The organism is Agromyces sp. C10 (assembly GCF_023217995.1).
Lineage (GTDB): Bacteria > Actinomycetota > Actinomycetes > Actinomycetales > Microbacteriaceae > Agromyces > Agromyces indicus.
Genome location: NZ_JALPSX010000003.1, coordinates 226,804 through 284,474, shown reverse-complemented (window position 1 = coordinate 284,474; position 57,671 = coordinate 226,804). Strand labels below are relative to the sequence as shown.

General features: G+C 72.2%; 49 protein-coding genes (2 of these 49 only partly in view). 10 read left to right on the top strand and 39 right to left on the bottom strand.

All coding sequences use genetic code 11. The annotated features are described in order from the left end of the window. Nucleotides 1-1,045: the 3' portion of a 4-aminobutyrate--2-oxoglutarate transaminase gene (gene gabT, locus M1L56_RS05075; RefSeq protein ID WP_248598410.1), read on the top strand. Its footprint begins 344 nt before the window's first position; the window shows 1,045 of its 1,389 coding nt (coding positions 345-1,389); its start codon lies beyond the left edge, outside the window; the stop codon is at nucleotides 1,043-1,045. A gap of 2 nt (nucleotides 1,046-1,047) precedes the next feature. Further along, the gene (locus M1L56_RS05070) at nucleotides 1,048-2,037 is read left to right on the top strand and encodes an asparaginase (protein WP_157356746.1); all 990 of its coding nucleotides are present in this window, start codon (nucleotides 1,048-1,050) and stop codon (nucleotides 2,035-2,037) included. A 109-nt stretch (nucleotides 2,038-2,146) separates the two neighbouring features. Here the strand turns inward: M1L56_RS05070 and M1L56_RS05065 are convergent, their stop codons facing one another. From M1L56_RS05065 to M1L56_RS05000, 14 genes are all read right to left on the bottom strand, one after another. Beyond that, nucleotides 2,147-2,932, bottom strand: coding sequence for an ABC transporter permease (locus tag M1L56_RS05065; RefSeq protein ID WP_248598430.1), 786 nt, complete (start codon nucleotides 2,930-2,932; stop codon nucleotides 2,147-2,149). Nucleotides 2,933-3,045: 113 nt separating this feature from the next. Continuing rightward, nucleotides 3,046-3,957 (bottom strand): ABC transporter permease, encoded by a 912-nt coding sequence (locus tag M1L56_RS05060; RefSeq protein WP_248598409.1) that lies wholly within the window; start codon nucleotides 3,955-3,957, stop codon nucleotides 3,046-3,048. Between the two features lie 3 nt (nucleotides 3,958-3,960). Further along, nucleotides 3,961-5,160, bottom strand: coding sequence for an ABC transporter ATP-binding protein (locus tag M1L56_RS05055; protein ID WP_067947065.1), 1,200 nt, complete (start codon nucleotides 5,158-5,160; stop codon nucleotides 3,961-3,963). Then, entirely contained in the window at nucleotides 5,160-6,389 is a 1,230-nt protein-coding gene (locus M1L56_RS05050) for a PotD/PotF family extracellular solute-binding protein (protein WP_248598408.1), read from the bottom strand. Before M1L56_RS05050 ends, M1L56_RS05055 begins: the two co-directional genes overlap by 1 nt. Nucleotides 6,390-6,525: 136 nt before the next feature. After that, nucleotides 6,526-9,396: an FtsK/SpoIIIE domain-containing protein gene (locus M1L56_RS05045; RefSeq protein WP_248598407.1), complete on the bottom strand. Its 2,871-nt coding sequence runs from the start codon at nucleotides 9,394-9,396 to the stop codon at nucleotides 6,526-6,528. A 91-nt stretch (nucleotides 9,397-9,487) separates the two neighbouring features. Then, nucleotides 9,488-10,159, bottom strand: coding sequence for an FHA domain-containing protein (locus tag M1L56_RS05040; RefSeq protein ID WP_248598406.1), 672 nt, complete (start codon nucleotides 10,157-10,159; stop codon nucleotides 9,488-9,490). Then, on the bottom strand, nucleotides 10,134-12,521 hold the full coding sequence (locus tag M1L56_RS05035; protein WP_248598405.1) for a transglutaminaseTgpA domain-containing protein: 2,388 nt from the start codon (nucleotides 12,519-12,521) through the stop codon (nucleotides 10,134-10,136). Before M1L56_RS05035 ends, M1L56_RS05040 begins: the two co-directional genes overlap by 26 nt. Further along, the gene (locus M1L56_RS16075; protein ID WP_248598404.1) at nucleotides 12,518-13,861 is read right to left on the bottom strand and encodes a DUF58 domain-containing protein; all 1,344 of its coding nucleotides are present in this window, start codon (nucleotides 13,859-13,861) and stop codon (nucleotides 12,518-12,520) included. Before M1L56_RS16075 ends, M1L56_RS05035 begins: the two co-directional genes overlap by 4 nt. Then, the gene (locus tag M1L56_RS05025; protein WP_067947076.1) at nucleotides 13,858-14,829 is read right to left on the bottom strand and encodes a MoxR family ATPase; all 972 of its coding nucleotides are present in this window, start codon (nucleotides 14,827-14,829) and stop codon (nucleotides 13,858-13,860) included. The genes M1L56_RS16075 and M1L56_RS05025 overlap by 4 nt, the downstream gene beginning before the upstream one ends. A 23-nt stretch (nucleotides 14,830-14,852) precedes the next feature. Next, entirely contained in the window at nucleotides 14,853-20,732 is a 5,880-nt protein-coding gene (locus M1L56_RS05020; protein ID WP_248598403.1) for an Ig-like domain-containing protein, read from the bottom strand. Continuing rightward, nucleotides 20,729-22,144, bottom strand: a complete 1,416-nt coding sequence (locus M1L56_RS05015) for a serine/threonine-protein kinase (protein WP_248598402.1) — start codon at nucleotides 22,142-22,144, stop codon at nucleotides 20,729-20,731. Before M1L56_RS05015 ends, M1L56_RS05020 begins: the two co-directional genes overlap by 4 nt. 104 nt (nucleotides 22,145-22,248) lie before the next feature. After that, nucleotides 22,249-23,058: a PP2C family serine/threonine-protein phosphatase gene (locus M1L56_RS05010; RefSeq protein ID WP_067947081.1), complete on the bottom strand. Its 810-nt coding sequence runs from the start codon at nucleotides 23,056-23,058 to the stop codon at nucleotides 22,249-22,251. A 25-nt stretch (nucleotides 23,059-23,083) separates the two neighbouring features. Next, nucleotides 23,084-24,196, bottom strand: a complete 1,113-nt coding sequence (locus tag M1L56_RS05005) for an FHA domain-containing protein (RefSeq protein ID WP_248598401.1) — start codon at nucleotides 24,194-24,196, stop codon at nucleotides 23,084-23,086. A gap of 32 nt (nucleotides 24,197-24,228) precedes the next feature. Further along, the gene (locus M1L56_RS05000) at nucleotides 24,229-25,659 is read right to left on the bottom strand and encodes a gamma-aminobutyraldehyde dehydrogenase (RefSeq protein WP_248598400.1); all 1,431 of its coding nucleotides are present in this window, start codon (nucleotides 25,657-25,659) and stop codon (nucleotides 24,229-24,231) included. A 194-nt stretch (nucleotides 25,660-25,853) separates the two neighbouring features. Between M1L56_RS05000 and M1L56_RS04995 the strand changes: the two genes are divergently transcribed. Genes M1L56_RS04995 through M1L56_RS04985 form a run of 3 tightly spaced genes read left to right on the top strand, consistent with a single transcriptional unit; the run spans nucleotide 25,854 to nucleotide 29,226 of the window. After that, nucleotides 25,854-26,336, top strand: coding sequence for an Lrp/AsnC family transcriptional regulator (locus M1L56_RS04995; RefSeq protein ID WP_067947159.1), 483 nt, complete (start codon nucleotides 25,854-25,856; stop codon nucleotides 26,334-26,336). Between the two features lie 26 nt (nucleotides 26,337-26,362). Beyond that, nucleotides 26,363-27,778 (top strand): aspartate aminotransferase family protein, encoded by a 1,416-nt coding sequence (locus tag M1L56_RS04990; RefSeq protein ID WP_067947087.1) that lies wholly within the window; start codon nucleotides 26,363-26,365, stop codon nucleotides 27,776-27,778. Continuing rightward, nucleotides 27,778-29,226, top strand: coding sequence for an FAD-binding oxidoreductase (locus M1L56_RS04985; RefSeq protein WP_248598399.1), 1,449 nt, complete (start codon nucleotides 27,778-27,780; stop codon nucleotides 29,224-29,226). Before M1L56_RS04990 ends, M1L56_RS04985 begins: the two co-directional genes overlap by 1 nt. On the opposite strand, the gene M1L56_RS04980 is transcribed toward M1L56_RS04985, so the two are convergent. After that, a complete protein-coding gene (locus tag M1L56_RS04980; protein WP_248598398.1) occupies nucleotides 29,220-30,437 on the bottom strand; it encodes a DUF4192 family protein in 1,218 nt (405 codons plus the stop codon). The genes M1L56_RS04985 and M1L56_RS04980 overlap by 7 nt on opposite strands. 186 nt (nucleotides 30,438-30,623) lie before the next feature. Between M1L56_RS04980 and M1L56_RS04975 the strand changes: the two genes are divergently transcribed. Then, a complete protein-coding gene (locus M1L56_RS04975; RefSeq protein ID WP_067947093.1) occupies nucleotides 30,624-31,115 on the top strand; it encodes a methylated-DNA--[protein]-cysteine S-methyltransferase in 492 nt (163 codons plus the stop codon). Continuing rightward, the gene (locus M1L56_RS04970; protein ID WP_067947095.1) at nucleotides 31,112-31,717 is read left to right on the top strand and encodes a DNA-3-methyladenine glycosylase I; all 606 of its coding nucleotides are present in this window, start codon (nucleotides 31,112-31,114) and stop codon (nucleotides 31,715-31,717) included. The genes M1L56_RS04975 and M1L56_RS04970 overlap by 4 nt, the downstream gene beginning before the upstream one ends. Nucleotides 31,718-31,750: 33 nt before the next feature. Here the strand turns inward: M1L56_RS04970 and M1L56_RS04965 are convergent, their stop codons facing one another. From M1L56_RS04965 to M1L56_RS04895, 15 genes are all read right to left on the bottom strand, one after another. Further along, nucleotides 31,751-32,512, bottom strand: coding sequence for a peroxide stress protein YaaA (locus M1L56_RS04965; protein ID WP_248598397.1), 762 nt, complete (start codon nucleotides 32,510-32,512; stop codon nucleotides 31,751-31,753). After that, complete coding sequence (locus M1L56_RS04960) at nucleotides 32,512-33,084, bottom strand: ATP-binding protein (RefSeq protein WP_067947099.1); 573 nt, start codon at nucleotides 33,082-33,084, stop codon at nucleotides 32,512-32,514. Before M1L56_RS04960 ends, M1L56_RS04965 begins: the two co-directional genes overlap by 1 nt. Nucleotides 33,085-33,094: 10 nt before the next feature. Then, entirely contained in the window at nucleotides 33,095-33,355 is a 261-nt protein-coding gene (locus tag M1L56_RS04955; RefSeq protein WP_067947101.1) for a F0F1 ATP synthase subunit epsilon, read from the bottom strand. A 2-nt stretch (nucleotides 33,356-33,357) separates the two neighbouring features. Further along, a complete protein-coding gene (gene atpD, locus M1L56_RS04950) occupies nucleotides 33,358-34,815 on the bottom strand; it encodes a F0F1 ATP synthase subunit beta (RefSeq protein ID WP_067947103.1) in 1,458 nt (485 codons plus the stop codon). Between the two features lie 27 nt (nucleotides 34,816-34,842). Further along, a complete protein-coding gene (locus tag M1L56_RS04945) occupies nucleotides 34,843-35,751 on the bottom strand; it encodes a F0F1 ATP synthase subunit gamma (RefSeq protein WP_248598396.1) in 909 nt (302 codons plus the stop codon). 83 nt (nucleotides 35,752-35,834) lie between these two features. Further along, nucleotides 35,835-37,472: a F0F1 ATP synthase subunit alpha gene (atpA, locus tag M1L56_RS04940; RefSeq protein WP_067947107.1), complete on the bottom strand. Its 1,638-nt coding sequence runs from the start codon at nucleotides 37,470-37,472 to the stop codon at nucleotides 35,835-35,837. A gap of 94 nt (nucleotides 37,473-37,566) precedes the next feature. Next, nucleotides 37,567-38,361 carry a F0F1 ATP synthase subunit delta gene (locus tag M1L56_RS04935; RefSeq protein ID WP_067947109.1) on the bottom strand — a complete coding sequence of 265 codons (795 nt, stop codon included), beginning with the start codon at nucleotides 38,359-38,361 and terminating at the stop codon, nucleotides 37,567-37,569. 3 nt (nucleotides 38,362-38,364) lie between these two features. Beyond that, nucleotides 38,365-38,925 carry a F0F1 ATP synthase subunit B gene (locus M1L56_RS04930; protein WP_248598395.1) on the bottom strand — a complete coding sequence of 187 codons (561 nt, stop codon included), beginning with the start codon at nucleotides 38,923-38,925 and terminating at the stop codon, nucleotides 38,365-38,367. 28 nt (nucleotides 38,926-38,953) lie between these two features. Beyond that, nucleotides 38,954-39,190 carry an ATP synthase F0 subunit C gene (gene atpE, locus M1L56_RS04925; RefSeq protein ID WP_067947113.1) on the bottom strand — a complete coding sequence of 79 codons (237 nt, stop codon included), beginning with the start codon at nucleotides 39,188-39,190 and terminating at the stop codon, nucleotides 38,954-38,956. 43 nt (nucleotides 39,191-39,233) lie between these two features. Continuing rightward, nucleotides 39,234-40,031, bottom strand: coding sequence for a F0F1 ATP synthase subunit A (gene atpB, locus M1L56_RS04920; protein WP_067947116.1), 798 nt, complete (start codon nucleotides 40,029-40,031; stop codon nucleotides 39,234-39,236). A gap of 232 nt (nucleotides 40,032-40,263) precedes the next feature. After that, a complete protein-coding gene (locus tag M1L56_RS04915; protein WP_067947118.1) occupies nucleotides 40,264-40,743 on the bottom strand; it encodes a hypothetical protein in 480 nt (159 codons plus the stop codon). Continuing rightward, nucleotides 40,740-42,065, bottom strand: coding sequence for an MraY family glycosyltransferase (locus tag M1L56_RS04910; RefSeq protein WP_067947120.1), 1,326 nt, complete (start codon nucleotides 42,063-42,065; stop codon nucleotides 40,740-40,742). The genes M1L56_RS04915 and M1L56_RS04910 overlap by 4 nt, the downstream gene beginning before the upstream one ends. Beyond that, nucleotides 42,062-42,955: an L-threonylcarbamoyladenylate synthase gene (locus M1L56_RS04905; RefSeq protein WP_067947122.1), complete on the bottom strand. Its 894-nt coding sequence runs from the start codon at nucleotides 42,953-42,955 to the stop codon at nucleotides 42,062-42,064. The genes M1L56_RS04910 and M1L56_RS04905 overlap by 4 nt, the downstream gene beginning before the upstream one ends. 100 nt (nucleotides 42,956-43,055) lie before the next feature. After that, nucleotides 43,056-43,850: an ABC transporter permease gene (locus tag M1L56_RS04900; RefSeq protein WP_248598394.1), complete on the bottom strand. Its 795-nt coding sequence runs from the start codon at nucleotides 43,848-43,850 to the stop codon at nucleotides 43,056-43,058. Between the two features lie 2 nt (nucleotides 43,851-43,852). Continuing rightward, a complete protein-coding gene (locus M1L56_RS04895) occupies nucleotides 43,853-44,767 on the bottom strand; it encodes an ATP-binding cassette domain-containing protein (protein WP_067947126.1) in 915 nt (304 codons plus the stop codon). A 108-nt stretch (nucleotides 44,768-44,875) separates the two neighbouring features. On the opposite strand from M1L56_RS04895, the gene M1L56_RS04890 reads away from it, so the two are divergent. Continuing rightward, a complete protein-coding gene (locus M1L56_RS04890) occupies nucleotides 44,876-45,808 on the top strand; it encodes a TetR/AcrR family transcriptional regulator (RefSeq protein WP_248598393.1) in 933 nt (310 codons plus the stop codon). 18 nt (nucleotides 45,809-45,826) lie between these two features. Here the strand turns inward: M1L56_RS04890 and prmC are convergent, their stop codons facing one another. Next, entirely contained in the window at nucleotides 45,827-46,708 is an 882-nt protein-coding gene (gene prmC, locus M1L56_RS04885) for a peptide chain release factor N(5)-glutamine methyltransferase (protein WP_248598392.1), read from the bottom strand. Between the two features lie 87 nt (nucleotides 46,709-46,795). On the opposite strand from prmC, the gene cysK reads away from it, so the two are divergent. Both cysK and epsC read left to right on the top strand, forming a co-directional pair. Beyond that, entirely contained in the window at nucleotides 46,796-47,731 is a 936-nt protein-coding gene (gene cysK / locus M1L56_RS04880; protein WP_248598391.1) for a cysteine synthase A, read from the top strand. A 30-nt stretch (nucleotides 47,732-47,761) separates the two neighbouring features. After that, a complete protein-coding gene (gene epsC, locus M1L56_RS04875) occupies nucleotides 47,762-48,355 on the top strand; it encodes a serine O-acetyltransferase EpsC (protein WP_067947134.1) in 594 nt (197 codons plus the stop codon). Between the two features lie 75 nt (nucleotides 48,356-48,430). Here epsC and M1L56_RS04870 read toward each other — a convergent pair whose 3' ends face one another. From M1L56_RS04870 to M1L56_RS04835, 8 genes are all read right to left on the bottom strand, one after another. Continuing rightward, nucleotides 48,431-48,925, bottom strand: a complete 495-nt coding sequence (locus M1L56_RS04870; protein WP_248598390.1) for a GNAT family N-acetyltransferase — start codon at nucleotides 48,923-48,925, stop codon at nucleotides 48,431-48,433. Beyond that, entirely contained in the window at nucleotides 48,922-49,998 is a 1,077-nt protein-coding gene (prfA, locus tag M1L56_RS04865; RefSeq protein ID WP_248598389.1) for a peptide chain release factor 1, read from the bottom strand. Before prfA ends, M1L56_RS04870 begins: the two co-directional genes overlap by 4 nt. A 2-nt stretch (nucleotides 49,999-50,000) precedes the next feature. Then, nucleotides 50,001-52,145 (bottom strand): transcription termination factor Rho, encoded by a 2,145-nt coding sequence (gene rho / locus M1L56_RS04860; RefSeq protein ID WP_248598429.1) that lies wholly within the window; start codon nucleotides 52,143-52,145, stop codon nucleotides 50,001-50,003. Between the two features lie 303 nt (nucleotides 52,146-52,448). After that, nucleotides 52,449-53,411, bottom strand: a complete 963-nt coding sequence (gene thrB / locus M1L56_RS04855; protein ID WP_248598388.1) for a homoserine kinase — start codon at nucleotides 53,409-53,411, stop codon at nucleotides 52,449-52,451. Continuing rightward, complete coding sequence (gene thrC, locus M1L56_RS04850) at nucleotides 53,408-54,502, bottom strand: threonine synthase (RefSeq protein ID WP_248598387.1); 1,095 nt, start codon at nucleotides 54,500-54,502, stop codon at nucleotides 53,408-53,410. Before thrC ends, thrB begins: the two co-directional genes overlap by 4 nt. Next, the gene (locus M1L56_RS04845) at nucleotides 54,499-55,809 is read right to left on the bottom strand and encodes a homoserine dehydrogenase (RefSeq protein WP_067950609.1); all 1,311 of its coding nucleotides are present in this window, start codon (nucleotides 55,807-55,809) and stop codon (nucleotides 54,499-54,501) included. The genes thrC and M1L56_RS04845 overlap by 4 nt, the downstream gene beginning before the upstream one ends. Next, complete coding sequence (gene lysA, locus M1L56_RS04840) at nucleotides 55,806-57,221, bottom strand: diaminopimelate decarboxylase (protein ID WP_248598386.1); 1,416 nt, start codon at nucleotides 57,219-57,221, stop codon at nucleotides 55,806-55,808. The genes M1L56_RS04845 and lysA overlap by 4 nt, the downstream gene beginning before the upstream one ends. A gap of 189 nt (nucleotides 57,222-57,410) precedes the next feature. After that, nucleotides 57,411-57,671 carry the 3' portion of an LmeA family phospholipid-binding protein gene (locus M1L56_RS04835; protein WP_248598385.1) on the bottom strand. Its footprint extends 546 nt past the window's final position, so 261 of the gene's 807 nt are visible here — the last part of the coding sequence; its start codon lies off the right edge, out of view — the gene reads right to left on this strand; it ends in the stop codon at nucleotides 57,411-57,413.

Genomic DNA, 57,671 nt, shown 5'->3' with positions numbered 1-57,671 from the left:
GTACGAGGAGTACGTGCGCGTCGCCGAGCTGCTCGCCGAGCACACCCCCGGCGACTTCCCGAAGAAGACGGTGCTCGTGAACTCCGGTGCCGAGGCGGTCGAGAACGGCGTGAAGATCGCCCGCAAGCACACCGGCCGCCGTGCCGTGGCCGTGCTCGACCACGCCTACCACGGCCGCACGAACCTCACGATGGCCATGAACTACAAGGCCATGCCGTACGCGACCGGCTTCGGTCCGCTCGCGGGAGACGTCTACCACGCGCCGAGCTCCTACCCCTTCCGCGACGGGCTCTCGGGCGAGGAGGCGGCCAAGCGCACCATCGGCTACCTCGAGAAGGTCGTCGGCGCCACCGACCTGGCCTGCCTCGTCGTCGAGCCGATCCAGGGCGAGGGCGGCTTCATGGTCTACGCCGACGGGTTCCTCCCGGCGCTGCAGGAGTGGTGCACGGCGAACGGCGTCGTGATGATCGCCGACGAGATCCAGTCGGGCATGGCCCGGACGGGCCGCTACTACGCCGCCGAGCACTTCGGCTGGGTGCCCGACCTGGTGCTCACCGCGAAGGGCATCGCCGCGGGCATGCCGCTCGCCGCCGTCACCGGTCGCGCCGAGATCATGGATGCGTCGCAGCCCGGCGGGCTCGGCGGCACCTTCGGCGGCAACCCGGTGGCGTGCGCCGCCGCGGTCGCCGTCTTCGAGGCGATCGAGCAGGAGGACCTGCTCGCCGAGGGCCGCCGCATCGAGGCGACCCTGACCGCCGGGCTCGAGCGGCTGCGCGAGAAGTACGACGTGATCGGCGACATCCGCGGCCGCGGGGCGATGATCGCGATCGAGCTCGTGAAGCCGGGCACGGCCGAGACGACGAAGGAGCCGAACCCCGAGGCGGTGTCGGCGCTCGTCGCGCACGCCGCCCAGCAGGGCGTGCTGTTCCTCAGCGCCGGCACGTGGGGCAACGTCCTCCGCTTCCTCCCGAGCCTGCGCATGACCGACGAGCTCATCGCCGACGCGCTCGGCGTGCTCGACGACGCGTTCGCGACCCTCGCCTGAACGTGGAGGGCACCTTCCGCGCCTCCGATGCCGTCGAGCTCGCCGTGGTCGAGCGGGGCGGCTTCGCCGAGTCCCGCCACGTCGGCTCGGCGATCGTGCTCGCGCCCGACGGCGAGGTGGTCCGCACGCTCGGCGATGTGCGGACGCCGATCCTCCCCCGCTCGAGCATGAAGCCGTTCCAGGCCGTCGCCGCGATGACCTCGGGCGTGAGCCTCCGCGGCGAGGATGCGGCCATCGCGACCGCGAGCCATACCGGCACCGCGCGCCACGTCGCGCTCGTCCGTGCGCTGCTCGCGCGGGCCGCCCTGCCCGCGTCCGCGCTCCGCTGCCCCGCCGAGTACCCCACCGACCGCGAGGCGCGCGACGAGCTCGTGCGGCAGGGGCTGCGGCCCGAGTCCATCACGATGAACTGCTCGGGCAAGCACGCCGCGATGCTGCTCGCCTGCCACGCCAACGAGTGGCCCCTCGACGGGTACCTCGACCTCGACCACCCCCTGCAGAAGCGGGTGCTCGACGTGGTCGAGCGGCTCACCGGCGAGCGTCCCGCCGCCACGGTGATCGACGGCTGCGGCGCACCCGTGCACGCCCTCAGCCTCACCGCCCTCGCCCGTGGGATCCAGAAGATCACCACATCGTCGACCTCCTCGCCGTTCGCGCTGTTCCGCGAGGCGGCGGCGCTCACGGAGGCGGTCCGCGCCAACGGCTGGGCCGTCGCCGGCCCGGGCCGCACCGACACCGTCGCGATCGAACGGCTCGGCGTCTTCGCCAAGTTCGGCGCCGAGGGCGTCCAGGTCATGACCGCCCCCGACGGCACCACGGTCGCACTCAAGATCCTCGACGGCTCCCCGCGCGCCCTCGCGATCGTCGCCGCGCGCCTGCTCGCCGCCGCGGGAGCGCTCGAGGCGTCGGCCGTCGACGCGGCCGAGCCCGCCCTCGGCCTCGAGGTCCTCGGCGGCGGCGCCGTGGTCGGCCGGATCCGCGCGACGGTCTGAATCGGCGCCGGCGAACCGGACCCCCGCACGCAGCCGACGCCTGGACGACCGAGCGGATGCCGCGCCCTGCTCGGGTCGCGGCATCCGCTCGTCGCTGCGTCGGAGCGGGTCAGCCCGCGGCGTTCGCCAATCGCTTGGCGCGTGCCGCGCGGGATACCTGCGCGATGATCACGATCGCCAGCGCGAGGATGAACACCGCCGACGCGATCACGTTCGCCTCGGCGGGGATCCCGCGCGAAGCGGAGATGTACACGTACTTCGGGAACGTCGTCACCGAACCCGAGTTGAAGTTCGTGATGATGAAGTCGTCGAAGCTCAGGGCGAACGCGAGCAGCGCCGCCGCCATGATGCCCGGCACGAGCAGCGGGAACGTCACGCGCCAGAACACCGCGCGCGGCGAGCCGTAGAGGTCGCGGCCCGCCTCCTCGAGCGCCGGGTCGAGGCTCGCCACGCGCGCCTTCACCGTCACGACCACGAAGCTGATGCAGAACATCGTGTGGGCCAGGATGATCGTCAGCATGTCCTTGGGCACGCCGACCGCGAGGAACTGCGCGGCGAGCCCCGCGCCCAGCACGACCTCGGGCGTCGCCATCGGCAGGAACAGCAGGAGGCTGATGGCCGAGCGCGCCCGGAAGCGGTAGCGGACCAGTGCGATCGCGATCATCGTGCCGAGCGTCGTCGCGGCGACCGTCGAGACGAGCGCGATGACGATGCTGTTGCCGAAGGCCTCGCAGACCGCGCCGCCCTCGACGTTGCAGACGTTCAGCCACTTGTCGAAGGTGAACCCGCGCCACGAGATGTTCGACTTGATCGAGTCGTTGAACGAGAAGACGAACGTGTACGCGATCGGGATGAGCAGGAACACGAACGCGATGGTCACGTAGACGGGCAGCAGCCAGTCGCCGAGTCCGACGCGCCGGCGGCGCGGCGTCTGCGGCGGTCGCCGCTGCTCGAGTTCCTCGCTGCCGGCCAGTCCGCCGAGGACCGCCCCGGCCTGTGCTTCGCCGCTCACAGCAGGTCCTCCGTTCCGGATCGCTTCACGTAGACGCCGACGAGCACGAGGATCGCCGCCATCAGGATGATCGACAGCGCTGCGGCCGCCGGGTAGTTGAGCAGCACGAGGAAGTTCGCCTCGATGACGTTGCCCATCATCTGCGTGTCGGGCCCGCCGAGGAAGTCGCGGCTGGCGTTCACGTAGTCGCCCGCAGCGGGGATGAAGGTGAGCAGCGTGCCGGCCACGATGCCGGGCATCGACAGCGGGACCGTCACCTTGCGGAAGACGGTGACCGGGTTCGCGTACAGGTCGCTGCCCGCCTCGAGGTACCGGGTGTCGAGACGCTCGAGCGTGGTGTACAGCGGGAGCGTCATGAACGGGATGAAGTTGTAGGTCAGGCCGAAGATGACCGCGAACGGCGTGCCGGTGAAGTACGCGTCGGGCGCCAGCAGGGAGAGTGCCTTCAGCGACGTGATGATGATCGACTCGTCGGACAGGATCTGCTTCCACGCGAGCGTGCGGAGCAGGAAGCTGATGAAGAACGGAGCGATCACGAGCACGAGCAGCAGGCTCTGCAGCAGCGGGCGGCGCCGCGCCTTGACGCCGATGAAGTAGGCGATCGGGTAGCTGATCACCAGGGCGAGCACCGTCGCCGCGAGGGCGTAGCCGAACGAGCGCAGGATGTGCGGCCAGTAGGCGTTGACGACGTCGACGTAGTTCTGCCAGTTGAACGCGTAGTCGTACATGCCGATGTCGCCGAACTCCGACGGCGCCTGCAGCGACGTCAGCAGCAGCGAGATCAGCGGCGTGAGGAAGAACAGGACGAGGTAGAGGATGCCGGGCAGGAGCAGGAGCAGCGCGATGCGGCTCCGCTTTCGGGGTGCCTGCGGCTGCGCCTCCGTCGTCGCGAATGCTGCGAAGGCCATGGATCAGCTGCCCTCGAGCTCCGAGATGAGTGCCTCGCGCCGCTGCACCGCGATCGACCGGGTGTCGTCATCGGCCGGGAACCGGTCGGACTCCTCCGGCTCGTCGGCGAGGCCGAAGCCGTGCTCGACCTGCCAGCTGACCCACACCTCGTCGCCCTCGTGCGCGACGGGACCGAACCCGACGTTCTGCGCGAAGACCGACAGCGTGCCGGCGCCGGGGACGGCGACGATGTACTCCGTGCTGACGCCCGCGAAGGAGACGTCGATGACCCGGCCCGGGCCGAGCACGTTCCGGGTGGATGCGGCATCCGGCGCCTCGAGGTGGAGCGCGACCTTCTCGGGTCGCACGCCGACGGTCACGAGACCCTGGTGGCGTTGGGCCCGGGCGACCGGCACCGTGATGCGGTGCCCCGCGACGTCGACCGAGAGCGCCTCGCTCGTGGTGCCCACGACGTCGCCGGTGAACAGGTTCGACTTGCCGAGGAAGTTCGCGACGAAGGCGGTGCGCGGCAGCTCGTAGAGCTCCTCGGGCGCGCCCATCTGCTCGATCGCGCCCTTGTTCATCACGGCAACGGTGTCGGCCATGGTCATGGCCTCCTCCTGGTCGTGCGTGACGTGGAGGAAGGTCAGGCCGACCTCCTCCTGGATCGTCTTGAGCTCGAGCTGCATCTGCCGACGCAGCTTGAGGTCGAGCGCTCCGAGCGGCTCGTCGAGCAGCAGCAGGGCGGGACGGTTGACGATCGCGCGGGCGAGGGCGACGCGCTGCTGCTGGCCGCCGGAGAGCTGGGCGGGACGCCGCTGCGCGAGGTGGTCGAGCTCGACCAGCTTCAGCGCCTCGTGCGCCTTGCCCATCGGGTCGTCCATACGGCGACGCTTCAGCCCGAACGCGACGTTCTCGATGATCGACATGTGCGGGAACAGGGCGTAGCTCTGGAACACCGTGTTCACCGGGCGCTGGTGCGCCTTGGTGTCGGTGACGTCCCTGCCGCCGATCAGGATGCGGCCCTGCGTGGGCTCCTCGAGCCCGGCGACGAGCCGCAGGGTCGTCGTCTTGCCGCAGCCGGACGGACCGAGCAGGGCGAAGAAGGACCCGGCGGGGATCGTGAGGTCGAGCTCCTCGATGGCGGTGAATCCCGGGAAGCGCTTCTGGATGCCGACCAGCTCGAGGTCGGCGCCGCGCTCGGCGAACTCGCGACCCGACATCACGACCCCAGCAGGATCTGCTGGAACTGCGCCTGGTACTTCTGCTCCTCGGCGCCCGACAGCGCGCGGAAGATGTACGCGTTGGAGAGGGTCTCATCGTTCGGGAAGATGAGCTGGTTCTCGGCGAGTTCGGGGTCGATGGCCGCTGCGGCCTCCTGCGCGCCCACGACGGGCGTGATGTAGTTCACCCATGCCGCGACCTCGGCGGCGACCGCGGGGTCGTAGTAGTAGTTGATGAGCGTCTCGGCGTTCGTCTTGCGGGGCGAGCCGACGGGGATGAGGAAGTTGTCGTTCCAGAGGGTGCCGCCCGCATCGGGGATGGCGAACTGCCACTTGTCGCCCGCCTCGGCGTTCAGGACGGTGATGTCGCCCGACCAGCAGATCGCCGCGAGCGTGTCCTCGCTCTTCAGGTCCTCCAGGTAGGAGTTGCCCTTGATGTTGCGGATCTGCCCGTTGGCGACCTGCTCGTCGAGGGTCTCGATGGCCGCCTCGAACTCGGCGTCCCCCCAGTCGCCCGAGATGTCCACGCCGTTCTGCAGCATGATCAGGCCCATGGTGTCGCGCATCTCGGAGAGGACGCCGACGCGCCCCTTCAGGTCGGCGCTCCAGAGGTCCTGGACCTCGCGGAGCCCGCCCGGCACCTTCTCGGTGTTCCAACAGATGCCCGCGAACCCGCCCTGCCACGGCAGCGAGTGCTTCCGGCCCTCGTCGAAGTCGGGGTTCTGCAGCGCCGGAGTCAGGTTCGCGATGTTCGGGATGTTGTCGTGGTCGAGCTCCTGCGTGTAGCCGAGGCGGATCCAGCGCGAGACCATCCAGTCGGTGAGGCAGACGGTGTCGGCGCCGATGTCCTGGCCGAGCGCGAGCTGGTCCTTGACCTTGCCGTAGTACGTGTTGTTGTCGTCGACCGCGACCTCGTAGTTGACGGAGATCCCGGTCTCCTCCTCGAAGCGGTCGAGGGTCGGGTAGTTGCCCGCATCGTCCTCGTCGATGTAGGCGGCCCAGTTGGCCCAGTTGAGCGTCTTGTCGCTGTCGGAGCGGTCGGCGGCCGCGGTGGGGCGGGCCTGGCCGCCGCCCGTGGAGCACGCGGCGAGCGCGAGCGCGGACGCGCCGGCGGCGCCGCCCGCGAGCAGCGTGCGACGTGTGAGCTGCGCCTGCCGGGCCTGGGCGATCAGAGCGCGGACGACTGGGTCCTGGGGAAGGGGTCGGCTGGTCACGCGGGGGCTCCTCATCGGCTTCGATGTTCGTGCAGGGGTGCGAAGATGATGCCACACTGCGTGGCGGAAATCACGAGTTGATGTCCGAATCGTTAATTTCTCGCGTCGACACGCACGGAATCAGTGCCCGATCGCGCCGACAGCGTCGGAATCAGTCGTGCCGCGGAATCCACGATCGGCGCTCCGGCGGGGCCTCCGTCGGGACCACCCAGCACTGCCGACGGTGGTCGTCGAGGAGCGGCGGTGGAGCGGCGTCCCGGGCGAGTGCGCGGTACTCCCCCGTCCCGCCGTGCACGACGATCGCGGCGCGACTGCGGGCCTGCGCCGCGAGGGTCCAGTTCGTCGTCCACGACTCGGCGTCGCCCACGACGATCCGCGTCGATCCGGGCTCGGGCCCGTGCTGCAGCACCGACGTCGCACGGGCGGCTGCCTCCGGACCGTCGCCGAGCAGCACCACCTCCGCCTCCGGACATGCGGCGGCGATCGCGGCGGCGTCCGCTCTCGGCGTGCGCGAGCACACGGCCGTCAACGGATGCCGCGCCGGCTCGTAGGGCAGCGGCGGGCGCGGCGTCCCCGCCGGCGGCCGCGGTGCGGCGAGGAACTGGGCTCGGAGACCGTGCCACTGCCCGGAGCCCGGCACCGCGTCGGGTTCCCAGAGGGTCCCGTCCCCGCCCGCCTGCACGAGGTCGGCACGCGTCGGGTGCCGCAGGAGCACGGTCGATCCCAGGGCGTCGCGCACGCCGGCACCGAGCCCCGTGAGCCGGGCCGCCGACACGACGACGGCCGACCGGAGGTCGCGGACGCCCCGCAGGATCGATTCGACCCGGGCGATACCGGTGAAGCGCGCCTCGTCGGGCCATGCGGCGAAACACGAGTCCAGGCCGTCGAGCACGACGAGCGCGGGGAGGCGCCGACCGTCGGCGAGCGCACGATCGAGCTCGTCGAGCGCGTCCCACACGGCGCTCCGGGGACCCTCGATCCGGAGCACCCCGTCGGGACCGCGCCGTTCGGCGACCTGGTTGGCGATCGCTGCGAGCAGGGCGGTCCGACCGGAGCCCGGCGCCCCGAGCACGGCCAGCGGTCCGTCGCTCGCGGGACGCCACTCGATCGGAACCCGGCGCTGGCGATCCGGGTCGTCGGCCACGCCGAGCAGGATCGCATCGGGATCCGGACGCTCCGGACCGAGGACGGCGCCGACGCTGCCGAGCGTGAGCGAGCGTGGGAGCGGATCGAGCCACGGGCGGCGCGGCAGGGCGACCGCGGCGTGGCGATCGGCGGCCGATCGGATCGCGGCGTCATCGGCGAGCGCCGATTGGAACCGGACGACGCGCCCGTCCCCGGCATCCGCGATCCCTCGCCCGGGCGTGCTCGCCTCGATCGACGCGGCCGCCTCGGTTCCCACCACCGCGGTGCTGTCGGCTCGCTGGAGCACGCGCAGCGAGACCCGGATCCCGCAGTTGGCGGTCACGTTCTCCCGCACGACGCCGTTCGGGCGCTGCGAGGCGAGGATCAGGTGCACCCCGAGCGATCGGCCGCGCGCGGCGACGTCGGCCATCACGGCCCCCAGCTCCGGGAACCGCTCGACCATGGCCTGGAACTCGTCGATGACGACGACCAGGCGAGGGAGCACGGTGTCCGGCCCCAGGTTCGCGAGGTCGCGCGCACCCACGGAGGCCAGGACGTGCTCGCGATGCCGGAGTTCGGCGCGGATGCTCGCCACCGCGCGCCCGGCCTCCGACTCGGCGAGGTCGGTCACGACACCCGTCACGTGCGGAAGCGCGGCGACGGGGTCGAACGCCGCCCCGCCCTTGAAGTCGACGAGGAGGAAGGCCACGCGGTCGGGCGGGTGGATGGCCGCGAGGGCCGCCACCCAGGTGACCAGGAACTCGCTCTTGCCACTGCCCGAGGTCCCGGCCACGAGCGCGTGCGGTCCGGTGGCGAGGTCGAGGTGGAGCGGGCCGGACTCGCTCGCACCGACCGGCACCCGCAGGCTCGACCGATCACCGGCTGCCGGAGCCAGGTCGAGCTCGGACAGGGCGACCCTGGCCGGCAGCGCCGCCGCGCCGTCCATGCCCGCCCGGCGACCTGCGATGGCGGCTCGTTCCACCCAGGCTCCCGCTTCGACGGTGCCGGCGAGTTCCGGGACGACCGGGATGGCCGTTCCGCGTCCGACCACGGCGAGTCCCCGGTGGCGCAGCTCGACGACCGTGGCGAGACCCGGGGGAAGCTCATCGGGGGTGGCGCCGATCGCGATGAGGTGCACCCGGTCGCCGTCCGCCTCGCGACTGGCGGCGGCAGCGGCACCGTCGACGACCCGCAGTCGTGCTCGAGCCGGCACCGTCACGTGCGGGAGGCCGGCGATCCACTGCCAGGCCTCGGTGCCGGGTGCCTCGATCGCGATCGTGCCCGGGGGCACGGCGTCCGCGCACTGCACGAGCGCCGCCCGCGCCGCGGCGAGCGCGAGACTCCGGGGACCGGTGAAGCCGAGTCCGCCGTCCACCTCCGCGGTCAGCGGCACCTCGGTGAGCCGACCCGCCGACCGCAGCAGGTCGGCGTCGTCGTCATCGGACGGCATGCCGTCGATGCGCACCCGACTGGGCAGCGTCGCGGCGCCGAGGACCACGGGCCCCGGCGCGGTGGCTCGCCACGCCGGGATGCCTCGCTCCATCACCCGGCGGGCGCCGGGCGCCAGGCGCCAGGCCGCCTCGCGCTCGAGGTCGTGGCGGAGCGCGATCTCCTGTCGGAGCCGTTCGAGGGCAGCTCGGCGCTCGCCTGCCGACCGCCGGCGTTCGCGACGGGACTGGCGGCGCCCGTCGAGCATCGAGGCGACCGCGACCAGTGGACCGAGCACGGCGAACAGCAGCGCGAACGTCGATCCGGTGACCGCCCAGATCGCCGTCGCACCGACGACGGGCGCAGCCGACGCGATCCAGGGGAACCCGGGCCGAGCCGGTTCCGGGGGCCGCGGCGGGAGGGCGAGCGGGATGAGGCCGGGCGGGGACCAGTGGCTCGGATCGGACACCGGTCCAGCCCAGCACCCCGGCCACCCGTCGGCACGCGGATCGGGGCCCGGCGGTGCGGCGGCGACATCCGGCGGCGCTGGGGAGGACGGGTCAGGCGACGGTGAAGGCCTGCTCGCCGATCTCGACGCGACTGCCGCGCGGGACGAGCACCCGCCGCCCGGGTTCGCAGCGCACGCCGCCCTCGCCGGGCCGGCGGACGACCGTGCCGTTGGATGAGAACCGGTCGGCGATCCAGAGGTCGCCGTCGTGCTCGCCGAACTCGAGGTGCGTCTTCGACACCGACAGTCCCCGATCGACGATCTGCACGAGGTGCGCGAACCGCTCCCCCGGCTGCGGCATCGGCCGCCGCCCGACGAGCCCCGAGCCGGAGACGCTGACGACCTCGCCGGTCGTGAAGCGCAGCACCCAGACGGCGGACCCGGCGTCGGGATCCCCCTCGGGCTCGGCGGGCTCGGCGGGCTCGGCGGGCCCCGCCGGAACCGGAGGCTCGGCGGGCCAGGTCGCGCCGCCCGCGAGTCCGGACGGCGTCGCGTCCGGACCGGGTGGGGAGAGCTCCGGCTCGGCCCGGCGCTCGGCGCCGACGGGTTCCCCGATGACGGGGATGCTGATCACTCCGCTCTCCGAGCGGTGCAGGACGGAGGTGTCGCCCGGCCGTGGGTCGACCGGTCGACGCGACTCGGGCGTGGCCGACGTCGAGCTGCCGCACTCGCCGCAGAACATGGCGCCCTCGGGCAGGTCAGCGCCGCAGATCCGGCAGGTCACGAGCCGCCTCCCTTCGGTTGCCAGCGTAGCGGCCGAACGAGGCGAGGGAGACGGCCGCGCGCAGGCGCTCCCGCCACGACCGTGGGGCGGCGATGCGCTGCTGCAGCTCGTCGACCGCCGACCAGATGCGTTCGTCGTCGCCCTCGTCCGGGCCGTCCGGCGCGTAGACGGCTCGGTCGATGACCGCGGCGAGCACGAGCGGCTCCAACCCGCCGACGGTGGCCGCCTGCTCGGCGCGGGTCGCGCCCGCTGAGATGGGGTAGCCGTAGTCGGCGGCGGTGTCGGTGAACTCGTGCCAGCCGCCCTCGATGCGCTCGACGGGAGTCGGCGCCCGCCGCCGGATGCGGCGTCGACGCGCCTTGGCGAGCACGATCGCGAGGAACGGGCTGAGGACGAGGAGGAGGGCGGCCAGCCCGATGCCGACCACGCGGGCGACGGCGAGCAGGGCCTCGAGCCACGCGGCGCGATCGTCGTCTCGGTCGTCGGCCCCCGTATCCGGCTCGACGACCAGGTCGTCGATCGGGGTCCGCTCCTCGGGCGGTGGGAGGGCGGACTGCGGCCGGGAGACGATGGTGGGCTCGTCCGGCTGCCGTTCGGGAACCGGGCGACGCTCGGGATTCGGGTCGACCTGGATCCAGGCTCCCGTGCTGGCCTGCACCTCGATCCACGCCTGGAGCTCGTCGCTGCGGAACACGCGCCTGGCCGCGTCGTCCTCGCTCGGGTCCTCGCCGGGGAGGTAGCCCACCACGACCCGCGCCGGGAACCCGATCGCGCGCGCCATGAGGGCGGCGGCCACCGCGTACTGTTCGCCATCGCCGAGCATCGGCTTGACGGTCGCGAGCTCCGCGATGCGGTCGAGGGAATGACCGGATCGGCTCGGCTCGTCGTCGCCGACGCCGTGGCTGACGTAGCCCTGGCCGTGGAACCCGTCGATGACCTTCGCGAGTCGGACGCCCGGCGGATCGGAGGCCGGCGCCCACTCGTCGAGGAGCTGCAGCAGCTCCTCGGGCGGGTCGGGCGCCTCCGGCAGCACCGCGCCGCCCGGCCGGAGCTCGGCGAGGTCGACGTCGTCGATCGAGGCGACGGACCGTGCCCGGTACTCGTCGCCCTCGCGCAAGCCGGTCCGGACGCCGCCCGTGCCGGTCACGTCGTTGTAGTGGAACTCCTCGGTGAGGACCGGGGCCCGATCGTCGGGGTTCACGAACCGGATGCGCTCCAGTCGCCCGATCCCCGGCACCCACACGTCGTCGTAGCCGAGCACCTCCACCGTGATGTCGACCGACTGCCCGGGCGTCCCGGTCTGGTCGAGCCGGAACGGCAGGCGGGTGAACTGGCCGGATGCCGCCGAGCGGTCGGCTCCGCCGACGGAGTAGACGATGCCGTCGTACGTGTCGAGCGTCGCCACGCGCAGCCCGGCCCCGTCGGGAAGGCCGCTGACGGCGAGCATCGGGGCGGCTGCGACATCCGGGTCGAAGGCGCGGCGGAAGCCGGCGAGGGGGCTGTCGAAATCGTCGGGCTCGAACGGCGGCTGGAGCTGCGCGCGCACGACCTCGCGAGGGCCGGGCGGGATGACGAAGGCGGCCGCGGTGGCCCCCACGAGTGCCACCGCGACGAGGGCGCTCGCTCCGATGATGCGGCGGACTCCCGCGAGCACGGCCTCCGAGGGCCGCTCGCCGATGATCGCCCGGTGCGACGCCAGTCCGACCCGGACGAGCCAGACGACGCACGCCACGAGGAACGCGAGCCCGGACTGGACGGCGAGCTCGTCGTGGATCACGCCGAGCGCGATGCCCGCGACGAGCAGGAGCGCCGGAGGGAGCGCGGCCGCTGCCGGCCGCGCCGTGCGCAGGGCGATCGTCACCGCCGCGGTGGTCGCGATCAGTCCGAGGAGGAAGGGCGGGACGAGCAGCGCCTGGTAGCTGCCGACCGGGACGGCGATGGTGACGAGCTGCTTCCACGACAGCGCCGTGCCGGCGACGAGCTCGACGAGGCCCTCCGAGGTCGGGAGCACGGTCCCGAACGACCGTCCCGGCACGGCCACCGGCACGCCGAGCACCAGGTAGGCGCCGGCCACGGCGGCGACCACCGCCCACGACGGCCACCGCCGTACGGCGCCGATCACGCCGATCGCCGAGCCCACGAGGATCGCCACGGCCGCGGCCACCACGAACCGCGGACTCTCGTACACCGGCCACCACGGCACCATGGCGGCGGCGGTCATCGCCGCGACCATCACGACCGAGACCAGGGCCGAGCGCGGCGATGACGCGCGCCCCACCGTCCAGCGCTCCCGCCGACGCCCGGTGCGCCGAACCGGTTCCGCGCCGCCGAACCGCTCCGGGCCGATGATGCGCTCGCTCATGCGACCGACGCCGATCTCGCGATCATCGCGCGCAGGTCGTCGAGGTAGCCGAGGTCGAGCACCGTGAGGGCCCCGATCGAACGCGCCGCCGCCTCGCCCTCGGCGCTGCAGCGCACGACGACGCCCTCGACGCCGGGGGGCAGGCGGGAGGCGGCGTGACGGAGCTCGGCGACCGGACGGGCGGCCCCCGTGACGAGGAACGCGAGCGAGACCCCCGTCACCGACTCGGATGCGGATCGGACGGTCTCGGCGAGCCCGGCCGCGCGCGTGTCGGTCTCCACGATGCAGAGCCCGTCGAGCAGCCGGTCCCGCGAGGCGGTCGGCAGTTCCCGCATGGCGGGGTCGCGGCGACCCTCCCCGTCGTCCGAAGCCCGCCGGGCGCTCCGAGCCCGACCCGACACGACGAAGCTGATGCTCCGGGCGTCGCGGATGGCACGGGCCCCGAGCGAGGCGGCCGCGCTGACGGCGAGTTCGAAGTCGTCGTCCTCGTCGTAGGCGTCGGCCGCGAGGTCGAGCACGACCATCATGCGGCTGCGACGGGTCTCCTCGAACTGCCGCACCATGAAGGTTCCGGTCTTCGCCGAGCTGCGCCAGTGGATGAAGCGCCGGTCGTCCCCGGGCTGGTACTCGCGCAGCGCGTGGAACGAGATGTCGCTGATCGTGAGGTCGCGGGTCGCCGTGCCCTCGAGGTCGCGGAGGTAGCCCGTGCTGAGCGGCGAGACCGCGATCGTGCGGGGGTGGACGTGCAGCATCCGCACGCCCGACCATTCGATCTCGCGCCGCATCAGGCCGATCGGATCGGCGCGGACGGTCTGCACGGGACCCACCTCGACGATGCCGCGACGGCGGGTCGGGATCGCGACGCGCTCGTCGAACACCGCGCCGTGCGCGAGCGGCGGCAGGACCTTCGCGATGACGCGGTCCCCGACCGGGAGCTCGAGGCGAGCCGCCGCGAACCGCCGGCGGCCGGGGTTGCGCACGACGAGCCGCGCCTCCGCCTCCTCGCCGACGGCGACGCGCGCGACGGGCAGCGAGAGGTCGATGCTGCCCGCGCCGCGGCCGGCGAGGTACGCCGAGGCGAGCGCGACGAGCAGGCCGAGTCCCCAGCCGATCACGACCAGTTCCGCCCATCCCCAGCCGTAGCCGATGACGAGCGCCGCCCCTGCGGCCACGACCACGCCCCAGCCGAGGGGGGTGACGACGCCGCGGGCCGTCGCCCACCATCGTCCGATGACGGATGCCGCAGCCTGCGCGGCCGCGACCGCGCGCCCGATCACGACCGCGAGCAGGCCCTCGGTGGCCGCCTCCTCGGGGATCGTGGAGCGGGTCTGGAACGTCACCCGGCCTGCCTCGCCGACGGCGGAGGGGTCTCGATGAGCACCTGCGCGATCATGTTCGACGCGGTCACCCCGTCGAACTCGGCCTCGGGGTCGAGGATGAGGCGATGGGCGAGCACGGGCTCGGCCAGCGCCTTCACGTCGTCGGGCACGACGTAGTGCCGGCCTCGACCGGCCGCATGGGTCTTCGCCGCCCGCACGAGCGCGAGTGCGCCGCGGACGCTGACGCCGAGCCGCACCTCCTTGGCGGTCCGCGTGGACTCGACCAGTCGGGAGACGTAGTCGTGGATGGTCGGATCGACGTACACGGTCCGCGCGAGCGCCGCCATCCGGACGATGTCCGCCGCGCCCAGTCGCGGTTCGACGCGGTGGTCGTGGGCCCGCTGGTCGGTTCCCTCGAGGATCCGGATGGTCGAGGCGTGATCGGGGTAACCGATCGAGGTCCGCATCAGGAAGCGGTCGAGCTGCGCCTCGGGCAGCCGGTACGTTCCGGCCTGCTCGACGGGGTTCTGCGTGGCGATCACCATGAACGGCCGGCCGGCCGGGTGGGTCTGCCCGTCGACGGTGACCTGGCCCTCCTCCATGACCTCGAGCAGTGCGGACTGGGTCTTCGGGCTCGCGCGGTTGATCTCGTCGGCGAGCACGATGTTCGCGAAGATCGGACCCGGATGGAACTCGAACGCGCCGGTGCGCTGGTCGTACACGGACACGCCCGTGATGTCGCCCGGCAGGAGGTCGGGAGTGAACTGGACCCGGTTGCTCGACCCCGCGACGGACTGCGCCATCGCGCGGGCCAGTGAGGTCTTGCCGGTCCCCGGCACGTCCTCGAGGAGCAGGTGTCCCTCGCTGAGCAGCGCGGTGAAGGCGAGGCGGATGACGCGGTTCTTGCCGAGCAGGACCTCCTCGACCGCCCCCACCAGTCGGTCCAGGTCCGCGGCGAACCGCGTCGCGTCCTCAGGGGTCATGGTCATGCGTGCTCCTGCTCCCTGCGAGTTCATCGGGCCTCGAATCTCGCGGTGACGCCCGCGACCTCAACATCCAACCAGACGCGGTCGCCCGGGGCGGCGCCCGGGACCTGGCACGAGGTCGGCGACTGCGCCGCCCGGCTCTCGGAACCGCCCACGACACCGCACCGGTACGCGGCCGGCAGCCCGCCGTTCGCGGGGTCGGCGGTCCACGTCCAGGTCACGCTGGCCGGGTCGTACGCGCGCCCCGGCAGGGCGAAGGTGAGCGACGGCGTCTCGCCGGACGGCTGCGTCTCCGACCAGGGCCCGCACGAGCCCCACACCGAGCAGGCACGGACCTGGAACCGAGCGGTCTCGCCGAACGGCCGGTTCACCAGGGCGCGAAGCCATCCCGAGCCGGAGAAGTCGCGAGGCGTCCCGATGCGCACGCCGTTGGCGTCGACCGCGATGATCTGCAGGCGCCGAGTGCCGGCGTCGACGTTCGACACGTAGCGGTCCCATGTCTCGGCGTTCAGCCAGTCCATCGCACTGTCCACGCCCGAGACGGCCCCGGGAGCGGGCCGGACCACCGTCCCGGCGACCGCGGTGTGCACGCAGCCGGCGCGGTTGTGACCCCACACGATGAAGGAGTACCGCGCGGACTCGGTCGACGTTCCCGTGAACGACACGCTCGAGACATCCGGACCCACCCTGACGACCTCGGCCACGGTGCCGCCCGCCGTGGGTGCGACGACCGTACCCGGAGCGGGCCGCGTGACCGAGCACGCCTGCGCGCCGGTGGGCACGCCGGACTCGCCCTCGACGAGGCGCTCGACGTAGTAGCCGCCGATGGCGTCGCCGTTGCCGGCGAACGGCGTCCACGACACCACGACGGCCCCGGCGGCGGGATCCGCGGCCACGGCGATGTCACCGGGGATCGGCGCGCCGAAGGGCGTCCCGGTGGTGGTGGCCTCGGTCCACTGGGCGAGCGCCGGGAACGCGCCGTTGCGCGCGCTCACGGACACGGCCGCGCTGCTGCCGTTCGCGAGCTGCTGCGAGTCGGTCGCGCACCGGGCGGCGGTGCAGACGCGCGACGCGGAGACCTCCACCGGCGAGCCCGCGACGGTGACCACGTAGGTGCTGACGGGGCTGCCGGAACCGGTCGACACCGGCGCCCACTCGATGCGGAGCCGTCCGTCGAGCGGCATGGCGCGCAGGCCCGACGCCGGCCCGGGCACCACGTCCGACCAGACCGGACTCGGCAGCTCGACCGGATCGGACAGGCCGATGCCGTTGCGCGCCTGGATGCGCACGCGGACGGCCGATTCGGGTCCGTTGCCCGGCGTGGCGACCGTGCACGTCGTCGCACCGCACTCGGTCGCCGCGACCTCGCGGCCGTCCCGGGGGTCGGCGAGCGAGATGCGGTAGCCCTGGATCGGCGAGTTGTTGAAGGCGCCGGCGCCGAACGCGACGTCGAGCGCGCCGTCGCCGAAGCCCGTCAGGCGCGCGTCGCTGACCGGGTCCGGGCGGTCCTGCACCGAGACCGTCACGGTGCCCCAGGCGTACCGGCTGCGGTCGCCGGTGGCGTCGGCCACCTGGTACTGGACGACGGTGTTCACGGGCGCCGCGTTGGCGGAGACGGTGATCGACAGCCGTGAGCGGTCCGCGTTCGGCGTGATCGATACTCCGGCCGGGAGGTCCCCCGAATCCAGGCCGCGCACCGCGATCACCCGCAGCGGCGTGTCCGGGAACGGGTTGCCGGCGGCGTCGTTCGCGAGCACGTCGACCGTGGTGCTGCGGCCGCGCGGCGCGACGGCGGTGTCGGGAGCCGGCTGCGCGAGGGGGCGGGTGGAGGGGACGACCCGCAGCTCGATCCGCCCGGGCGTGCCCTCCACGTCACCGTCGACGACCGCGATCGTGATGGCGCCGCGCGTGCCGTGGGGCGTCGCCTCGGCGGCGCGCAGGCGGAGCTCGCCGCCGTCGACCGAGGCCTCGAACCCCTCGGGCACGTCGCCGACGACGCGGTACGCCAGCTCGGCGCCGCCCTCGTCGTCGGGTCGGTTGGTCAGCCGTTCCAGGGCGATGGTCCGCGACTGGCCGGGTTCGAAGTCGATCATGCCGCCGACGAACGTCGGTGGCTTGTCCTCGTTCGGGCGCACGTCGATCGGGATGACGATCGTGCCCGTGCGCCCGTCCGGGTCGTCGGCCGACGCCCCGTCCGTGACCGTGAACGAGATCGACGCGGGGCCGAAGTAGCCCGCCTCGCTGCGGAAGCGGAGGGTGTCGGCGTCGACGACCAGGTCGCTGCCGTCCGAGTGCGAGGCCCGGACCGTCGCGGCATCCGTCAACCGGACCGGCCGCCCGGAGGCCGCAACGACGTGGTCCTCGAGCTCGAGGACGACCTCCTCGCCGGTCGTGACGCGCACCTGCGGGGCGTCGCGCCGCAGCTGCGGGAGGGCGTCGTCGCGGCCGGGAACCCAGATGAACGCGAACGCGCGCAGGTCGGGGTCGTCCGGGTGGCCGACCGAGTAGGGGATGATGCGGCGCCGGTCCTGGACCTCGACCTCGATCGAGCCGTCCGAGGTCACCCGTGCGCCGTCGTCGTACCCCTCGACCAGCGAGACGGGGGCGTCGCGCTGGTCGGCATCCGCGATGAAGACCTCGCCCAGGACGTCGACGTCGACGCGCTCCTCGTCGAGCACGTCGCTGAGGCTCAGCACCACGTCGGCGGCTTCGGGCCTGATGAGGGGCGCATCGTCGCGCGCGTCGACGCGGAGGAAGGCCGTGGTCGCCCCGAGACGCTCGTTCTCGACGGTGTAGATGAAGCTGTGGTCGCCCTCGCCGGCGGGCACGTCGACGCGGATCACGTCGCCGTCCACCTCGGCGGTGGCGCTGCCGGTGTTCGGCTCGACTCCCGCGATCGAGAGCGAGGCGCCGTCCGGGTCCGAGTCGTTCGCGAGCACGCGAACGGCGAGCGAGCGACCGGGTCGGACGGTGATGCGATCGTCGAGGGCGACCGGGGCGCGCACGCCGTCGAGACCCGGCGCCACGCCGACGCGGACGACGCCGGTCGCACGTGCGCCGAGCGCGTCGACGACCGAGTACTCGAAGGTGTCCGTGCCGGCCGAGTACTCCCCCGCCTCGTACTCGAGCCAGTCGGTGCCGCGGTCGACGACGGCACCGCGCTCCGGATTCGACTCCTGGCCGAGCAGCTGCACGGAATCGCCGTCGGGGTCCACGCCGGCCAGCGGGATCCGGACGCGGACCGTGTCGCCCGCGAGCACGCGGGCCGTGGCGGTCGCCGGGACGGGCGGGGAGTTCGTCGCCGGGTCGGCCTCGCGTACCGTGATCGTGACGGATGCCGTGGCGTTCTGCCCGTCCGGACCCAAGACGCGATACGACGCCTCGAAGACGCCCGGCTCGCCGGGCGCCTGGAATCGGAGCCGATTGCCCGCGGCGAACAGCAGACCGGCCGACGGCGCCGACACCAGCTCGGGGTCGAGCTCCAGCGCCTCGCCGTCGGGGTGCTGGTCGTTGTCGAGCACTGGGATATCGATCACGTCACCCGTGCGCGCCGACGCCGTGTCGGACGCGGCGACGGGGGGTTGGGGCATGCCGGGTGCCGGCACCTGCACGACCGTGACCATGCCCTCGGCATCGGCCAGCCCGTTGCTGACGCGGTAGCCGAAGGTCGCCGAACCCTGCTCGAGCGGGCTCGTGAGGCTGACGCGCAGGATCCGGTGCTCGATCACCTCGACGCGCACGCCGGGGTCGTCGGGCGCCTCCCCCAGTCCGGTGATGACGAGCAGCCCGCCGGTCGGATCGATGTCGCCCGCGAGGACGTCGACCTCCATGGGCTGGTCCTGGCGGAGGAACGCGGTGTGCGGCACGGTGATCGGGGTGGTGTCGCGCTCCGGCGGGGCGGCGACCTCGACGCGGACGGTGCCCGTCGCGGTCTGGCCGCCGTCGGTCACGGTGTACTCGAGGAAATGGGTGCGCACGGCGGCGCTCGAGAACCGGAAGGTGCCCTTGTCGAAGTCCGGTGCCAGGTCGGCCTCGGGCTTGGACGGAACGGCCGAGAGCCGGGCCTCTCCCGAACCGCCGCGGACGTGGCGGAGGGGCTCGAGCCGGATCTCCTCGCCCGCCGTGGCGAGCGCCACGAACGACTCCGCGATGAGCGGCGCCTCGCCCGGCGCTCGGACCCGAACCTCGAGCGTGCCCGTGCCCTCGTCGCGCCCATCCGACACGATGAGACCCACGCGGCGCCGGTCGCCCTCGCCGCCGCGCTCGTCGAAGACCACCACGCCGTCGGCGGTGGAGGTCGCGTCGTCCGGGTCGTTCGCCGTGGCGGCGCGGAGGAACATGGGGTCGCCGTCCGGGTCGACCCACTCGCCGAGCACCGGGGTGTTCACCCGGCCGCCGGCTTCGACCACCGCGCTCACCGGACGGACCTGCGCCGGAGGACCGTTCTCGTCCGGCTCCCGCACGGTGACCCGCGCGAGCGCCTGGGCGACGCCGCCGCGACCGTCGTCGATGTCGTAGCGGAGATCGAAGGCACCCGTGACCGCCTCGTCGAGCGTGAGCTGCAGCTGCTGCCGGCTCGAGACCAGGTCGACCCGCGCGCCGGGCGGGAGGTTCCCCGAGGTGCTGCGCACGACGAGGACATCGCCGTTGGCGTCGTAGTCGTTCAGCAGCACGGGCAGCAGCGTCGCCCGCCCCGGACGCGCGCCGAACTCGTCGTCGACGGCGACGGGCGGGACCTGGCTCTTCTCGGTCGCCACGGGCGAGTCGGGATCGTTCTGCTCGACGCGGCGCTCGTCCCGCTCGATCTCGATCAGCTTCGCCCAGTTGTCGATGAGCTCGTAGTCGCCCGCGGCCGACCAGGTCGCCCCGGTCTGCGGGTCGTTCAGCACCAGCGCGTCGCCGTTCGCGAGAAAGCGCGGACCGGGCGCGGCGATGCGCCGGCCGAGGGGCGTGAGCTGGCCGGTCGCACCGTCGCAGGCCCGCCACGCCGTGCCGCCGCCCCAGGCGGCGTGGACGCATTCGCCGTGGCGGACGGGGCGCGCCGGGCTCCCGGTCATGCCGTCGGCCAGGATCACCGGCTCGGCGCCGTCGAAGGGCACCTCGACGAGTCGTTCGCGGGTCGCGAGGAGGACCCCGTCGCCGTCGAGCGAGGGCCGCTGGAGGACCGTCCGCTCACCGCTCGCGGCGACGTCGGAGAGGTCCACCGACCGACCGTCGAGGTGCAGCAGTCGCGCACCGGCGTCCCACACCGCCCAGCGACCGCCGACCGAGGTCACCTGCGCGTTCTCGGGTCGATCGATCGGGCCGACCTGCCACGTGTCGACCGGGCTCTCGGGCGCCGTCGCGTCGACCTGCCGGAGGTCGCCCGTGGACGGGGTGTAGCCGAACACGCGTCCCGCCTCGTCGACCGACGTCACGGACTGGGCGCCGAACTCGAACGCGGGTTCGTCCTCGCTCCTGAAGTCGCCGAACTGCTCGATCGGCTCGACCCACAGGTCGCCGTCGGCCGTGACCACGGCCCGGTCGCCGGCGAGGGCGATCTCGGCGCCGGCGGGCGGCATCGAGACGGTGTCGGCGACGGCGGCAGTGGCCGGATCGACGATGCCGACGCTCGAGCGGTCCCGGTCGAGGACCAGCACGGTCGCGCCGCGCTGCACGATCTCGGGACTGGCGCCGCCCGCCTCGACGACGGCGTTGAGCTCGCCGACGGCCGTGTTGGCCCGGCCGACGGACTCGTAGGTCTGGTTGGCCACCCACACCGAAGCGTCGCCGAGATCGATGCGCTGCGCCGAGTAGCCGCCCGAGGCGACCGCCACCCCGGCGACGACGGCCACGACGACGCCGACCGCCGTGCCGGTCAGGAGCGGCCCGCGGCGGGCCCGCCAGATCTCGGCGACGTCGATCACGGCGCCCCCGCTTCCACGCATCGCTCGGCGCTCGGCGGACCGGAGCGGCCGTCGCGCGACACCGACACCGTCGCGCACACCGACGCGCTCGCATCGGCCGGCGCCGTCGCGACGGTCTCCCGCTGCGGAGGACGGTCGCTCCCGCCGACGGTCACGATGTACGTGTCGCCCGGCCGCAGTCCGGGGTCATCCCAGGAGAAGACGACGTTCTCGCCCACGACCTCGGCGCGCACGTCGGAGACGACCGGGATCGACGCCGCCCCCCGGGCGACGGTGAGCAGTCCCGCTGCGACGAGTCCCACGAAGACGGCCGCCGCGATGCCGACGCCCCACATGAGCCGACGAGGCGGCGGCGGTGCGGTCGCGCGCCGCGCCCCGGAGCCGCGGGCGGTCCCCCGGGATCGCGAGTCGACGGTCGCCGCGCCGGCTCGCGCCGAGGACGACCGGCGACGACGCGACCGGGACGCCGCGGCATCCGCCGAACTGCCGGCGCCCAGTCGGGTGCGCTCGTCGAGGTCGACGGCGGTCGCGAGCGCCCAGTCGTCCATGGCCACCTCGAGCGGCGTCTGCGGCAGGTTCAGTTCCTCCTCGACCGACTGGAGGTCGCGGATGAACTCGAGGGCGCCCGCCTGGCGGTCCGCGGGTCGCTTGGACATCGCCCGAGCGAGGACCGCTTCGAGGCTGCGGGGAACGTCGGGCCGACCGGTCGGCGGGAGCTTGGTCCGTTCGATCCGGGCGATGAGCGCCCGCGTGCCGTTGTCGCCGCCGGGCACCTCGAACGGGCTCCGTCCGGCGAGGAGGGAGTACACGGTCGCGCCGAGCGACCACACCTCGCTCGCCACCGTGCCCGAGACCTCGTCGAGCAGCACCTCCGGTGCCGACCACGGGATGGACAGCCCGACCGCGTCGCTCGCCTCGGCCTGGCCGAGCGTGGCCGCGATGCCGAAGTCGGCGAGGACGGGGTGGCCGTATGCGGTGGTGAGGATGTTCGACGGCTTGATGTCGCGATGCAGGACGCCCTGCCGGTGCGCAGTCTCGATCGCGCTCGCGATCCGCACGCCGATCGAGAGCACCTCGGCGATCGGGAGCTGCACGGCCCGGTACCGCTGGCCGAGCGTGGCCGAGCAGTACTCCATGACGAGGTAGGGGCGTCCGTCCGCCGCGACGCTCGCCTGGTACACGGTGAGGATCGACGGGTGGCTCGACAGCTGGGCCATGAGGTTCGCCTCGGCCTGGAACATCCGCCGGACGTCGTCGTTCACGACCTCGGCGAGCAGCACCTTCACCGCCACCAGGCGCCGCGGCATGTTCTGCTCGTAGAGGAAGACGTCGGCGAAGCCGCCGGCTCCGAGCACCCGGATGAACGAGAACCCGGGGAGGTTCGGCGGCGTGGACGGAAGTCGCCTCGTCACGTTCCTCCCTGCGGGCTCGGGCACCGGCAGCATCTCCGGCGCGCGGCTCCCGCCCGGTGCATCGCCTTATTGTAGGTCGGCGGATGCCGCCGGGCGCGGTGACTTCACGCGGTCCCGGTCTCGCCTGCGCCGGGGCGCTCGACCCGCAGCACGTCGACGACGACGACGGTGATGTTGTCGCGCCCGCCGTTGCCGACCGCGGCCTCGACGAGCTGGTGCACCGCCTGCTCGGGCCGGCGCCCGGAGATGAGGAAGTGGCGGATGCCGTAGGAGGTCAGCTCCTTGGTCAGCCCGTCGGAGCACACCAGCAGACGCATGCCCTCCTCGAGCGCGATGGCCCGGTAGTCGGGGATCGGCGCCTCGTGGAACCCGACCGCTCGCGTGATCACGTTGGAGTGCGGGTGCGTGTCCGCCTCCTCGCGCGAGATCTGACCCGCGTCCACGAGCTCCTGGACGATGGAGTGGTCGACCGTGAGCTGCTCCAGGACCCCGCCGACCAGCCGGTAGACGCGCGAGTCGCCGATGTTGAACACGATCCAGGCGGGCTGGTCGCCGATCACGCCGAGCGCGATGCCGGTCACCGTGGTGCCGCTGCCCTCGTCCGTCACGCCCGCGCCGCGCCCCATGTCCTGCACGGCGAGCTGGAGCGCGGCGTCGATGTCCGAGGTGCCGACGGCGGGCTTGCCGCCGTGCTCGGCCAGGCGCGTGACGACGGCGGCGCTCGCGAAGTCGCCGGCCGCGTGGCCGCCCATCCCGTCGGCCACCGCGAACAGCGGGGCCTGCGCGACGAAGCTGTCCTCGTTCACGGCGCGACGCAGTCCCGTGTCGGTCGCCGCCGCCCACGAGAGGGTCACCTCCGTGCCGTCCGGCAGCGCGACGCGGTGCCGGCTGTTGCCGTTGCCGATCTGCGTCACCTGGTCCGCCCCTGTCCGGTGGAGGTCATGCGTCGATGCCTCCGAGGTCCGTGAGGATCTCGACGATCGTATCCCCTCCGAGTTGGAGCGTCGTTCCCGCGGCCACGACCACGGACTCCCCGGGCCGGAGCCGCCGGACGCCCGCGGCGGAGTTGACGATGGTGCCGTTCGTCGACCGGAGGTCGGTCGCGACCACGCGGCCGCCCTCACGGCGGAGCTCGAGATGGGTCGCCGACACGACCTCGGCGGGCGACTCGACGCGGACGAGCACGACGTCGCCCTGCGGCATCCGCGGCGGGCTCGGGCTGCGCCCGATGATCACGGGCGCGTCGATCACCCCGGCCGGACCGCCCACGACGCGGTAGGCGGTCGCGGGGATCGGCAGCTCGAGGGTGTCGCCGGCGTCGTCGTCCCGGGCGGCGACCGTGTCGTCCTCGATGACGAGCTCGGGGCGCGGCACCCGGACGGTGCTCGTCGAGCCGCTTCGCGCGGGCGAGCGGATCGTGTCGGCGTCCTCGACGATGGGCATCGGCGCGGTCGGCGGCGCGTGCCGGAGGGAGCGGACGGTGTCGGGATCGGGCGCGGCGTCCGCGGGCGGACGGCGGGCCAGCACCGTGTCGGCGTCGAGCGCGTACGGGTCGGCGCGCTCGGGCAGTTCCCGCCACGCCCACTCGATCGCGGCGGCCCGGAACGCGGCGCGCTGCGACGGCACCCCCTCGCCGGCCACGGCCGCGTGCCGGACGGCCTCGAGGGGCGAGCCGGCGGCCGCGATCCGCAGCCGCGTGACGGCCGAGAACTCGGCGAGGTGCCAGGGCGTGATGCCGCGCGCGTCGAGCCGGCGGGCGCCGCCGGGCGAGGCGAGGTCGACGACGGCTCGGCCGCGCACGAGCGCCGTGAGCGGGTCGCCGCCCCGCGGCCACCACACGAGGGCGAGGTCCTCGATCCCGGCGGGTCCCATCGGGATGCGGGCGACGAGGTCCTCGACCTCGACCGACTCGTCGCCTGCCAGGTCGGCCATCGCGCTGGTCACCCGGTCGGGCGCCGGCGCCGCGAGCGCGACGATGAAGCGGGCCCCCACCACCACGTCCCACTGGGGCGCCTCGGGGTCGATCCTGCTGCGCACTGCCCCCTCGACCATGGGAACCAGTGTCCCACCGACCGCGCCGCCGGTCAGCCGATGAAGCTCATGACGTGCTTGATGCGCGTGTAGTCCTCGAAGCCGTACTGCGAGAGGTCCTTGCCGTAGCCGGAGTGCTTGAACCCGCCGTGCGGCATGTCGGAGACGAACGGGATGTGCGTGTTGATCCACACGCATCCGAAGTCGAGGTCGCGCGCGAAGCGCATGGCGCGGCCGTGATCGCGGGTCCAGACGGAGGCGGCGAGCGCGTAGTCGACGCCGTTGGCCATGGCGACGGCGTCGCGCTCCTCGCGGAACGGCTGGACGGTCAGCACGGGCCCGAAGATCTCGCGCTGGATGGCCTCGTCCTCCTGTCGGAGCCCGGTGACGATGGTCGCCTCCCAGAAGTACCCGCGGTCGCCCTGCCGTCGGCCGCCCGTGGCGATGTCGGCGTGGTCGGGCAGCCGGTCGACGAAGCCGGCGACGTTGGCGAGTTGGGTCGGGTTGTTGAGCGGACCGAAGAAGACCCCGTCCTCGCGGGGGCCGCCGGTGCGGGCGTGGGTGCGTGCGCGTTCGACGAGCACCGAGACGAGCTCGTCGTGGACGGACTCGTGCACGAGCACGCGGGTCGCGGCCGTGCAGTCCTGGCCGGCGTTGAAGTAGGCGGCGGCGACGATGCCCTCGGCCGCCTGCTCGAGGTCGACGTCGTCGAAGACGATCGCGGGCGCCTTGCCGCCGAGCTCCAGGTGCACGCGCTTGAGGTCGGATGCCGCGGCGCGCGCGACCTCCATGCCGGCGCGGACGGAGCCGGTGATGGCCACCATCTCGGGGGTGGGGTGCTGCAGCAGGGCCCCGCCGGTGGCGCGGTCGCCGGTGACGACGTTGAGGACGCCGGCGGGCAGGAACTCCGCGGCGACCTCGGCGAGCTTCAGCGTGGCCAGCGGCGTGGTGTCGGACGGCTTGAGGACGACGGTGTTGCCGGCGGCGATGGCCGGGGCCACCTTCCACACCGCCATGTTGAGCGGGTAGTTCCACGGTGCGACCTGGCCGATGACGCCGATGGGTTCGCGGCGCACGAACGAGGTGTGGTCCGCGACGTACTCGCCCGCGGAGCGTCCCTCGAGGTTGCGGGCGGCGCCGGCGAAGAACCGCAGCTGGTCGACCGATTGGAGGATCTCGTCGGCGACGAGCGTGGCACGGGGCTTGCCGGTGTCCTGCGACTCGAGGTCGGCGAACTCGTCGGCCCTCGCCTCCATGGCGTCGGCGATGCGCGTGAGTGCGAGCTGTCGTTCGGCCGGCGTGGTGCGGCCCCAGGCGTCGAACGCCGCGGACGCCGCCGCGTAGGCGGCGTCGATGTCGGCTGTCGTCGAGACGGGTGCCCGTCCGTACACCTCCTCGGTCGCGGGATCCACGAGGTCGAGCACCTCCTCGCCGCGGGCGTCGACGTACTCGTTGCCGATGAAGTTGCGCAGGGTCTCGGTCACGGGGTCCTCCGGTGGGTGGGGCGGATGCCGCGGTCGGAGACGTGGGGGTGCCCGGCGCGGCGCTCGCGATGCGCACCATCGTGCCACGGCGAATCGTTGATCGGAAGGGCATTGACGATGGAATCCGTTGCGAATCGCGCACATCTCGACGGAATCACTTGTGGATGGACGAAGCGACTGTCATGATCGGACGCATGTCGAACGGCAACCGCACGTCCGGCCATCGGCCGGTGCAACTCGACGACGTCTCGAAGGCGATCATCGAGCAGCTCCAGGCCGACGGTCGCCGCTCCTATGCCGACATCGGCAAGGCCGTCGGCCTCTCGGAGGCCGCCGTGCGCCAGCGCGTGCAGCGCCTGACCGAGGCCGGCGTGATGCAGATCGTCGCGGTGACCGACCCGATGCAGCTCGGCTTCACCCGCCAGGCGATGATCGGCATCCGTGCGACCGGTGACACGCGCGCGCTCGCGGAGGCGCTCGCGGAGATCCCGGAGATCGACTACGTCGTCCTCACCGCGGGCAGCTTCGACCTCATGGCCGAGGTCGTCTGCGAGAACGACGACCAGCTCATCACCCTGCTGAACTCGCGGATCCGCAACCTCGACGGCGTCCAGACCACCGAGACGTTCGTCTACCTCAAGCTGCAGAAGCAGTTCTACAACTGGGGCACCCGCTGACCGCGGGCCGCCCGGAAGGAGATCCGATGACCACCCTCGATGCAGCCCCGAGCCTGGGTTCGGCCGGCTTCGACGACGCCGCGCTGCAGCAGAAGGCGAAGGACCACCTGTGGATGCACTTCGCCCGCCAGTCCACGATGGAGGAGAACGGCGTCCCGATCATCACGCGCGGTGACGGGCACCATGTCTTCGACATCAACGGCCGCAAGTACTTCGACGGGCTCTCCGGGCTCTTCGTGGTGAACGCCGGCCACGGCCGCCGTCGGCTCGCCGAGGTCGCCGCACGCCAGGCGGAGGAGCTCGCGTTCTTCCCCATCTGGTCGTACGCGCACCCCGCGGCCATCGAGCTCGCCGACCGCCTGGCCGACTACGCCCCCGGCGACCTGAACCGCGTCTTCTTCTCGACCGGCGGCGGCGAGGCGGTCGAGACCGCCTTCAAGCTCGCGAAGTACTACTGGAAGCTGCGCGGCATCCCGACCAAGCACAAGGTCATCTCGCGTGCCGTGGCATACCACGGCACGCCGCAGGGCGCCCTCGCCATCACCGGCATCCCCGCGATGAAGCAGATGTTCGAGCCGCTCACCCCAGGCGGGTTCCGCGTGCCCAACACCAACTTCTACCGCGCCGCCGAGATGGGCGGCCCCACCGACGACATCGAGACCTTCGGACGCTGGGCCGCGGACCGCATCGAGGAGATGATCCTCTTCGAGGGCCCCGAGACCGTGGCCGCCGTCTTCCTCGAGCCGATCCAGAACTCCGGCGGATGCTTCCCGCCGCCGCCCGGCTACTTCCAGCGCGTGCGCGAGATCTGCGACAAGTACGACGTGCTGATGGTCTCCGACGAGGTCATCGCGGCGTTCGGTCGCGTGGGCCACATGTTCGCGTGCGACGCCTACGGCTACGTGCCCGACATGATCACGTGCGCCAAGGCGATGACCTCCGGCTACTCGCCCATCGGCGCGACGATCGTCTCCGAGAAGATCTACGAGCCGTTCAAGTCCGGCACGACGTCGTTCTACCACGGCTACACCTTCGGCGGACACCCGGTCTCGGCGGCCGTCGCCCTCGAGAACCTCGACATCTTCGAGGAGGAGCGACTCAACGAGCGGGTCCGCGAGAACTCGCCGCTGTTCCGCGCCGAGCTCGAGAAGCTCCTCGACCTGCCGATCGTCGGCGACGTGCGCGGCGACGGCTACTTCTTCGGCATCGAGCTCGTGAAGGACAAGGCCACCAGGGAGACCTTCGACGACGACGAGTCGGAGCGCCTGCTCCGCGGGTTCCTGTCGAAGGCGCTCTTCGACGCGGGCCTGTACTGCCGCGCCGACGACCGCGGCGACCCCGTCATCCAGCTGGCACCGCCCCTGACGATCGGACCGTCGGAGTTCCGCGAGATCGAGCAGATCCTCCGCGGCGTCCTCACCGAGGCGTGGAGCCGCCTCTGATGACGGCGGTCGGCGACGCGACGGATGCCGTTCCGGCGGGGTACCGCCGCGCGAGCTTCTGGCTCGACGACCTCGCCGCGCGCGGGCTGGACGACCTCCGCCCGCGCGCGGCGCTCACGCGGGACGCGCGATTCGACGTGTGCCTCATCGGCGGCGGCCTGACGGCGCTCTGGACCGCGTATGCGCTGAATGCGGCCGATCCGGACCTGAGGATCGCCGTGCTCGAACGGGAGATCGCCGGCTTCGGCGCGTCGGGTCGAAACGGCGGCTGGTGTTCGGCGCTGTTCCCGCGGTCGGCGAGTTCGCTCGAACGCTCGCACGGCCGCGACGCGGCCGTGGCGATGCGTCGGGCGATGGTCGACACCGTCGCCGAGGTGGGGCGCGTGGTCGACGTCGAGGGCATCGACTGCGACTTCGCCCAGGGCGGGACGGTGCTGTTCGCCCGTGACGAGGTCCAGCGCGGTGCGGCGCGGGCGGAGGTGCTCGAGGCCGACCGGTTCGGCGTCGACGCGCTCGAGTACTGGGACGCCGACGCCGTCGCCGACCGGTTCGGTGCCGTCGGACTCGACGGGCGAGTCCCGGCGGCGGTGTTCGACCCGGCCACCGCCAGGGTCCATCCCGCCAAGCTGGTGCGCGGACTCGCCGGGGTGCTCGAGGCGCGCGGCGTCGCGATCTTCGAACGCACCGAGGTCGTCGACTTCGCGGCCGGGCGCGTGCGGTTCCGAGCGCTCGACGGCAGCGACGCCGAGGGGACCCTCGCCGCGCGCCACGTGATCGTGGCCACCGAGGGGTACGGGCCCGGTCTCTCCCGCGTACGGCGGCGCATCCTGCCGATCTACTCGCTCATGATCGCCACCGAGCCGCTCCCCGACGCCGTCTGGGACGAGATCGGGATCGAGCACGGCCAGACGTTCAGCGACTTCCGGCACCTCCTGGTCTACGGCCAGCGCACCGCCGACAATCGCGTCGCGTTCGGCGGACGGGGCGCGCACTACCACTTCGGCAGCGCCGTGGACCCACGCTTCGAGCGTTCGGACGCGGTCTTCACCCATCTCCGCCGCGCGCTCCGAGACCTGTTCCCCGCCGTCGGGGATGCCGCGATCACCCATCGCTGGGGCGGACCGCTGGGCATCTCGCGCGACTGGCATGCGACCGCCAGCTACAACCCGCGCACGGGAGTCGGCTTCGCCGGCGGGTACGTGGGCGACGGCCTCTCGACGACCAACCTCGCCGGACGCACGCTCGCCGACCTCGTGCTCGGGCGTCGCAGCGATCTCACCGAGCTGCCGTGGGCGAACCATCGCTCGCCGCTCTGGGAGCCGGAGCCCATCCGCTGGGTGCTCGCGAACCTCGGCATCACCGGCATGGCGATCGCCGACGCCGAGGAGCGCGCGACCAGGCGGCCCTCCATGCTGGCGAGGATGATCGGCCCGTTCACCGGTCACTGACCCGTCCGGCGCTCCCATGCGGCATCCGCCGGCGGCTGGAACGCCCACTCCGGCAGCGTGCCGGATCCGAAGAAGCGGGCGAGCACCTGGGACATGCCGTGTTCGGCGTCCGACTCGAGGGCGAGTTCGATGAGCGCGCCCGCAGCCGAGCCGCGGCCGAGCGCCCACGACAGCCATGCCGCGACGCACAGCGCGCCGGCGCGGTGCGATACCGGAGCGTTCGCGGTGGCGACGGTGAGCGTCTCGAGCGCCCGTTCGATGCGTCGGCGCTCGGGCCTGGCGGCGGCCTGGCCGAGCAGCAGGCGGGTGAGGAACGCGTCGACCGACTCGGCATCGGCCTCGTCGAACTCGCGCCGCATGAGCTCCTCGAGGCTGGCATCCGCGTCGCGTGCGCGGAGCGCGGCGTCCTCGGCGGAGTCGAGGGCGAGCTCCCCGATCACCGCACCGAAGGCCACCTGCAGGAGCACGGCGTCGCGGAACATGGGCCGGTCGAGCAGGTGCACGAGCCAGGCGAGGCCGGCAGGCGAGGCGATCTCGCCCCGCGCGAGTCGCTCCGCGGCGACGACGGGATCGAGCGCGTCGCCCAGTTCGCGCTCGAGTTCGTCGAGCGCCGCCCGCCGCCGTTCGCACTCGACGACCTCGTCCGCGCCGTCGACCGGGCTGTCGAGCTCGCCGAGCAGGCGGGCGATCTCGCCGCTCACCAGCGGGTCCGGTTCCGGCAGGCGCGCGAGCGTCGACGGCGAGTCCGCGACCGGCCCGTGCTCCTCCGCCCGTGCGGCGAGCGCGCTCTCGGCGACGAGGCTGAGCTCGCGTCCTCCGGACGGCAGGTCGTCGTCGAGCAGCGAACCCCAGGCGTCCGCGGCGACGCACAACGCGTCCCGCACCAGGAAGCCGGCCTCCTCGGCCCGTCGGACGATCGCCTCGAGCAGGTCGCGATGCGGCATGCCGCCGTCCTCCGCGAATTCCCGGTCGGTGTACACGATGGGGACGACGGCATCGGCCTCGGCGAGCCGGCACATCGTGCCGACCATCGTCGAGACGAGCGCGTCGGCCGATTCCGGATCTGCGGGAAGGTCGTGGCGCAGCACCCCGCCCGTGCGGTTGCCGCTGAACGCCACGCAGAGCACGGATCGGGCGGGACGGTAGCCCACGAGGGCGGGGACGAGGGCGAGGAAGTCGTGCGCCGAGCCGGCGCGGATGATCGTCGTCATGCGCCAAGCGTCGGCGACGGGCGACCGCCTCGGAGGCGGCGCTTCCTGCCGGTGGGCGGCGCGGCGCCATGGCCGCCTGGGGAGGACCGGTCGGACCCCTCCTCCACAGGCCGCGGTCTCGGACGCCGCACGAGCAGTGTCCGATTCCCGCCAGTCGATGACGGATGCCGCGGCTAGCCTCGAAGCATGACCTCCCCGTACCTCCTTCGCTTCGACAGCCCCGTCGGCCGCATCGAGCTGCAGGCCGATGACACGCACCTGACCTCGCTCACCATGGAGCGCGACGGGACGCTCCCCCACGACGACGAGCCGGAGCGCCCCAATCCCCTGCTGGAGTCGGCACGCCGCCAACTCACGGAGTACTTCGCGGGCACCCGCACGGAGTTCGACCTCCCGGTCCGGCTGGTGGGTACGCCCTTCCAGCAGGCGGTCTGGTCGGAGCTCGGGCGGCTCGGGTGGGGCGAGGCCACGTCGTACGGCGCGCTGGCTGCCGCCGTCGGCCGCCCGGGTTCGGCTCGCGCCATCGGCGGGGCCGTCGGGGCGAATCCCGTGCCGATCATCGTGGGGTGCCACCGCGTGCTCGCCTCCGACGGGCGGATCACGGGATACTCGGGCGGGGAGGGCGTCCCCACCAAGCTGTGGTTGCTCGCTCACGAACGCATCGGGTTCGCCGCATGACGACCTCCGTCGACGTGGTCCTGGGCGAGGACGGTCTCGCCCGCTGCGCGTGGGGGGCGGCGGATCCCGAGTACCGGCGGTACCACGACGAGGAATGGGGCCGTCCGCAACACGACCCCGTGCGCCTCTACGAGAAGCTCTGCCTCGAGGGCTTCCAGGCCGGGCTGTCCTGGATCACGATCCTCCGGCGACGTCCCGCGTTCCGCGAGGTCTTCCACGACTTCGCTCCCGAGCGAGTGGCGGAGATGCACGAGGCCGACGTCGAGCGTCTGCTCGCCGACGCCCGCATCATCCGACACCGCGGCAAGATCGAGGCGACCATCTCGAACGCCCGTGCCGTGCTCGCCCTCGACGAGCCCCTCGACCGCTTCCTGTGGCGGTTCGCGCCTCCGCGACGCGGGCGCGCGCCTCGTTCCTTCGCCGAGGTGCCCGCCGTGACGACGGAATCCACCGCCATGAGCCGCGCGCTCCGCTCGCACGGCTTCCGATTCGTCGGACCCACGACGATGTACGCGCTCATGCAGGCGACCGGCATGGTCGACGACCACGTGGCCGGATGCTTCAGAGCCGGAGCCGGAGCCGAGGACGCTCCGCGGCGCTGACGGCTCGGGCGCTGCGGCACGGACCGGCCCCGGTCAGGCGACGAGTTCGAGCTCGTCCGGCCGAGCCCCGTCGAGGGCGGCTCCTGCGTCGAGCGTGAAGCCTGCGGCACGGGCCCACTGGATGAGGTCGTCCCGGTCGTGGAGGACCGGCTGGTCGCCGAGCAGCGCCCGCACGAACAGGCCCTTGGCGCGCTTGTTGAAGTGGTTCAGCGCACGCCGACGCCCCTGCGCGTCGGCGGAGACGACGCGCAGGTAGACGGAGTCGCGGCGCGCGGGAGCCGGTCCGAGGTCGGCGTACCCCTCCGACCGCAGGTCGACCACGAGTCCCGCGTGGTCGGAGAGCACCTCGGCGATGCGTTCCCGCCACAGCGACTTCAGTCGGAGACCCGGCAGCCGGGAGTCGTGGGACAGGCGATACGCGGGAATGCGGTCGAGCGCGCCGACGAGCCCGAAGAGCGCCGAGTGCACCGCCAGGTGCGACGCGGCGTACCGACGCGCCTCCTCGCCGAGGGTCGGCGCATCGAGGGCGTCGAACAGGACGCCGGTGTAGCGATCGATCGCCGCCATGGTCGGCGATTCCCGCAGCGTGCGGTTGCGCTCCACCTCCCCGGCCTGGCGGGGTCCGAGCTTCAGGGCGCGCATCATCGCGTCGGGATCCTCGGCGAGCGACGTCACCGCCGCCACCACCTCGGCCCGCGGCTCCGCGAGCGTCGGGAAGGAGAGCTGCGACGGCTCGAACGGACCATGGGTCCCACCGTCGCGCTTGTTCTCGGACGGCGGCAGCAGGAGCAGCACTACGAGCCGATGAACGCCAGCGCGGCGTCGACGTTCGCGCCGAGCGACTGCGCGCTGTCGATCGTCACGCGCGGCAGCGCCGAAGACGGCCCCGTCCAGGGTGCGTACCCCTCGAGGCTCTGCTCCACGGCACGCCAGGTGGTCTCGTCGAGGTGCGGGAGGTGTCGTTCGCGCTTCTCGAGACGCTGCCGGTGCAGCGCTTCGTCCGAGCAGACGACCTCGATCACGCGAAGGCGGACGTCGTTGCGCTGGGCGAGGTCCCGCCACTGCAGTCGGGCGGACTCCGCGGCGTTCACCGCGTCGACGATCACCGTGCGCCCGGATTCGAGCTCCTTCTCGGCGATCTGCTCGGCCACGAGGTACGCGGCGAGGCCGGTCGGCTGGTCGGCGTCGATCCCCGCACGGAGGATCGCGGACTCGATCGGGTCGACCGAGACGACCGTGGCGCCGAGGCGGGCGCCGACGATCTCACCGATCGTCGACTTGCCCGCGCCCGGCAGCCCGGCCATCACGATGAGCTGGGTGACGCTCAGGTCACCGAACTGGCGGTCGAACGGCTGCTCCCCCTGCATCCGCAGCCTCTCAGGCGAGCGCGGCCCGCGAGGCCACGACCTGCACGGCGTCGGACTGCACGGACAGGAATCCGTCCTCCGCGTTGGCGGTGATCTTCTCACCACCGGGCAGGGTGACGCGCACCTCGCCGCCGGCGAGGATCGCGAGCATCGGCTCGTGACCCGGCAGGATGCCGATCTCGCCTTCGACCGTGCGCGCCACCACCATGGCCGCCTCGCCGGACCAGACCTCCTGGTCCGCCGAGACGACGCTCACGTTGAGGGCGGCCATGATCAGCCGTTCTCCTTCTGGATCTTCGCCCACTTCTCCTCGACGTCGGAGATCGGTCCGACGTTGAAGAACGCCTGCTCGGCGACGTGGTCGAAGTCGCCGCGGGCGATCGCGTCGAACGACTCGATCGTGTCCTTGAGCGGGACGGTCGAACCCTCGACACCCGTGAACTTCTTGGCCATGTAGGTGTTCTGCGAGAGGAACTGCTGGATGCGGCGCGCACGCGACACCGTGATCTTGTCCTCTTCGGAGAGCTCGTCGACACCGAGGATGGCGATGATCTCCTGCAGTTCCTTGTTCTTCTGGAGGATCTGCTTGACCGTGGTGGCCACGCGGTAGTGGTCCTCGCCCAGGTAACGCGGGTCGAGGATGCGCGACGTGGAGGTCAGCGGGTCGACCGCTGGGTAGAGGCCCTTCGAGGCGATCTCACGCGAGAGCTCGGTGGTCGCGTCGAGGTGCGCGAACGTCGTGGCGGGCGCCGGGTCGGTGTAGTCGTCGGCGGGCACGTAGATCGCCTGCAGCGAGGTGATCGAGTGGCCACGCGTCGACGTGATGCGCTCCTGCAGGATGCCCATCTCGTCGGCGAGGTTCGGCTGGTAGCCCACCGCGGAGGGCATACGGCCGAGCAGCGTCGACACCTCGGAACCGGCCTGGGTGAAGCGGAAGATGTTGTCGATGAAGAGCAGCACGTCCTGCTTCTGGACGTCGCGGAAGTACTCCGCCATGGTCAGCGCCGACAGCGCGACGCGCAGACGCGTCCCGGGCGGCTCGTCCATCTGGCCGAAGACCAGGGCCGTCTTGTCGAAGACGCCGGCCTCCTCCATCTCGTGGATGAGGTCGTTGCCCTCACGCGTGCGCTCGCCGACGCCGGCGAACACCGAGACACCACCATGGTCCTGGGCGACGCGCTGGATCATCTCCTGGATGAGGACCGTCTTGCCGACGCCCGCACCACCGAAGAGGCCGATCTTGCCACCCTGCACGTACGGGGTGAGCAGGTCGATGACCTTGATGCCGGTCTCGAAGAGCTGGGTCTTCGACTCGAGCTGGTCGAACTTCGGCGGCTTGCGGTGGATCGGCCAGCGCTCGGTGATCTCGATGGTCTCGCCGGGCTCGCCGTTCAGCACCTCGCCGATGACGTTGAAGACCTTGCCCTTGGTGACGTCGCCGACGGGAACCGAGATCGGTGCGCGGGTGTCGTGCACCTCCTGGCCGCGGACGAGGCCGTCGGTCGGCTTGAGCGCGATGGCGCGCACGAGGTCGTCGCCCAGGTGCTGCGCGACCTCGAGCGTGAGCTCGGTGCTCTCGCCCTCGATGGTGATGGTGGTCTTCAGGGCGTTGTAGATCTCGGGGATCGAGTCGTGCGGGAACTCGATGTCGACGACCGGGCCGGTGACGCGGGCGATGCGGCCGACGGCCCCGGTCCGGTCCTGGACCGGCGCGGTTGCGGTGTCAGTCATGTTCTCTTCCTTCTGGATGAATCTTGGCTACTTGGAGGAGGAGAGCGCGTCGGCTCCACCCACGATTTCGGCGATCTGCTGCGTGATCTCGGACTGACGGGCCTCGTTGGCCAGTCGCGTGTAGTCCGTGATGAGCTTGTCGGCGTTGTCGGTGGCCGACTTCATCGCCTTCTGCGTCGCCGCGTGCTTCGCCGCCGCGGACTGCAGCATCGCGTTGAAGATGCGGCTCTCGATGTAGACGGGGAGGAGCCCGTCGAGGACGGTCTCGGCGTCGGGCTCGAACTCGTAGAGCGGGAACACCTCCGCCTTGCCGGTGGGCGCCTGCTCCTCCTCGGCCTCGACGACCTCGAGCGGCAGCAGTCGGGTGACGACCGGCACCTGCGTGATCCGGCTCACGAACCGGTTGTAGACGATGTGGATCTCGTCGACGCCGTCGTCGGCGGAGTCGCGGAGGAACGCCTCGAGCACGGCGTCGGCGACCTCCTTGGCGGTGTCGAACTCGGGGTTGTCGGTCCCGCCGATCCAGCTGCGCTCGTAGTCCCGGCGTCGGAACGTGAAGTACCCCACCGACTTGCGGCCGATGAGGAAGTACACGACCTGCTTGCCCTGGCTGCGAAGCAGCTCGGCGAGCTCCTCCGCCTCACGGAGCACCTGCGAGTTGAAGGCGCCCGCGAGGCCGCGGTCCGACGTGAAGATCACGATCGCGGCGCGGTCGACGCGCTCGGGTTCGGTCGTGAGCACGTGCGAGACGTTCGAGTAGCTCGCCACCGCCGACACCGCGCGAGTGATCGCGTCGGAGTACGGCGTCGACGCGGCGACGCGCGCCTGCGCCTTCTGGATCCGCGAGGCGGAGATGAGCTCCATCGCTCGCGTGATCTTCTTGGTCGTCTGCGCCGACTTGATCTTCTGGCGGTAGACCCGAAGCTGCGCTCCCATGTTTCTCCTGTGTCCTGATTTCCTGTTCCCGGACCCTCACGCCGGCTCGGCCGACGCCGAGGGCCCGGGGACGAAGGAATCGACTAGCGACGACCCTTGACGATCTTCTCCTGGACGACCTCTTCCTCGGCGATCGCCTCGAACTGCTCGCTGCCGACCGAGGCGAGCGGCTTGCCCTCACCGGTCTGGAACTCGAGCTTGAACTTGTCGACCTCGGACTCGAGGGTTGCGACCGTCTCGTCGGAGAGCACGTTCGACTCGCGGAGGTCCGAGAGCACCGAGGTGTTGCGGCCGAGGTAGTCGAGGAACTCGCGCTCGAAGCGCAGGATGTCCTCGACGGGGACCTCGTCGAGCTTGCCGTTGGTGCCCGCCCAGATCGAGACGACCTGCTCCTCGACGGGGTACGGCGAGTACTGCGGCTGCTTGAGCAGCTCCGTGAGGCGCGCGCCGCGCTCGAGCTGGCGGCGGCTGGCCGCGTCGAGGTCGGACGCGAACATCGCGAAGGCCTCGAGTGCGCGGTACTGCGCGAGCTCGAGCTTGAGCGTGCCGGAGACCTTCTTGATCGACTTGACCTGCGCGTCACCGCCGACTCGCGACACCGAGATGCCGACGTCGACCGCGGGGCGCTGGTTCGAGTTGAACAGGTCGGACTGGAGGAAGATCTGTCCGTCGGTGATCGAGATCACGTTGGTCGGGATGTAGGCCGAGACGTCGTTCGCCTTGGTCTCGATGATCGGCAGACCGGTCATCGAACCCGCGCCGAGCTCGTCCGACAGCTTCGCGCAACGCTCGAGGAGCCGCGAGTGCAGGTAGAAGACGTCGCCGGGGTACGCCTCACGGCCCGGCGGGCGGCGCAGCAGCAGCGACACCGCGCGGTAGGCCTCGGCCTGCTTGGACAGGTCGTCGAAGATGATGAGCACGTGCTTGCCGGCGTACATCCAGTGCTGGCCGATGGCCGAGCCGGTGTACGGCGCGAGGTACTTGAAGCCCGCGGGGTCCGACGCCGGCGCCGCGACGATGGTGGTGTACTCCATCGCACCGGCGTCCTCGAGCGCGCCCTTCACCGAGGCGATGGTCGAGCCCTTCTGGCCGATCGCGACGTAGATGCAGCGCACCTGCTTGGTGGGGTCGCCCGACTCCCAGTTCGACTTCTGGTTGATGATGGTGTCGATGGCGATGGCGGTCTTGCCGGTCTGGCGGTCGCCGATGATGAGCTGGCGCTGGCCGCGGCCGACGGGGATCATCGCGTCGATCGCCTTGATGCCGGTCTGCAGCGGCTCGTGCACCGACTTGCGCTGCATGACGCCGGGCGCCTGGAGCTCGAGCGCGCGGCGCCCCTCGCTCGCGATCTCGCCGAGGCCGTCGATCGGGTTGCCGAGCGGGTCGACGACGCGTCCGAGGTAGCCCTCGCCGACGGGCACCGAGAGGACCTCGCCCGTGCGGGTCACCTCCATGCCCTCCTCGATGCCGGTGAACTCGCCGAGCACGACGACACCGATCTCGTCCTCGTCGAGGTTGAGCGCGAGGCCGAGCGTGCCGTCCGCGAAGCGCACGAGCTCGTTCGCCATGACCGAGGGCAGGCCCTCGACGTGGGCGATGCCGTCGGCGGCGTCGACGACGTAGCCGACCTCGGTCTTCTGCGCCGCGCCCGGCTCGTAGTCCCGGGCGAACTCCGAGAGAGCCGAACGGATCTCGTCGGGGCTGATGGAGAGTTCTGCCATTGCCATTTCCTTTTCTGAGGGCCAGGCCCTGTCCTGTACCGGGGTACAGCTGCTGGTGGGTCGCGGCGCGGACGCCGGTCGGATGGGGCCGGCGTCAGCCGGCGAGCTGCTGCCTCAGGTCGTTGAGGCGGCTGGCGACGCTGCCGTCGATGACGTCGTCGCCGATCTGCACCCGCACGCCGCCGAGGACCTCGGGGTCGACGATGGAGTCGAAGCGGATGCGACGGCCGGCCTGGCTTCCGAGCGTGCGCTCGAGCCGGGCGACCTGGTCGTCGGTGAGCGGAACCGCGCTCGTGACGGTGGCGACGTCGAAGCCGCGCTGGTCGGCGACGACGGATGCCGCGTGCCGCAGCATCTCGCCGATGCGGCGGCCTCGCGGCTGCTGCACCAGGTGTCCGACGATCATCGTGGTGGCCGCCGACGCGCGCGGGGCGAGCAGCCGCTCGACCAGCCGGACCTTGGCATCGGTCGAACCGAGCTTCGATCCGAGCGCGAGCTCGAGCTCTGCGTCGGACGCGACCGCGCGCTGGAACGCGTACAGCTCGGCGTCGACCTCGACCGACTCGCCCGCCGCCTCGGCGGCGACGCGGAGCCCGAGGTCCTCGAGCCCGCCGAGGAAGTCCTCGGCCGAGGACCAGCGCTGCGACGCCGCGCTCACGAGGAGCGCCGCGGCCGCAGGCTGGAGACGGCCGCCGAAGACGCGCTCGACGAGCGCGCGCTTCTGGTCAGGACCGGCCTCGTTGTCGGTGAGGGCCGTCCGCAGCTGCGGCGTGGCGCCGATGACCCGGGTCGCGGCGAGGAGGTCGCCGGCGACCGGGAGCTCGGCCCGGCCGAGCGTCGCGAGCTCCGCTCGCGTCCCGGCCAGGGCCCCTCTCGTAGCGCTGCCCATGGACTACTTCTTCCCTCCTGCGGCGGCCTGCTCGGACGCCTCGAGGTCGGCGAGGAAGCGGTCGACGACGGCCTTGGCCTTCTGGTCGTCGGTGAGGGTCTCCCCCACCACGCCGGAGGCGAGGTCGATCGCGATGGTGCCGACCTCGGAGCGGAGCGAGACGAGCGCGGTCTGGCGCTCCGCCTCGATCTGCGCCTGCGCGCTCGCGGTGATGCGAGCCGCCTCGGTCGATGCCTGCTCCTTCGCCTCGGCGACGATCTTCTTGCCGTCTTCGCGAGCGGTCTCGCGGATCCGGCCAGCCTCGGCACGCGCGTCGGCGAGCTGGGCGGTGTACTCCTCGAGCGCCGCCTCGGCCTTGCGCTGGGCCTCGTCGGCCTTCGCGATGTTGCCCTCGATCGCCTCGGCACGCTCATCGAGCAGCTTCTGGAGTCGGGGCAGCGCATAGCGCCAGAAGAAGAGCAGCAGCACCGCGAAGATGACCGCCGACCAGATGATGTCGTAGTCGGCCGGCAGCAGCGGGTTGTACTCCCCCTCGGTAGCAGCACTCACGACTGCATGAAGCACGATTGCCTCCTCGGTGTGCGTGGCCCGATCAGAAGCCGAAGATGAAGCCGGTGGCGATACCGACGAACGCGAGCGCCTCGGTGAAGGCGATGCCGATCCACATCAGGACCTGGAGTCGGCCGGCGAGCTCGGGCTGGCGAGCGACGCCCTCGATGGTCTTGCCGACGACGATGCCCACGCCGATGGCCGGGCCGATCGCCGCGAGGCCGTAGCCGACCGTCGCGATGCTGCCGCTGATCTCCGCGAGAACGGTGGTTGCGTCCACGTTGTGTTTCCTTTCTTGGGGGTGTTCTGGGCGTTTGCCCGGCTCAGTGCTCCTCGGCCACCGCGAGCTGGATGTACACGGCGGTGAGGAGTGTGAAGACGTAGGCCTGGAGGATCGCGACGAGGATCTCGAACAGCGTGAAGGCGAAGCCGAAGGCCAGGCTGCCCGCTGCGAGCACGGTCCACGCGCCGCCCAGGGTGAACAGGAAGAAGTGCGTCGCCGAGAAGAAGAGCACGAGCAGGAGGTGCCCGACGATCATGTTCATCAGGAGTCGGAGCGTCAGCGTGACGGGCCGCAGGATGAACGTGGAGATCAGCTCGATGAGGGCGACGATCGGGAGCACGAAGATCGGCACACCCGACGGGAACAGCGAGTTCTTGAAGAAGTTCTTGGGGCTCTTCTTGATGCCCGCGTAGATGAACGTGACGTAGGAGACGATCGCGAGCACGAGCGGGACGCCGATCACCGACGTTCCCGCGATGTTGAGCCCGGGGATGACACCCGTCAGGTTCATGAACAGGATCATGAAGAACATCGTCGTGAGGATCGGCAGGAATCGCTTGCCGTCCTTCTTGCCGAGGAGGTCCTCGGCGATGTTCACGCGGACGAAGTCCAGTCCCATCTCGACGATGCTCTGGAATCGGCCCGGGATGACGCGCATGCGTCGCGTGCCCAGCCAGAACACCAGGAGGAGGGCCGCGACCGCGATGAAGCGGACCAGCATGATCCGGTTGATCGCGAACGGGGTCCCCTCGAAGAGCACCACTTCGGGGAAGAACTCCGAGATCGAGGGCGCATGGAAGCCACCATCTTCGGTTGCAGTCAGAACCAGCAGGTTCACAGCGTTAGCTAGCAGCGCTATCTCCTGTTTCGGGGCGTGGAGCAGGGCTCTCGCGACGACGAACATCGGACACGGTCCGGAACCCATGCCTGAGCTGGGCTGGACCGTGGGGGATCGCCCCCACTCTAGCAAGACTTCGGGCGCCTGCCGAATCGCTACATCGCGTAGAAGTCCGCGGCGACCGGCCCGGACGCCGCGCATGCTCCGCGAGGCATCCGATGCCGCCCGGATGCTAGTCGTCGGAGGGCGCCGGGGGCAGCTTGGTGTCGCTCGCGTAGGGCAGCCGCGACTTCGCCACGACGAGGACGTCGACGACGAGCGATCCGAGCACGCCGGCCACGATGGCGATGAACAGCACCATGGGGTCCAGCCAGGGCGCGCCGCGGAGCAGCACCACGAGCACGATGAACAGGATGAACTTCAGCAGCCAGCCGCCGAGCACGATGCCGAAGAACGCCCCGACGAACAGGTCGGATCCCGCGAAGCGGTTGGCGATCAGGATGCTCGCAGCGGTGATGCCCATGAAGCCGACGGCGATGAGCGTGCCGAGCAGGGCGCTCACGAGCCCCTCGGTGCCCGCGACGACGAAGCCCACGACGCCGCCTACGACCGCGATCACAGCGGCCAGCACGCCGCTCCACAGGAGCGCGCGCCGCAGCACGGGGTTCGAGGTGGGCGTGCGGTCGGCGGGGTCTCGGGGTGCGGCGCTCATCGGGCTCCTGTGCGGTTCTCGTCCGCGGACGCGGACGTGTCGGGGGTGGCGGGCGTGGCGGGCGTGGCAGGGGCGAGTTCGGGCTCCTGCGGGCTGCCGTTGGCTGCGAGTTCGTCGAGTCCGGGTGCGTACGGCGCGTTCGCGACATCCGCTTCGGCCGCCACGGTCTGCCGCTTGCGACGGCCGAGCGGAGCGAGCGTGACCGCGGCGAGCACCACGAAGCCCACCCCGATGAACGCGAACGCCCAGATCGGGTCGATGCGGAAGTAGACGGGCAGCACGAACGCGAGCAGGCAGCCGAGCGAGGCGACGGCGGTCCAGCCGTAGAAGATGAGCACGGCGTGCAGGTGCGAGTGGCCCATGTCGAGCAGCCGGTGGTGCAGGTGCTTCCGGTCGGCCGCGAACGGCGACTTGCCCGCGCGCAGTCGGCGGATGACGGCGAGGCCGAAGTCGAGCAGCGGGATGATCAGCACCGCGAACGGGATGATGATCGGGATGAACGCGGGGAACAGCAGCTCGCCCTGGGTGCTGATCGTGCCCGGGTCGATCTGGCCGGTGACCGCGATCGCCGACGTGGCCATGAGCAGGCCGATGAGGAGCGCTCCGGCGTCGCCCATGAACAGCTTGGCCGGGTGCCAGTTCAGGGGCAGGAAGCCCAGGCACGCGCCCACGACGACCACCGCGAGCAACGACGCGAGGTTGAAGTAGTTGGTGGGCGAGGTCTGCTGGACGAGCAGGTACGAGTAGAGGTAGAAGACGCCGCTCGAGATGAGCGCCACGCCCGCGACCAGGCCGTCGAGCCCGTCGATGAAGTTGATGGCGTTCATCACCAGCACGATCGTGAAGACCGTGATGACGGCGCTCATCCACGACGATCCGACGATGAGCCCGCCGTCCGGGCCGAGCCCGATCGGCAGCGAGACGATCGACACGCCCTGCCAGGCGATCAGGCCCGCGGCGAGGAACTGTCCCGCGAGCTTGGTCATCCAATCGAGGTCCCAGATGTCGTCGGCCACGCCCATCGCGACGATGAGGGCCGCGGCGACGAGGATCGCGAGCACCTGCCAGCGGTCCTGGAAGATGATCGACACGTTCGCGAACCGGTCGATCCCGAGCGTCGAGACCCACGCCGCCGCGCCGATCGCGGCGAGGATGCCGCCGAACATGGCGATGCCGCCGAGACGCGGCGTCGGGCGGGTGTGCACGTCGCGCTCGCGGATCTTCGGGTAGAGCCGGTACTTCAGGCTCAGCTTCCAGACCACGATCGAACCGGCGAACGTCACGATCGCCGCGACGAGCGCGAGGGCGACGAACAGGGTCATGAGGCGGCGGCATCCGTTCGATCGTCGGGCGCCGCGTCAGCGGATGCCGCGCCGGCGGATGCCGCGCCGGCGGATGCTGCGCCGGCGGATGCCGAGTCGGCGGCGGACGCCGCGGGTGCCGCGCCGTCGGCATCGGCGTCGCCGTCGATGAGCTCGGGCGCGCCGTCGGTCGCATCGGGGCCGATGACCGTGCGCTCGGGGGCGAGCAGCGACTCCCCCACGACCGCGGCGATGCGCTCGCGCGAGATCACGCCCGCGCGGACGATGCGCAGCTCGCCCGAGCCGTCGGCCCCGATGCCGGTCGCGTCGACGATGGTCGACGACGTGTCGCCGGGCCGTTCGCCGATCGCCTCGTACTCCGTTCCGGCCTCGCCGCCGTCGAGGTACACAGCCACGCGGTCGCCGAGCATCTCGTGCGCGGCCTCGGCCGTCGTCGCCGACGGCATGCCGGACAGGTTCGCCGACGACACCGCGAGCGGGCCGGTCTCGGAGAGCAGCTCGAGCGCGATCCGGTTGGCGGGCATGCGCAGCGCGACGGTGCCGCGCGTCTCGCCCAGGTCCCACTGCAGCGAGGGCTGGGCGCGCAGGATCACCGTGAGGCCGCCCGGCCAGAACTCGGCGACGAGCGTGCGGACCGCCTCCGGGATCTCGACCGCCAGCGCGTCGAGCGTCGGGATGCCGGGGATCAGCACCGGCGGCGGCGAGGTGCGCTCGCGCCCCTTGGCGTCGAGCAGCCGCTGCACCGCCTCGGCGCTGAACGCGTCGGCGGCCACGCCGTAGACGGTGTCGGTGGGGATGACGACGAGCTCGCCGCTGCCGATGGCGCGGCGGGCCAGGCGCATGCCGGCGAGGAGCTCGGACTCGACCGAGCAGTCGTGGATGGAAGTCATGGCCCGTCGATTCTAGAGGCCGCGCCCGCGCGGGCGCTGGGCATGACGGATGCCACGGGGCAGGGCGCCTCCGCGACATCGGTCGTTCCGCGCCGTCGATCTAGTCCCGGCCGGCCCGGTGACGGAACAGCCACGAGCCCCAGACGGCCGCGACGGCGATCACGAGGATGCACCATCCGATCGCCCACCAGGACGCCTCGCCCGCCGGGGTGTCCATGAGCAGGCTCCGGATGGCCTCGATGACGGGCGTGATGGGTTGGTGCTCGGCGAACCACGCGAGCCAGGCGGGCAGGGTCTCGACGGGCACGAACGCGCTGGAGAGGTACGGCAGGAACAGCAGGATGAAGCCGTAGGCGCTCGCGGCCTCGGGGCTCGAGGCCGCGAGTCCGATGGCGGCGAAGAGCGTCGTGATCGCGAGGATGTATAGCGCGACCAGTCCGACAGCGGCGAGCCATTCGACCAGGCTCGCGGTGGGGCGGAAGCCGACGGCGATCGCGACACCGATCACGACCCCCGTGGCGACGAGGTTGCGGAGCACGCTCGCCACGACGTGACCGGTGAGGACGGCGCTCGCGCGCAACGGCATCGTCCTGAACCGGTCGATGATGCCCGTCGTCATGTCGCGCGAGACGTAGAGGGCGGTCGAGCTCGCGCCGAACCCCGCGCAGAGGAGGATGATCCCCGGCACGACGTAGTCGACGTAGCCGCCCGTCGGGTCGAGCGCGCCGCCGAAGACGTAGGTGAACAGCAGCATGAGCATGGTCGGGAGGATCACCGCCATGAGCAGCGCCTCGGTGTCGCGGAGGGAGTGCGTGAGGCTCCGGCGGATGAAGACGATCTCGGCGGTCGGGCCGGAGGGGCGGCCCCGCACGGCGACGGCGGCGGTCGTGGTCATGGTCAGCCCTTCGTTCCGATGAGGGGCGCGCCGCTCGGCTCGGTCGGGCGCGCGGTGATGGCGAGGAAGACGTCGTCGAGGCTCGGCCGACGGATGGCGACGTGCGCTCCGGCCACCGCCGAAGCGGGGAGCCGGTCGAGCTCGTCGACCGCCGTGCGGAGCGCGTGCACGCTCCCGTCCGTGGGCAGTTCGGCGAGGAGTGCGTCGTCCGCCCCTCGGAGCTCCACGACGGCCCCGCCCACCTGCGCCTTGAGGTCCGACGGGGTGCCCTCCGCGGCGATGCGACCCCGATCGAGGACGGCGATGCGGTCGGCGAGCCGGTCGGCCTCTTCGAGGTACTGCGTCGTGAGGAACACCGTCGCGCCGCCGTCGGCGACCTCGCGGATGATGCGCCACAGTTCCTGCCGGCTGCGCGCGTCGAGTCCCGTCGTGGGTTCGTCGAGGAACACGACGGGGGTCGGGACGACCAGGCTGAGGGCGAGGTCGAGGCGTCGTCGCATGCCGCCGGAGTAGGTCCCCACCCGTCGGCCGGCGGCATCCGCCAGGTCGAAGCGCTCGAGCAGTTCGTCGCAGCGCGAGGCGGCCGCGCGGCGGCGCAGGCCGGACAGTCGCGCGAGCATGAGCAGGTTCTCGCGCGCGGTGAGCACCTCGTCGACCGCCGCGGACTGGCCGGTCAGGCTGATGCGGGCCCGGACGGCGTCGGGATCCGTGCGCACGTCGGCGCCGGCGACGACGGCCGTCCCCGCATCGGGCCGGACGAGCGTGGTGAGGATGTTGATCGTGGTGGTCTTGCCGGCACCGTTCGGGCCGAGCAGCCCGAAGACGGTGCCGGCTTCGACCGCGAGGTCGAGGTCGCGGAGGACCTCCGTCGAGCGGAATCGCTTGGCGATCCCGCGCGCGTCGATGGCGAGGGACATGGCTTCGCCTTTCCTGCGTAAGGAGTAAACTGTTTACGTGATGCACAACGGTTTAAGTAATACACAGTTCTAGACTGGCCGCAAGCCTCCGCCGATGATTGGAGCCGGATGTCCGCGCAGCCCCCCGCCGAGCCCGACCTGCCGCGCGGGATCGCGCTCGCCTGGGGCGTCGCAGCGAACCCGCAGCGCGGCCCGAAGCGCGAGATGAGCATCGAGCGCATCGTGGACGCGGCCGTCGAGATCGCCGACGCCGAAGGCCTCGGCGCGGTCTCGATGAGCCGCGTCGCGCAGTCGCTCGGCTACACCACCATGTCGCTGTACCGGTACGTGACCGCGAAGGACGACCTGCTCGTGCTCATGCAGGAGCAGGGCATCGGCCTGCCACCCGAGCCCGATCCCGACCTCGACCCGACGGACTGGCGCGGACGGCTTCGCTCCATCGGGCGCGCGCAGCTCGAGCTCCACCGCCACCACCCGTGGCTGCTCGACATCCCCATCGAGGGCACGCCCGTCACGCCGAACAACCTCGCGTGGATGGATGCCATGCTGGACGCGCTCTCGGGTACCCCGCTCGACCAGGGCGAACGCGTCGCCGTGATCCTCCTCGTGACCGGACAACTGCGCTGGCAGAGCCTCATCGAGCGCTCGTACGAGGTCGCGGCCGACGCCGCCGGGATCGACCCCCAGGCGATCGACGACGGCCGCTCGGCGGTCCTCGACGCCTTCGTCACCGCCGAGGAGTTCCCGGCGGTCCGGCTCGCGGTCGACGCCGGGGTCTTCGCGGGCGAGGAGGACCCGTTCGCGTTCGGGCTCGAACGCGTGCTCGACGGCGTCGCCGTGCACATCGCCGAACGCGCCGCCGGTGCGCCCGCCGCCGGCCCGCCGATCCCGCCGGAGCCGGACGGGGTCACGGCCGACAAGCGCGTCCGCGATGCGCGCAAGGCCGTCAAGGAGGCCGAGAAGCGCCTGCGCGACGCCCGGAAGCTCGAGCGGCAGGCGGTGCGCGAAGCCCGCGCGAAGGCGGGGCGGCAGCCCGATTGAGCTTCGGGGACGCTCCCGCTAGCGCCTGGCGGTCGTGACGCGGTCGCGACCCGTGAGGTCTCGGTGATGCGCGATGGCGTGCCATCCGTCGCCCGCGAGGATGCCGGCGATCTCCGCGGACTGCGTCTCGCCGTGCTCGATGAGGAGGGCGCCGCCGGGATGCAGCAGCTCGAGGCCGCGGCGAGACAGGACCCGGACCACGTCGAGCCCGTCGAGGCCGCCGTAGAGCGCCGGCTCCGGATCGTGCAGCCGCACCTCCGGGTCGCGCGGGATCGCATCCTGCGGGATGTACGGCGGGTTGGACGCGACGACCGCGGCCCGACCGTCAAGCTCGCCGAGCGCGTCGGCCAGGTCGCCGAAGACGAGGGTCAGGTTCGGCGCGCCGACCTCCTCGACGTTGCGCTTCGTCCAGGGGAACGCCTCCGGCGAGTTCTCGACCGCGTACACCCGCGCGTGCGGCACCTCCGTCGCCATGGCGAGCGCGATCGCACCACTGCCCGCGCCGAGGTCGAGCGCGACCGGTTCCGGCTCGGCGGCGGCTCGGAGTGCGTCGATGGCCAACTGCGCGAGGAGCTCCGTCTCGGGCCTCGGGACGAACACCCCCGGGCCGACGGCGAGTTCGAGCGACCGGAACGGGGCCCGTCCCGTCAGGTGCTGCAACGGCTCGCGGCGGGCGCGCCGGGCGACGAGCGAGTCCAGCGCCGCGGCATCCGTCGCCGTCAGCTCGGCGCCGACGACGAGCTTCGCGTGCACCCCGCCGCGCGACAGGCCGAGCACGTGGCCGACGAGCAGGTCGGCATCGACCTCTGGGTCGGGCACTCCGGCCGCCCGCAGCGCGTCGGCCGCCTCGTCGCGCGCCTCGCGCAGTGGGCGGGCGCCGGACGTCGCGGAAGCATTCACGCAAAGGAATGTAACCCACTCCCCCTGCCCCGCCGGCCGCCGTAGGCTGGGTCGCGGCACGCCGCCGTCGTCACGAGAGGGAACACTATGGCTCAGGTCTACGAGAACATCACCGAGGTCTTCGGGCGCACGCCGCTCGTGAAGCTGAACCGCGTGACGGATGGCGCCGAGGCGACGGTGCTCGGCAAGCTCGAGTTCTACAACCCCTCCGCGAGCGTGAAGGACCGCCTCGGCATCGGCATCGTCGACGCGGCCGAGGCCTCCGGCGAGCTGAAGCCCGGCGGCACCATCGTCGAGGGGACGAGCGGCAACACCGGCATCGCGCTCGCCATGATCGGCGCCGCCCGCGGCTACCGGGTGGTCATCGCCATGCCCGAGACCATGAGCAAGGAGCGCCGCGCGCTGCTGCGCGCGTACGGCGCGGAGCTCGTGCTCACCCCCGGTTCCGAGGGCATGAAGGGCGCGGTCGCGCGCGCCGAGCAGATCGCCGCCGAGACCCCGGGCGCCGTGCTCGCCCGCCAGTTCGACAACCAGGCCAACGTCGACATCCACCGTCGCACCACCGCCGAGGAGGTCTGGAACGACACCGACGGCGCCGTCGACATCTTCGTGTCGGGCATCGGCACCGGCGGCACCCTGTCCGGCGTCGGCCAGGTGCTCAAGGAGCGCAAGCCCGAGGTGCAGATCGTCGGCGTGGAGCCGCTCGAGTCGCCCATCCTCAACGGCGGCCAGCCCGGCCCGCACAAGATCCAGGGCATCGGAGCGAACTTCGTGCCGTCGATCCTCGACCGCGACGTCTACGACGAGATCATCGATGTGAACATCGACCAGGCCGTCGCGACCGCGCGTCGCCTCGGCGTCGAGGAGGGCATCCTGGGCGGCATCTCGTCGGGCGCCACCGTGTACGCGGCCACCCAGCTCGCCAAGCGCCCCGAGAACGCCGGCAAGACGATCGTGGTGATCCTCGCGAGCTACGGCGAGCGCTACCTCTCGACGGTGCTCTACGAGGGGCTGCTCGACTGATCCCCAGACGGCATCTGCTTGACTGAGCCGGTGGGAATCCTCGGCACCCTCAGGGACGACATCGCGACCGCGCGCTCCCACGACCCCGCGGCCCGCAGCCGCATCGAGATCGTGCTCGCCTACTCCGGCCTGCACGCCATCTGGTCGTACCGGCTCGCGCACCGCCTGTGGCAGACCCCCGCACTGCGGTTGCCCGCGCGACTGCTGTCGCAGTTCACGAGGTTCCTGACGGGCGTCGAGATCCACCCCGGAGCGACCATCGGCCGGCGCTTCTTCATCGACCACGGGATGGGCGTCGTCATCGGCGAGACCGCCGTCGTCGGCGACGACGTCATGCTGTACCACGGCGTCACCCTGGGCGGGAAGGCGCCGCGCGGCGCGCCGAAGGGCAGCAAGCGGCATCCGACGCTCGGCGACGGCGTCACCGTCGGAGCGGGTGCGAAGGTGCTCGGAGACATCGAGATCGGCTCGTGGAGCGCGATCGGCGCGAACGCCGTCGTGACCCGCGGCGCGCCGCCGCACTCGCTGCTCGTCGGCATCCCGGCGGTCGCGAAGCCGCTCTCGCCCGCGACGGCGGATGCCGCGCGTGGCGTCCACGACTGGCACGTCGACTTCCACATCTGAACCTCGACCGTCCCACCGTGCGGGAGCTTCCGCCGGGTGCCGGTGGCGGGCCGACGCGCTCCGATCCTCGAACGGTCAGAGCGGCAGGTACATCACCGCGAGGCCCACCCGGCCGTGCCGACGCGAGCGGAAGGCCCCCGGGACCGTGCCGACGACCTCGAACCCGAGCGAGCGCCAGAGGCGGACCGCGACCATGTTCGATTCGACGACCGCGTTGAACTGGATGCCGGCGAAGCCCGCCCGACGATGCCAGTCGACGACCCACTCGCCGAGGAGGCGGCCCACTCCGGCGCCGCGCGCCTCGGCGGCGACCATGAACGAGGCCGTGCCGATGTGGTCGCCGCGGCCGGGGCGGTTCGGCCCCATCTTGGCCGACCCGAGGATGCGCCCGTCGCGCTCGGCCACGACCGTGAGTCCCGGCGGCGGCTCGATCCACAACGCCCGTGCGGACTCCGTCGTGAGGTCCTCGGGGTACGCGTACGTCTCGCCGTCGCGGACGACCTCGTCGATGATGCGGAAGACCGCGGGCCAGTCCTCGTCGCGGATCGGCCGGACGACGACGTCGCTCACTGGTCGCCGAGGTCGGCGAGCCGGGCCTCCTCGTCGGCCTGCACGGCCGACTCGATGATGGGATCCAGCGCGCCGTTCATCACCTGGTCGAGGTTGTATGCCTTGTAACCGGTGCGGTGATCGGCGATGCGGTTCTCAGGGAAGTTGTACGTGCGGATCCGCTCGGAGCGGTCCATGGTGCGGATCTGCGACTTGCGCGCGTCCGACGCGGCCGCGGCGAGCTCCTCCTGCTGGCGCGCCAGCAGACGGGCTCGCAGCACGCGCATGGCCGCCTCGCGGTTCTGCAGCTGCGACTTCTCGTTCTGCATGGCCACCACGATGCCCGTGGGCACGTGCGTGATGCGCACGGCGGAGTCGGTGGTGTTCACGGACTGCCCACCGGGACCCGAGGAGCGGTACACGTCGATCTTGAGGTCGTTCTGATTGATCTCGACCTCTTCGGGCTCGTCGACCTCGGGGAAGACGAGCACCCCCGTCGTCGAGGTGTGGATGCGCCCCTGCGTCTCGGTCACGGGCACCCGCTGGACGCGGTGCACCCCGCCCTCGTACTTCAGGTGGGCCCACACGCCCTGCGCCGGGTCGCTCGCGTTCGACTTGATGGCGACCTGCACGTTCTTGTACCCGCCGAGGTCGGACTCGTCGGACTCGAGCAGCTCGGTCTTCCAGCCCTTCGACTGCGCGTACTGGATGTACATGCGCAGCAGGTCGGCGGCGAACAGCGCGCTCTCGGCGCCGCCCTCGCCGCCCTTGATCTCCATGATCACGTCGCGGCCGTCGTCCGGGTCGCGCGGGATGAGGAGGCGCCGGAGCTTCTCCTGCGACTCGGCGAGGTGCTCCTCGAGCGCGGGCACCTCCTCGGCGAAGGCGGCGTCCTCCTTGGCGAGCTCGCGCGCCGCCTCGAGGTCGTTCTGCGCCTGCTGCCAGGCGTCGTGCGCGGCGACGATGCGGCTGAGCTCGGCGTAGCGACGGTTCACGCGCTTGGCGCGCGCGGCGTCGGCGTGCAGCGCCGGGTCGGCGAGCTCCTCCTGGAGCTCGCCGTGCTCGGCGATCAGGGCCCGGACGGACTCGAACATGCTCAGCGGTGGTGGTCGGCGTCGTGCCCGTGGCCGTTGCCGTTGCCGCCGACCGGTGCCGACTTCTGCATGAGCAGGAGGAACTCGGTGTTCGACTGCGTCTCGCGGAGGCGACCGAGGACGGCCTCGAGGGCCTGCTGCGGCTCGAGCCCGGCGAGGGCGCGGCGGAGCTTCCAGGTGATCTTGACCTCGTCGGGCGACAGCAGCATCTCCTCGCGACGCGTCGACGACGCGTTGACGTCGACGGCGGGGAAGATCCGCTTGTCGGCGAGCTGGCGCGACAGGCGCAGCTCGGAGTTGCCGGTGCCCTTGAACTCCTCGAAGATCACCTCGTCCATCTTCGACCCGGTCTCGACGAGCGCCGTGGCGAGGATGGTGAGGGAGCCGCCGTTCTCGATGTTGCGCGCCGCACCGAAGAAGCGCTTCGGCGGGTAGAGCGCCGAGGCGTCGACGCCGCCCGAGAGCACGCGACCGGATGCCGGTGCCGCGAGGTTGTACGCGCGGCCGAGGCGGGTGATCGAGTCGAGCAGCACGACCACGTCGTGGCCGAGCTCGACGAGGCGCTTGGCGCGCTCGATCGCGAGCTCGGCGACCGTGGTGTGGTCCTCGGCCGGGCGGTCGAAGGTCGACGCGATGACCTCGCCCTTGACCGTGCGCTCCATGTCGGTGACCTCTTCGGGACGCTCGTCGACGAGCACGACCATGAGGTGGACCTCGGGGTTGTTCGTCGCGATGGCGTTCGCGATCTGCTGCAGCACGATCGTCTTGCCGGCCTTGGGCGGCGCGACGATGAGGCCGCGCTGGCCCTTGCCGATCGGCGCCACCAGGTCGATGATCCGCTGCGTGAGCTTGGTGGGTTCGGTCTCGAGGCGCAGGCGGTCCTGCGGGTAGAGCGGGGTGAGCTTCTGGAAGTCGACCCGCGCGGCGGCCTCCTCGGCGGACTGTCCGTTGACCGAGTCGACCTTGACGAGCGCGTTGTACTTCTGGCGGCTGTTGCCCTCGCCCTCGCGAGGCTGCTTGATCGCGCCGACGACCGCGTCGCCCTTGCGGAGGTGGTACTTCTTCACCTGGCCGAGCGAGACGTAGACGTCGCTCGGACCGGGGAGGTAGCCCGTCGTGCGCACGAAGGCGTAGTTGTCGAGCACGTCGAGGATGCCGGCGATGGGGATGAGCACGTCGTCGTCGAGGATCTCGGGCTCGACCTCGTCGCCGCCGCCCTGGCCGCGACGCTTGCGGTCGCGGTAGCGGTTGCGGCGGCCGCCCTCGCCCTCGCCCTGCTGCTGGTCGCCGCGCGACTGCTGGCCGCGGCCGCCCTGCTCCTTCGGGCCCCGGTCGGAGTCGGCCTGGCGCTCGTCGCCCGACTCGTCGGCCTTGCGCGGGTCCTGGCCGCGGCCGGCGTCGGCCTGCTTGCCCGCCTCCTGGCCGCCCTTGCCGTTCTGGCGGTCGTCGCCCTTCTGCTCGGGCTTCTGGCCCTCGCCGCGGTCGCGGTCGCCGCCGCCGCGTCGGCCGCGGTTGCGGCCACGGCCCTGGCGCGGCTCCTTCTCGGCCTGCTCGGCCTCGGCCTGCTCGCCCTCGGGGGCGGGCGTGCGGCCGGCGTCGCCGGCGCCGCCGGTGGCAGCGGCGAGCTCCTCGCGGACGGCGGCGCGCGCCGCCTCGCGGGCGTCGTCGCCCGGCTCGTCCGCCTGGGAGGCCTCGGCCGGGCGGTCGCCGGGCACGAGGTCGACGCCGCTGAGTCCGGCGTTGGCGTGGCGGGCCGCGGCGGTCGCGCTCGTCGCGCGTCGCGGCTGGCGGCCGCGTCGGGTCGGCGCCTCGACGGGCGGGGCGTCGGTGACGGATGCCGCGGCGGCGGGCTCCTCGGAGCCGGTCGCGTCGCCGTCGACCGAGGGCGCCGGAGCGGGCGACGTGTCGGCGGCGGGCGTCGTGTCGGCAGCGGGCACGGCTTCGGCGGCTGCCGGAGCCTCGAGCCCGGGCAGGGCCTGCCCGTCGGTGGCCGGAGCCTCGACCGCGGCGACGGCAGCGTCGGCGGAGTCGGCGGAGTCGGCGTCGTGGTGGGCGGAGATCAGGTCCACGAGTTCTCCTTTTCGGCGCTTGGAGGCGCCCGCGATGCCGAGGGAGGCGGCGAGCTCCTGGAGCTCGGCGACCTTCATCGTGGTCAGGCGGGTGCGGGTCGCCACGCCGTCGGCGTGGTCGGTTCCGTTGGTCACTGGGATTCGTCCTTTCCCCTCGCCAGGTGCTGGGTTGGCCGAGGAGAGCTGATCGCGGCGCGACGGAGTCGTGCGCACGGGGCGCAGACTGCGCGTTGCGAAAGCATGAAATGCCGGGAATTGCACGATGCGGCGGGAACGCGAGCTTGCAGCGTCTGCCGGGTGCGCCATCAGTCTAGCACCGGCCGGGTCGCGTCCCGTCCACGCGCCACGCCGTCGCGGCGCGACCCGGGCGCGTGCGCCGGGTCAGGCCTCGTCGACCCGCGTCACCGTCGCACCGAGGAAGTCCACGGCGAGCGGCAGCGCCTGCCAAGCGGTCTCGGCCGATTCCTCGACGAGCCGCACCGCGTCGGCGCGCTCGCTCGGATCGCTCGCGAGCACGAGGATCGACGGTCCGGCGCCGGAGACCACCGCGGCGTGGCCCGCGTCGCGCAGCACCCGGATGAGCCGGTCGGTCTCGGGCATCGCCTCCGCGCGGTAGCGCTGGTGCAGCTTGTCCTCGGTCGCCGCGAGCAGCAGTTCGGGGCTCTGGATGAGGGCCGCGACGAGCAGCGCCGAGCGCGACACGTTGAAGACCGCATCCTCGTGGGGCACCGACTGGGGCTGGAGGCTCCGGGCGAGCGCGGTCGACATCTCGTGCTCGGGGACGAGGACGAGCGGCGACACGCCCCGGTGCACCATGAGCTTCTTGTGACGGGGACCCTCGGGGGTGACCCACGCGATCGTGAGGCCGCCGAACAGGGCGGGCGCGACGTTGTCCGGGTGACCCTCGAGCTCGGTCGCGAGCTCGAGGAGCTCGTCCGGCGAGATCTCGACCTCGGGCGCGAGCAGTCCCCGGGCGGCCATGACGCCGGCGACGATCGCCGCCCCGGAGGAGCCGAGTCCGCGGCCGTGGGGGATCGCGTTGCGGGCCACGAGCTTCAGCGGCGGCAGGTCGCGACCGTAGTGCGCGAGCGTGTGGGCGATGGCGCGGACGACGAGGTGCGACTCGTCGAGGGGCACCTCGCCGGCGCCGACGCCGTGCACCTCGATGCGCAGGCCCTCGCCGCCGACCTCGACGTCGAGTTCGTCGTACTGCGCGAGCGCCAGCCCGAGGGTGTCGAACCCCGGCCCGAGGTTCGCGGACGTCGCGGGCACCTTGACGTGCACGCGTCGACCCGAGAGCTCCGCGGTCGCGGTCGCCGACGCCTCGGCGGAGGCGGCGCTCATGCGAGCCCCAGCACCTGCGCCACGTGCGCGGTGTCGGCCGGGACGACGGTCGGCTGCACGTCGGACCCGTCGGGCAGGCGGAGGGCCCACTGCGGGTCCTTCAGGCCGTGCCCCGTGACCGTGAGCACGACGCGGGAACCGGCAGGCACCTGACCGGCGGCGGACCGCTCGAGCAGCCCGGCGACGCTGATCGCCGACGCCGGCTCGACGAAGACGCCGACCTCGGCCGAGAGGATGCGCTGGGCCTCGAGGATGCGGTCGTCCTCGATGGCGCCGAAGTAGCCGTCGGTGAGGTCGCGCGCCTCGAGCGCGAGGTGCCACGAGGCCGGATTGCCGATCCGGATGGCGCTCGCGATGGTCTCCGGGTGCTTGACCGGCTCGCCTCGCACGAGCGGCGCCGACCCTGCGGCCTGGAAGCCGAACATGCGCGGGAGCCGCGTGGCGTTGCCCGCCTCGATGTCCTCGCGGTAGCCGCGCGTGTACGCGGTGTAGTTGCCCGCGTTGCCGACCGGGATGAAGTGGAAGTCGGGCGCGTCGCCGAGGACCTCCACGACCTCGAACGCGGCGGTCTTCTGCCCCTCGATGCGGTCGTTGTTGACCGAGTTGACCAGGTGCACCGGGTAGTTCTCGGCGAGGTCCCGCGCGATGTCGAGGCAGTCGTCGAAGTTGCCCTGGATCTGGATGAGGTGCGCGTCGTGCGCGATGGCCTGGCTGAGCTTGCCCATCGCGATCTTGCCCTCGGGCACCAGCACGGCTGCCTTGATGCCGGCGTGCGTGGCGTACGCGGCGGCCGACGCCGAGGTGTTGCCCGTCGAGGCGCAGATGACGACCTCGGCGCCGCGCTCGACGGCCTTGGTCACGGCCATGGTCATGCCGCGGTCCTTGAACGACCCCGTCGGGTTCATTCCCTCGAACTTGACCCACACGTCGGCACCGGTGCGGCGCGAGAGCGCCGGAGCGGGCAGCAGGGGCGTGCCGCCCTCGCCGAGCGTGACGACGGGCGTGGCATCCGTCACGTCGAGCCGGTCGGCGTACTCGCGGATGACTCCGCGCCACTGGCGCGACGTCGCCTTCGTTGCCTGCTGGTTCACTCTGCTCCTTCGACTCGGATGACGGATGCGACGGAGGTCACGACGGGGCTGTCTCCGAGGGCGCGCACCGTCTCGGCGAGCGCGGACTCGCGCCCCTCGTGGGTGCCGATGACCAGCGTAGCCCGGCCCGTCTCATCGCTGATGGTCTGCTGCAGTTCGCCGACGGAGACCCCGTGGTCGGCGAACACGTGGGCGATCGTGGCGAGGACGCCGGGCTCGTCGGCGGCCTCGATGGTGATGGCGTAGCGCGTGGTGATGCGGCCGATGTCGAGCACGGGCAGTTCGGCGTGGGTCGACTCGGCCGTGCCGGGACCGCCGAGCACGTGCCGCCGGGCGATGGCGACGAGGTCGCCGAGGACGGCCGAGGCGGTCTGCACGCCGCCGGCCCCGGCGCCGTAGAACATGAGCGGTCCGGCCGCCGCGGCCTCGACGAACACCGCGTTGTTCGCGCCGTGCACGGCCGCGAGCGGATGGCTCCGGTGCACCATGGCCGGGTACACCCTGGCGGAGACGCCCTCCTCCCCCGTCTCCGGGTCGGCCAGGCGCTCGCAGATCGCGAGCAGCTTCACCACGTAGCCGGCGCGGGCGGCCGACTCGACCTGCGCCGCGGTCACGCCCGTGATGCCCTCGCGATGGACCGACTCGATGGGCACGGCCGTGTGGAACGCGAGGCTGGCGAGGATGGCCGCCTTCTGGGCCGCGTCGTAGCCGCCGATGTCGGCCGTCGGGTCGGCCTCCGCGTAGCCGAGCTCGGTCGCGGTCGCCAGTGCGTCCTCGAGCGAGGCGCCGGTGGTGTCCATCCGGTCGAGGATGAAGTTCGTCGTGCCGTTGACGATGCCGAGGATCCGCTCGATCCGGTCGCCCGCGAGGCTGTCGCGCAGCGGGCGGATGATCGGGATGGCGCCGCCGACGGCCGCCTCGTACGACAGCTGCGCGCCCACCTGCTCCGCGGCGGCGAACAGCTCCGGACCGTGGGTGGCCAGCAGCGCCTTGTTGCCCGTCACGACGTCGGCGCCCGAGGCGATGGCCTTGAGGACGAGCGTGCGGGCCGGTTCGAGTCCGCCCATGAGCTCGATGACGATGTCGGCGCCGACGATGAGCGACTCGGCGTCGGTCGTGAACAGCTCGCGCGGGAGGTCGGCGTCGCGCGGCGCGTCGACGTCGCGCACCGCGATCCCGGCGAGCTCGAGGTGGGCGCCGATGCGGCTGGCCAGCTCCTCGCGCTGCTCGAGCAGCAGGCGCGCGACCTGCGAGCCCACCGAGCCGGCGCCGAGGAGCGCGACCCGGATGGAACGGTATTCGATCATGCGGTGACTCCGTGTCGGTCATCGTCGTGGTCGGACAGCCCGGCGTCGCGCGCGAGGAGGTCGTCGACGGTCTCGCCGCGCACGATGACGCGCGCCGCACCGTCGGCGACCGCCACGACCGGCGGCCGGGGGACGTGGTTGTAGTTCGAGGCGAGCGACCAGCAGTACGCGCCCGTCGCGGCCACCGCGAGGAGGTCGCCGGGGGCGACGTCGTGCGGCAGCCAGTCGTGCTCGACGACGATGTCGCCGGACTCGCAGTGCTTGCCGACGACGCGGGCGAGGGCCGCCGCCTCGTCGGAGATGCGGGAGGCCAGGCGCACGGTGTACTGCGCGCCGTAGAGCGCGGTGCGGATGTTGTCGCTCATGCCGCCGTCGACCGACACGTAGTGGCGCCATCCGTCGTCGGTGGGCACCGCCTTCACGGTCCCGGCGGTGTAGAGCGTCACCCCGGCCGGCCCGATGATCGTGCGGCCCGGCTCGAACGCGAGCCGGGGCACGGGCACGCCGTGACGACCGGCGGCCTCGGCGACCGCCGCGGCGATGCGATCGGCGATCGCCTCGATGGGCTGCGGGTCGTCGGCCTCGGTGTAGGCGATGCCGAAGCCGCCCCCGAGGTTCAGCTCCGGCACCGGAGCCGACGCGGCGAGCTCGGCGTGGACCGCGAGCAGCCGCTCGGCCGACTCGGCGAAGCCCGCGGCGTCGAAGATCTGGGAGCCGATGTGGCAGTGCAGTCCGACGAAGTCGAGCGAGTCGTGCGAGCGGATGTCGCCGGCGACCCGTGCCGCGTCCTGCAGCGGGATGCCGAACTTCTGGTCCTCGTGGGCGGTCGCGAGGAAGTCGTGCGTCGACGCGTGCACCCCCGAGTTGACCCGCAGGCGCACGCGCTGGACGCGACCGGCCCGGGACGCGGCATCCGCCACCCGCCGGACCTCGATCTCGCTGTCGATCACGATCGTGCCGACGCCCGCCGCGACCGCCTGCTCGATCTCGGCCGTCGACTTGTTGTTGCCGTGGAAGCCGATGCGTGCGGGATCGGCGCCCGCCCGGAGCGCGACCGCGAGCTCGCCGCCGGTCGAGACGTCGACCGCGAGGCCCTCCTCGGTCATCCACCGCACCATGGCCCCCGACAGGAACGCCTTGCCGGCGTAGTAGACGACGGCGGTGGTGCCGACGGATGCCGCGGCCCGCTCGAAGGCCGCACGCGTGCGCGCGGCCCGGGCGCGGGCGACGGACTCGTCGACCACGTAGAGCGGCGTGCCGAAGCGGTCGGCGAGCGTGCGGACGTCGACGCCGCCGAGCACGATCCGGCCCTCGCCGTCGCGGTGCGCGCCCTCGGGCCACACCTGCGGTGCGAGGGCGTTCGGGTCCGCCGGCGCGGGCGGAGGCACGGGGGCGGAAGCGCTGGATGCCACGGGAACCTCACGGGACGTTTGGGAACGACGATCACTCGGTCGGCGAGCGAACCCGGATCGGTTCCTGAAGCCTCGGTGCGAGCCGCCCTCGTGAGGCGGCGTCCCCGCGAGTCTAGCGACGAGCGCCGCGCCCGCCGAATCGGGTGACGCCGGACGACCCGGGCACGGTCACGACGGGGACGGCGCGGTTCAGCCGCAGGTTCCGGTGGTCGCGAGGGTGTCCGCGGCGATCGCCAGGTCGGACGCCTCGAGTCGCACGGTGGCCCCCGACGGAGTCACGTCGATGCCGGCCACCTCGACGCCCTCGGGGAGGCGGTCCGCGACGCACACCGGGTAGGGGTCGCCGCCGAGCACGCGATCGACGAGGCTCGAGGCGTCGATCGTCGCCCCGCCGGCCCGCACCTCGGCCGCGACCGGCGTGAGCAGCACGCGGTCCCCCGCGGCCTCGGG

Excerpts from the sequence above, each read along its gene's own strand:
- M1L56_RS05060 (WP_248598409.1), bottom strand. The coding sequence starts at position 3,957 with ATGGCCTTCGCAGCATTCGCGACGACGGAGGCGCAGCCGCAGGCACCC.
- M1L56_RS05055 (WP_067947065.1), bottom strand. The coding sequence starts at position 5,160 with ATGTCGGGTCGCGAGTTCGCCGAGCGCGGCGCCGACCTCGAGCTGGTC.
- M1L56_RS05050 (WP_248598408.1), bottom strand. The coding sequence starts at position 6,389 with ATGAGGAGCCCCCGCGTGACCAGCCGACCCCTTCCCCAGGACCCAGTC.
- M1L56_RS05035 (WP_248598405.1), bottom strand. The coding sequence starts at position 12,521 with ATGAGCGAGCGCATCATCGGCCCGGAGCGGTTCGGCGGCGCGGAACCG.
- M1L56_RS05025 (WP_067947076.1), bottom strand. The coding sequence starts at position 14,829 with ATGACCATGACCCCTGAGGACGCGACGCGGTTCGCCGCGGACCTGGAC.
- M1L56_RS05005 (WP_248598401.1), bottom strand. The coding sequence starts at position 24,196 with ATGGTCGAGGGGGCAGTGCGCAGCAGGATCGACCCCGAGGCGCCCCAG.
- M1L56_RS04995 (WP_067947159.1), top strand. The coding sequence starts at position 25,854 with ATGTCGAACGGCAACCGCACGTCCGGCCATCGGCCGGTGCAACTCGAC.
- M1L56_RS04990 (WP_067947087.1), top strand. The coding sequence starts at position 26,363 with ATGACCACCCTCGATGCAGCCCCGAGCCTGGGTTCGGCCGGCTTCGAC.
- M1L56_RS04985 (WP_248598399.1), top strand. The coding sequence starts at position 27,778 with ATGACGGCGGTCGGCGACGCGACGGATGCCGTTCCGGCGGGGTACCGC.
- M1L56_RS04980 (WP_248598398.1), bottom strand. The coding sequence starts at position 30,437 with ATGACGACGATCATCCGCGCCGGCTCGGCGCACGACTTCCTCGCCCTC.
- M1L56_RS04975 (WP_067947093.1), top strand. The coding sequence starts at position 30,624 with ATGACCTCCCCGTACCTCCTTCGCTTCGACAGCCCCGTCGGCCGCATC.
- M1L56_RS04970 (WP_067947095.1), top strand. The coding sequence starts at position 31,112 with ATGACGACCTCCGTCGACGTGGTCCTGGGCGAGGACGGTCTCGCCCGC.
- M1L56_RS04960 (WP_067947099.1), bottom strand. The coding sequence starts at position 33,084 with ATGCAGGGGGAGCAGCCGTTCGACCGCCAGTTCGGTGACCTGAGCGTC.
- M1L56_RS04955 (WP_067947101.1), bottom strand. The coding sequence starts at position 33,355 with ATGGCCGCCCTCAACGTGAGCGTCGTCTCGGCGGACCAGGAGGTCTGG.
- atpD (WP_067947103.1), bottom strand. The coding sequence starts at position 34,815 with ATGACTGACACCGCAACCGCGCCGGTCCAGGACCGGACCGGGGCCGTC.
- M1L56_RS04945 (WP_248598396.1), bottom strand. The coding sequence starts at position 35,751 with ATGGGAGCGCAGCTTCGGGTCTACCGCCAGAAGATCAAGTCGGCGCAG.
- atpA (WP_067947107.1), bottom strand. The coding sequence starts at position 37,472 with ATGGCAGAACTCTCCATCAGCCCCGACGAGATCCGTTCGGCTCTCTCG.
- M1L56_RS04935 (WP_067947109.1), bottom strand. The coding sequence starts at position 38,361 with ATGGGCAGCGCTACGAGAGGGGCCCTGGCCGGGACGCGAGCGGAGCTC.
- M1L56_RS04915 (WP_067947118.1), bottom strand. The coding sequence starts at position 40,743 with ATGAGCGCCGCACCCCGAGACCCCGCCGACCGCACGCCCACCTCGAAC.
- M1L56_RS04910 (WP_067947120.1), bottom strand. The coding sequence starts at position 42,065 with ATGACCCTGTTCGTCGCCCTCGCGCTCGTCGCGGCGATCGTGACGTTC.
- M1L56_RS04905 (WP_067947122.1), bottom strand. The coding sequence starts at position 42,955 with ATGACTTCCATCCACGACTGCTCGGTCGAGTCCGAGCTCCTCGCCGGC.
- M1L56_RS04900 (WP_248598394.1), bottom strand. The coding sequence starts at position 43,850 with ATGACCACGACCGCCGCCGTCGCCGTGCGGGGCCGCCCCTCCGGCCCG.
- M1L56_RS04895 (WP_067947126.1), bottom strand. The coding sequence starts at position 44,767 with ATGTCCCTCGCCATCGACGCGCGCGGGATCGCCAAGCGATTCCGCTCG.
- M1L56_RS04890 (WP_248598393.1), top strand. The coding sequence starts at position 44,876 with ATGTCCGCGCAGCCCCCCGCCGAGCCCGACCTGCCGCGCGGGATCGCG.
- cysK (WP_248598391.1), top strand. The coding sequence starts at position 46,796 with ATGGCTCAGGTCTACGAGAACATCACCGAGGTCTTCGGGCGCACGCCG.
- prfA (WP_248598389.1), bottom strand. The coding sequence starts at position 49,998 with ATGTTCGAGTCCGTCCGGGCCCTGATCGCCGAGCACGGCGAGCTCCAG.
- rho (WP_248598429.1), bottom strand. The coding sequence starts at position 52,145 with ATGAAGGTCGCCGAGCTCCAGGAGCTCGCCGCCTCCCTCGGCATCGCG.
- thrB (WP_248598388.1), bottom strand. The coding sequence starts at position 53,411 with ATGAGCGCCGCCTCCGCCGAGGCGTCGGCGACCGCGACCGCGGAGCTC.
- M1L56_RS04845 (WP_067950609.1), bottom strand. The coding sequence starts at position 55,809 with ATGATCGAATACCGTTCCATCCGGGTCGCGCTCCTCGGCGCCGGCTCG.